The following is a 48,015-nucleotide window of genomic DNA, read 5'->3' on the forward strand; positions in this document are numbered from 1 at the left end:
GCCGGCCAGCAGCTGGAAGACGCCCAGCGCTACGCCAGCGAGCGCATCCGCGAACGTCCGATCACCGCTACGCTCGCCGGTCTCGGCGTCGGCGTGCTGATCGGCCTGCTGCTCTCCGGCGGCCGTAGCAACAACCGGTGATTTTCGAAAAGACCCTGATGACGCTGGCGGCGGCCGCGGCGATCGCCGCCGCCGCCGCGGTCGGCGTCGTATCCGCCGCCTTCGCGGTCTATGCCGTGCTGGTCCCGCTGGTCACCCCGGCGGGCGCCGCCGCGATCGTGGCCGCCGTCGCGGCCTTGATCGTCGCCGTCGCCGGCATGGTCGCGGCCCGCAAGGTCGAGGGCAGCCGGAACGCGCACCACAATGCGCCGCCGCAGGCCGGCTTCGACATGACGGCCAAGGTCGTCGAGATCGTCCGTGACCGCCCGATCATGTCGATCGGCATCGGCCTGGCCGCCGGGATCTTCGCCCTGAAGAACCCGACCCTGACCGCCGCCGTGGCCAAGGCCTTCCTGGACCCGAAGCCACCTCAGCGCTGATCGCGCGTTTATTGAAACGCTGACGCCGCCGGGCTCGCTCGGCGGCGTTTTGCGTTCCCAGATTTCCTGGAAACCCCAAGTTTCAAAGGGAATTTCTCAACTAAAGTTGAGCGGGCCGGGCGCCTTTAGACGCTTACGCTTTGGCCGCTCCCGTTCTAGATGCCTTCCGCGCGTTCCCTTCCTCTCCATGGGAACGCCTTCCCCATGGAGTGATCATGACGTACTCGCTGCCGGACCTGCCCTACGCCTACGACGCGCTGGAGCCGACCATCTCGGCCAACACGCTGCGCTTCCACCACGACAAGCACCACGCCGCCTATGTCACGGCCCTGAACGGCCTGCTGAACGGCGACGACCAGGGCTCGCTGGAAAACGTCATCAAGTCGGCCGGTCCGGGCAAGGTGTTCAACAACGCCGCCCAGGCCTGGAACCACGCCTTCTTCTGGGACGGCCTGTCGCCGACCAAGACCGCCCCGGGCGCCGACCTGGCCGCCGCCATCGACAGCACCTTCGGCGGCCTGGACGCCCTGAAGGAAAAGTTCGTCGCCGAGGGCATCGGCCACTTCGGCTCGGGCTGGGTGTGGCTGGTCTCGGACGCCTCGGGCGCCCTGAAGATCATCTCGACCCACGACGCCGAGAGCCCGGTCACGCAGGACCTGACCGCCCTGGTCGTCGCCGACGTCTGGGAGCACGCCTATTACCTGGACTACCAGAACCTGCGTAAGGGCTTCCTGGAAGCGGTGTTCGACAACGTGATCAACTGGACCCTGGCCGACAGCCAGTACGCGGCCGCCAAGTCGGGCGCTCAAGGCTGGGCTTATCCCGCCCCGACCTAAGGTCTAGGGCCTAAGGTCCTCGAATTTCCGGAACGCCCGGCGCGTGGGGCCGTTGTTTCCAAGCGAGACAACAAGCCCCGACAAGCGTCGGGCCAACCCGGAGAGACCCATGCTGAACTGGGCCGTGACCTTCCTGGTGATCGCTCTGATCGCCGCCCTGCTGGGCTTCACCAGCATTGCCGGCACCGCGATCGGCATCGCCAAGATCCTGTTCTTCGTCTTCCTGATCCTGTTCGTGGTGTCGCTGGTCGCTGGCGGCCTTCGCGGGCGCGGCGCGCCACGCTAGGCGGGAACGACATCGAACTGACGAGCGGCGCGGCCTTTTAGGTCGCGCCGTTTTCGTTTCAGCTCCTGCGATCGAAGGCCCAGGTGCGCCAGACGTCGAACTTGCCCTTGTCATAGGCCATGGCCGCCACGCGCACGCAGTGGGGCTCGACCTCGATGACGTTGAAGCCGGGCGCGGCGCCGCGCTCGCGATGGGACAGGGTGCCCGAGCCGACCGCCTGGGTCTTGCCGTCGCCGAACGGGATGGCGGTGACGAACGGCAGGTGGATGTGGCCCGAGAGGATGACGTCGGCGCCGGCGGCGACGAAACGGTTGGCCGCATCGACGCCGCCATGCACCTTGGCGGTCATCGGCCCGCCAAGAATCTCCATCAAGGGATGATGGCAGACCACCACGCGCAGGTCGCCGGTGGGCGCGGCCTCCAGCTCGCGGACAACCCGGCGGATCTGGCCGCCCGACACCGCACCCTTCGACCAATTCCAGCGGATCTGGGCGACGCGGGCGCTGTTCAGCGAAGCGACCGTGATCCCTGGCGTGCTCCAGGACGCGCCGTCCTCGTCGCCGAAGCGGTCCTTGAACCGGCCCCAGCCACGCGTGAACCGCTCGAAGAGCTCGGCGGGCCCGACAAAGGGCGTGTCGTGATTGCCCGGCGCGACGATCTTGGGATCGGGCAGGCGTTTCAGCCAGGCGGCGGCGGCGTCGAACTCGGGGATCTTGCCATCCAGGGTCAGGTCGCCGGCGGCGATGACGAGATCCGGCGCGGCCGCGACGATCCAGGCCGTGGCCGCCTCGACGGCCTCCTTGTTCTCGCCGCCGAAATGGATGTCGGAGACCTGGATGAGCTTCATCTTAGAGTTCGTCTCGCGGGACCAATGCGCGGAACGCCTTGGGCCGGAAGCGGATCGAGACCTCGGGGTCCAGCCTGGCCGGCTCGCCGTCGAAGATCGCGGGGATCCGCCCGCGCGCCCAGACCTTGCCCACCCGGCAACGGCCGACCGACACCGAAGGATCCTCGCGCCACTGTCCCCGCGCGGCGTTGAAGCCCAGGCGGAAGATGTCCAGAGCCCCGGACGGGTCCAGGGCGGCGGCCTCCAGGGCGCGCTCCTCGGCGTCCAGGGCGCTGGAGACCAGCGGGCACATCAGGGTCAGGGCCTCGGCCTTGTCCTTGGGGCGGCCGTCCAGGGTGAAGCGCAGCCGGCCCGAGAAGGCGTTGCGCAGGGCGCGGCGGGCGCGGGCCACGGCGATGGCGGCCTTGCCCTCCCGCGCGGCCTCGCGGGCCGTGGCCCACAGGGCCGGGCTGCCCAGGATGGCGGCGACGAAGAACAGGCGACCGCCCACCTCGCCGCCCGAGATCATTCTGGCCTCGCCGCCGTCCAGGCAGGCCTTCATCGCCGCCTGCCAGTCGCGCTCGCCATAGATGGCGCGCGGCAGCATGTTCATGGTGCCGCCGGGCAGGGGCGCGATCAGCGGGCCGTCAGGACCGGCCAGCTCGGCCGCACCGCGCGCCGTGCCGTCGCCCGCCAAGACCAGCACCGCATCCGGGGCGCCGTCGATCACCGCGCGCAGGCAGTCGCCGATCTCGCCCGGCGCCGGCGCGTGGACAGCGCCCGAGACGCCGTATTCGGCCAGCAGCTTTTCGGCGATCTGCGGCGCGTCGGGACCGACCGATCCGGAAGCCGTATTGGCGATGACGTCGATGCGCTTCACGCAGCGTCCCCCTCTCGTAAAGTCGGGGAGGCAACGGCTTGCCGCGTCCCATGGTTCCGCTTGGCAAACGGAACCGTCCCCTGCCGGAGTCGTTTGCTCGACACGGGGACAGGAAGCTCGGATCGGAGAGCCAACATGAAGATGACCATGATCGCCCTGATGGGCGTGGGCGTGCTGGCCTCGGCCTGCACCTCGACCGGCAATGTCGAACGCAACGCCGCCGGCGGCGCCGCCCTGGGCGCGCTGGCAGGCGCGGTGATCGGCAACAATGTCGGCAGCGGCAGCGCCGGAACCGGCGCCCTGGTCGGCGCGGCCATCGGCGGCACCGTCGGCGCCGTCAAAGGCTGCAAGGAAGATGGCGGTTGCGGCTCGACCTCGGTCAACCGGCGCCAGTACTATGACGAGCGCGCGGGCCGTTACTACTATTACGACTCCCGCAGCGGTCGCTATTATTGGGAAGACGGCGCGCCCCGCTACTAGTCCGCGGTTCGCGACGACGTCCCAAATGAAGGCGATCGGCCCAGCCGGTCGCCTTTCTTATGTTCTGTTCGCAAGCTTCGGAGGGTGGAATGAAAAAGACGACGATCATCGCCTTGAGCGGCGCCGTGCTGGCCCTGGGCGCCTGCGCCGAAACGCAAGGTCCCTGGCGCACCCTGCGCAAGCCCGTGGCCGCCGCCACGCCCGTCTGCGACAACTTCCAGTCCACGGTCTATTTCGAACAGGACAGCGCCGCCCTGACCAAGGAAGCCCGCATGGTCCTGTCGGGCGCCCAGACCCAGGCGCGCGGCTGCACGGTGAAATCGGTGCGGGTGCTGGGCCTGGCCGATGCAGTCGGGGCCCCGCAGGCCAACCTCGCCCTTTCCAAGCGCCGCGCCGAGACGGTGACGACCGCCCTGGCCAAGGTGGGCTTCGCCAAGGTCGATATCGATGCGGCCGCCGCTGGCGACGCCGGCGCCGTGGCCGCCTCGGGCGCGGCTGATCCACTGCGCCGCCGCGCGGACATCCTGTTCGAACTGGCGGCGCCACAAGCCTCCAACTAACCCCGAATTCCCCAGCCTGCTTTCCTAGGCCCTGTGCCGAGGACCCATCGTCCCGCCAGCGCTGCGTCGGCCGTCAGGTCGCCCACGCTGGCGGTGTTCGTTTGGAAGGGGGCCGCCAAGCCGCCCCATGGGTCCTAGGCCCAAGGCCTAGGAAGGCAATGTGGTGGATGGCGTTACAGCCACGAAGGAAAGGCGGGCCGGGGTCCCGGTCCGCCTAAAGTTCGCATCAACAAAGGGGGGTGCGAAGGCGGCAGACTGGCTATCGCCAGTCTCAAGTCGGGGGGGCGTCGCCGCCTTCGCAATGTGAAAACGAGAGATCGCGCAAAGGGTTCCCGCTTCGCGCGATTTTTTTTGCTTGTTTCTTTTTGGCGCTTTTCGCGGGTTTCCAGGTCGCGGATTTCGGAACGACGACGGCGGCAAGACGTTGAAAATCCAGGTGGACATGGGGTCCGCCGGGGATGGGGAGCAACGTCGTGATCCGCACATATGTGGCCGAGCATGGCGGTACGGTTTTCGTTTCGACGCTGAGCCAGCGTCAAAAAAGGATGCGTTCGCGGATCATGGCCCTGGTCGTGATCGCCGCGGTCGGCGCCTCGGCCGGGATGGTCCAGGCGTTCAACGATCGAGACCGTGCGAGCGCCGCCGCCATGTGGACGCCTTAAGGAGGTATGAGATCATGCCCGCCGACATTCATCACGCCGCGCCTGAACACGCACCGCGCTTGAACGCCACCCGCGCCCGCCAGGGGCGCTGGGGCAAGCACGTGTTCTGGGTGCTGATCGTCTCGACCGTTCTGGCCGCCATGGCCCTGTTCGGGGCCTGGACCTGGCGCGCCGACGACCTGGCCTCGGTCGAGGTCAACAACGGCGCCAAGACGCCGGCCGAAGCGCAGCGGTATGACACGCCGCAGCAGCCGGCGAAGCAGACGCCGTAGCCCATATTCCTCTCCCCCTGCGGGAGAGGGTGGCCGCCGAAGGCGGTCGGGTGAGGGGTTAAAGAAAGGATCCGCCGCGATTGGCCTCACCGCCGTCGCGGCGGTTTTCGTTTTGCGCGACCTCTCATCCGGCGCTGCGCGCCACCTTCTCCCGCAAGGGGAGAAGGACAAACGAAAAACGGCCTCCCTTTCGGAAGGCCGTTCTCGGGATCATTCGGGAGTAACCGCCTACGCCGCCTTGGTCTGGCTGCGGCGCGGGTGGAAGAACAGGGCCTGGCCGATCGCCGCCTTCACCGTTTCGGGCTGGAAGGGCTTGGTGATCAGGAAGGTCGGTTCCGGACGCTCGCCGGTAAGCAGGCGTTCTGGGAAGGCGGTGATGAAGATCACCGGCACGTCCATCCGGCCCAGGATGTCCTTGACCGCGTCGATGCCCGACGAGCCGTCGGCTAGCTGGATGTCGGCGAGGACCAGGCCCGGGGTGGCGCGGGCGACGGCGTCGACCGCTTCGCCACGGGTGGCGGCGATGTCGATGACGTCGTGGCCCAATTCCTTGACCAGGGCCTCGATGTCGGCGGCGATGACCGGCTCGTCCTCGATGATCAGGACCTGGGTGGCCAGTTCGGCGTCGATCTCGGCCTGGGCGTCGGCGATCAGGCGTTCGACCTCGCCGAAGTCGCAGTCCAGGATCTGGGCGGCTTCGGTGGGGGTGAAGCCCTCGAGCGCGGTCAGCAGGAAGGCCTGGCGCGAACGCGGGGCGATGCGCAGCAGGCGCTGGGCGGCGTCGTCGCCGGTCAGGGCGCCGTCCTCGCGACGGGCCTCCAGCTGGGCGCCGGAGCTGAGCCAGATGGCATGGAACACCCGATACAGCGCCACGCGCGGCGACAGGTCGGCGTCCAGCGAACGCTCGCCGGCCGCCAGGGCCTCGAGCGCGACGCGGACATAATGATCGCCGGTCGTCTGGTCGCCGGTGAGGGCGCGGGCGTAGCGGCGGATGTAAGGCAGATGCGGCGCCAGCCGAGCAAGAAGACTCATGACCCCTCCCGATGCGGTGTCTTCGAAAATCACTAAACGAACGGCGAAGCTACGCCGTTCCGTCGAAGTCCGATAACGCCCCCTCAACTGAGCGGTTCCGCGAACGACGGAATTTTGACATCCTATGCCCAAGCTTATGGAACTCGCTACGGAAAGCCACGTTGTCGTCTGGCGGAAAGACATTCGGCCAAAGGGGGCGGACGCCGATGCAAATGCAGTTCGGTGTCGAGGACATGATCGAACACGTACCCATGGAAGACAAACGCAAGAGCGCCGCGGCGCTGGATGAAGCCCGTCTGCGCCAGCAGGCGATCGGTGTGAAGCTGCGCCAGATGTTCGACGAGGTCGTCAACGAGCCGGTGCCGGACGAATTCCTCGACATCCTTCGCAAGGCCGAGCCGCCGGCGGGAGGTCGCTGAGCATGAGCGAACCGCAAGTCGGCCGCTCGCCGCCCGATCCCGTCCGCGACAACCAGTTCAAACGCGAGCTGGTCACGCTGATCCCCCACCTGCGCGCCTTCGCCCGCACGCTGACCGGTGATCCCACCGCCGCCGACGATCTGGCGCAGGACGCCATGATGAAGGCGTGGGACGCGCGCGCGTCGTTCCAGCTGGGCACCAACATGAAGGCCTGGACCTTCATGATCCTGCGCAACCAGTTCTATTCCGAGAAGCGCCGCAGCTGGCGCCAGAGCCAGCTGGACCAGGAAGCCGCCGAGCGGACCCTGGTGGCGGTCGACGATCCCGAGGCTCCAGTGGCCCTGGACGAGCTGCGCCTGGGCCTTGGCATGCTGCCGGCCGAACAGCGCGAAGCCCTGATCCTGGTCGGGGCCGGCGGCTTCGCCTACGAGGAGGCGGCCGAGATCTGCGGCTGCGCCGTCGGCACGGTGAAGAGCCGGGTCAGCCGCGCCCGCCGGGCGCTGCAGGCCATTCTCGAGGCGGGCGCCTATGATCGGGACGGCGGATCGGCGGGTGACGCCATGCATGCCATCCTGGCCGACGCGGAGCGGTTGAGCTCTCTACGGTGAATGCCCTCGCCGGCCGCGCCGCGCAGGCCGTAACCTCCATCCGCGTCCGCCTGGCCGTGGCGCTGTTCGTGGCCTTGCTGCCCGTGCTGCTGATCGGCGCGGCGCAGTCGTTCTTCGCCTTCCGGGCCGAGAACGACGCGCGCCGACAGAGCCTGGAGCTGGCCGCCGGTCACAGCGCCACCCTGGCCCGCGCGCGCATCGAGGCCGCCGGCGTCCTGCTCCAGACCTTGGGGCCGGGCTCGGTGGGTCTTGAGTGCGCCCAGCGCCTGGCCGACGTGCGGGCGCGCCTGTCGGGCTATGCCAACCTGATCCGTTTCGACAGCCGGGGTCGCGTGGCCTGCGCGGCGGCCACCACGCCTTTCGACACCCAGCGTGGGGCAAGGGCGTGGTTCCAGGCCCTGCGCAACGGCGATTCGATCGTCGTGGCCAGCGCGCCGGGCGCGGCCTATGCCAACGAGCCGGCGGTGCTGGCGGCGGTGCGCGCCGGCACGCCCGACAGGTTCGACGGCGCCATGGCCGCCGTGCTGACCCTGACCAATCTCAAGCTGGAGACCGCCAGCCGCTTCATGCCCAACGGGGCCGAGGTGGCGCTGGCCGACAGCAATGGCGCCATCTTCGCGGCCACCGACCCCAAGGCCTTCGAGGCGGTCTCGGCCCGTTGGCGCCAGGAGGCGGCCAAGGACGGTTCGGCCCTTTGGAGCGGCCGCGACCAGGATCGTCGAGACCGCACCTATTCGGCCGCGCCGCTGGTGGAAGACGACGTCTTCGTGGTGCTGTCGGCCCCCGCGCCGGGCCTGGTGTCCTGGGCTTCGCTGAGCCCGATCTCGCGGGGCCTGCTGCCCATCCTGGCCTATGTGCTGGTGCTGGCCGCGGTGCTGCTGGTGACCGAGCGCGAGGTCGTGCGCTGGATCGTCTATCTGCAACGCGTCGCGGCCATCTACGCCCGGGGCCGCTTCACCGTCCGGCCGTTGCAGGCCGAGCGCGCGCCGCCAGAGATCCGCGAACTGGCCAACACGCTGGACGCCATGGCGGGCGCCATCGTCACCCGTGACGCCTCTCTGATGGACAGCCTGGCCGAGAAGGACGCGCTGATGCGCGAGATCCATCACAGGGTGAAGAACAACCTGCAGATCATCACCTCGCTGCTGAACATGCAGCAGCGGGCGCTGGCCGATCCGGCGGCCAAGGCGGCGATGAACGACACCCGCCAGCGGATCACCGCCCTGGCCCAGATCTACCGCGCCCTCTACCAGGGGCCGGACCTGAAGCGCGTCGACCTGCGGCCGTTCCTGGAGGAGCTGACCGCCCAGCTGCTGGCCAACGACATGACCACCTCGCCGCTGGTGCGGACCGAGGTGCATGCCGACCCGCTGGTCATCGATCCCGACCGCCTGGCCCCGATCGCCCTGTTCGCGGTCGAGGCGATCACCAACGCCCAGAAGCACGCCTTCGGCCCCAATGGCGGCAAGCTGGAGGTCGGCTTCCACGTGCGGGGCGAAGAGGCCGAGCTGTCGATCAGCGACGACGGTCCCGGCGCGGCCGAAAGCCTGGGCGGCGGGGTCGGTCGCACCCTGATGACCGCCTTCGCCCGTCAGCTGCGCGGCAAGGTGACGTTCGAAAGCCATGAGCCGCGCGGCCTGACGGTGCGGCTGATCTTCCCGACGCCGCAGGTCGTCGACGCGGCTGCTTGATTTCCGGAACCCAGCTTCGCCGCTGACGTTCTCTGGGGGCACTTATTCACACGCGCCCCACCGCTCACGGACCGGGGCGAATTGCGGAGAAAACAATGCGTAAGCTCGTGATTATCGCCGCCGCCCTCGCGTCCCTGTCGGTCGCGGCCTGCAACACCGTCGAAGGCGCCGGCAAGGACGTCTCGTCGGCCGGCAAGGCCGTCAGCGACACGGCCAAGGACGTCAAGTAAGGCGCTTTGCCTTACGGATTTCGAGAGGCCCGCCGGTTCCGCCGGCGGGCCTTTTGTCTTTCAGCGGCTGACGAACTGTTTCGCCATTGCAACCTTAGGGCGGTTGTCCGCCATCGGACTGAAAAACTGCGCGCTCAAACTCCCGGTGCAGGTCGAGGGGAACTGGGCGCTTGTCCGCCAACAACACCGTTTTTGTACACAGCGGCTGGCGCTGCTCCAGCACCTACGTGTGGAATCGCTTCCGGGCGCTGGCGGGCGTGCGCGCCTATTACGAGCCCTGGCACGAGCAGCTGGCGCGGGTGACCGCCGAAACGATCAACGCCGAAACCCCCGACAACAGCGGCCTGCGCCATCCGGGTGGGACCGATCCCTATCTCAAGGAATTCGAGGTCGTGCTGGACCCGGCGGGCGGTCTGAAGGGCTTCGAGGCCGGCTTCGCCCTGGACCGCTTCTGGATTGAGCCGGAGGCCAGCGACCTGGCGCAACAGGCCTATGTCGAGGGCCTGATCGGCGCGGCGCGCGAGCGCGGCGAAACCCCTGTGCTGGCCTGCTGTCGCACCCTGGGCCGGGTGGGCTGGCTCAAGCGCCGGTTTGGCGGCTTCCACGTCATGCTGGTGCGTGACCCCGTCCAGCAGTGGCTGTCGTTCTATTCGCTGCGCAAGCGGCCCCGGCCGACCTATTTCGAGCTTTGCCACTACGTGCTGCTGTCGGAGATGGCTGGGGCCGAGGATCTCTCTCGCATCTTGCTAGGCCAGGATTTCGACGGGGAAGGCTCGCTGGACCAGCGACTGGCCGCCGTGCGCGGGCGGCTCAAGCGCGCCCCGGCCAGCGTCTCGTTCCAGGCCTTCCTGGCGGTGTGGCTGCGTTCCTACCTGAAGGCCCTGCCGGAAGCCGATCTCGTCGTCGACGTCGACCGCCTGGCCCGCGACCAGGCCTATGCCCGCGAGATCGAGGCGGCGATCGAAGCCGGCTCGGGCCTGCGTCCCGACTTCTCCGACTGCCGCGCCCCTGCGCCGCACGGCATCGCCCCGCCAGTGCAGTGGCGCAAGGCCGCGCGCGAGGTGGTCGACCTGATGGACCTGCACGGCGCGATCGTCGGGCACGAGGCGCACCCGATCCTGTTCCGCAAGCTGGCGCCGGCCTTCGCGGCGGTGACACCCGCGCCGGTCAGCGGCGTGAAGAAGCTGGGAGAGGCCGTCGGCGGCCTGCTGGGCGGGGCGGCGGTGACCCGTCGCGCCCCCGCCAAGGCCTATGCCGCCGCGGCGGCCCGTACGGACGGATCGCGCAGGTAGATCCCGGCGCCGCCCGGCGCGGCGGCCAGGACGTCGTCCATGTCGCCGATATCGTCTTCCGGATCGACCACCAGCACGCCGTCGTTCGGCAGCAGCGCCGTCAGGGCCTGCACCACCTTGCCCCGCAGCGCCGCGTCCATGCCGCGCAGCACGCCGCGCAGCAGGATGACGTCGAACCGGCCCATGACCGACAGGTCGGCCAGCAGGTTGATCCGCTTCCAGCGCACCATCTGGCGAATGCGCGGCGAGATCGCCCAGGTGTCGTCGTGGTTCTCGAAATACTTGATCAGCAGCCGGATCGGCAGGCCGCGCTGGACCTCGAACTGGGTGTAGATCCCGGCCTGGGCCTTTTCCAGCGAGCGCTCGGACAGGTCCGACCCGAAGAATTCGAAGCGCGTGCCGGTCGCCAGGCCCGTGGCCTCGTTGGCGGCCATGGCGATCGAATAGACCTCCTGGCCGGTGGCGCAGGCGGCGCTCCAGATGCGGATCGGGGCCTCGCGGCGGCGCTGCGACAGGGCGGGCAGCACCTCGTCGCGCAGCTGGGCGAACGCCTCGCGGCCGCGGAAGAAGGTGGTCTCGCTGCGGCACAGGGCCTCGACCACGGCCCAGATCAGGCGCTCTTCACGCTTGGCGCGCAGGGCCGCGATCAGGGCGTCGATCGAGTCGTAGCCCTCGCGCCTCGCCAGCGGCGAGAGGCGGCTTTCAACCAGGTAAGGCTTTTCGGTCTCGACCCGCACGCCGGCGCGGGCGCGGCCCAGGGCCGCCAGCAGGTCCATGTCCTCGGGCGTCACAGCAGGCCCGCCTCGGCGAACTTCGCCTCGATGATGTCGCCGTCGAACGGCTTCATGATGTACTCGTCGGCCCCGGCTTCCAGGGCGGTGCGGATATGGTCGGCGCTGTTCTCGACCGTGCAGAAGATGACCTTGGGCGCGGTCCCGCCCGGCTCGCCGCGCAGCTGGCGCAGGAACTCGATGCCGTTCATCACCGGCATGTTCCAGTCGAGCAGCACCGCGTCGGGCATGGCCGCGCGGCACCACGCCAGGGCCTCCATGCCATCGGCGGCCTCGGCGATCTCGAAGCCGATGTCCTCGAGGACTCGGCGGGCGACCTTGCGGATCACCCGGCTGTCGTCGACCACCAGACAGGTCTTCACGGCATGCTCCAATTCAGGCCGCTATCGTGCGAGCGGTCTGGTTAAGGAGCGGTTTGCCTCAACCCGGATCGGGGTGCGGCAAATGTAACTTTTACAGTGAAGCTCGAGGGTTACGCCGGGACCCACGCCGCGATGCTGGCGCGTTCCTCTCCGATCTCGACGGCGATCTGGCCGCCGGCCGCGCGGACCAGGGCGTTCAGATAGGCCGCCTGGACCCACGGACCGCCGAGCCCTTCCGCCAGGGGCTCGCCCTTCAGGCCAGCCAGCACTTCGGGACGCAGGCGGGCGCGAGGACCGGCCGCGTCGGCGATGATCGAGAACCGGCCGTCGGCGGCCACGCCCTTCACCGTCGCCACCCCGCCGGCCGGCAAGGCGCTGGCGGCGATCTGGGCGATGTTGAGGATGGCGCGCGAGGACGGCTTGTTCATCGCCTGCGGCTCGATCTGCCAGTCCAGCGTCGGGCGCACGTGGGCGAAGACGCCCTGGGCCAGCTTTTCCAGCTCGCGGGAGTCGAAGTTCTCGGCCGAGGCCGAGGCGCCGAACGCCACGCGGGTGAATTGCAGCAGGTCGGCCAGCTTGCGGGCCGACGAGGCGATCAGGCCCATGGCGTCGTCGCGCATGTCCTGGGCGGCCGGATCGTCCAGCAGATCGAGGCCCGAGACGATGGCGCTGGCCGGACTGATGAAGTCGTGGCACAGGCGCGCGGCCAGCATGGCGGCGAAGTCGGGGCCTTGGACGTCGGTTTCGGGCGACGCGGGCGCAGGAGTCTCGGAGACGATATCGGTCATGGCGGCGAACTCTGCCGTGATTTGAGGCTTTGGCAAACTGGGCGGGTCCTCTAAGGAAAGCGCCCGTGATCGATCCGTTTCTAGAACCCGGCGTTTTGGTGCGCCACCCCGGCCAGCCCGATTGGGGCCTGGGCCAGGTTCAGTCCGTGATCGGACACCGCGTGACCGTCAATTTCGAAGACGCCGGCAAGCAGACCATCGACGCCACGCGCGTGCGTCTGGACTTCGTCGGCGACGACCCCCGGGGATCAGAATGAGCGAAAATCTCGCCGATTGGGGCCGCGCCCTGGCCAAGATCACCGAGGAAGCCGCGGTGGTCATCCTGCCGTTCTGGAAGACCGAACTGGCCGTGGCCCAGAAGGCCGACGAGAGCCCGGTCACCGAGGCCGACCGCGCCGGCGAGCGCCTGATCCTGGCGCGCCTGGCCGAGCTCTATCCCGACGTGACGGTGATCTCCGAGGAACATGCCGCCGAGTTCGGCACGCCAGACGAGGTCGGATCGCGCTTCTTCCTGGTCGATCCGGTCGACGGCACCAAGGCCTTCGTGCGCGGCGATCCCAACTTCACGGTCAATATCGGCCTGATCGAGAACGGCGTGCCGGTTGCCGGCGCGGTCTGCGCCCCGGCCACCGGCGAGGTCTGGTACACCACCGCCGAAGGAACGATGAAGCGCACCGGCGTCGACGGCGTCGAAGCTCCGGCCCGCGTGCGGCCCTGGCCGAAGGGTCAGGCGCTGGGCCTGGTCAGCCACACGATGCGCGAGGAAAAGGCCGCCGAACTGGCCGCCGAATACGGCTTCGACCTGCGCAGTCCCATGGATAGCTCGATCAAGATGTGCCGCATCGCCGAGGGCTCCGCCGACATCTATCCGCGCCATGGCCCGACGTCCGAGTGGGACACCGCCGCTGCCCACGCGGTGCTGGTCGCCGCTGGTGGCTCCTTCACCCAGCCGGATGGCTCGCCCTTCCTCTATGGCAAGGCCGACCAGGCGTTCCGCAACGGCTGGTTCGTGGCGCGCGGCTAGGCCACGGCCTCTTCGGCGACCGCTTCAGGCGGCGTCGTCAGGATCGTGCCGACCGAGGCGGCGACGATGGCGGCGATGGCCAGCCACTGGGTCGCCGACAGATGCTCGTGCAGGATGACGAGGCCCGCCAGCGCCCCGACCGCCGGCTCGACGCTCAGCATGACGCCGAAACTGCGCTTGGGGATGCCGCGCAGGGCGATCATCTCCAGCGAATAGGGGATGGCGCTGGACAGCACCGCCACGACCAGGCCCAGGGCGATCAGGTGCGGCTGGAACAGGGCCGCGCCCGCCGTGAACAGGCCCACCGGTGTGACGAGCAGGGCCGCCGTGGTCATGCCCAGCGCCACCGAGCGTCCGGCGTGCAGGTGGCCGATCCGCTTGCCCAGGATGATGTACAGCGCCCACAGCACCGCCGCCGCGCAGGCATAGGCGACGCCGACGGGGTCGAGGTGCGTCGCACCCGGCTCGATCGGCAGCAGCAGAACCAGGCCCAGCACCGCCAAGCCGATCCAGACGAAGTGGATCAGCTTGCGCGAACTGGCCACGGCCAGGGCCAGCGGGCCGCAGAACTCGATGGCGATGGCCAGGCCCAGCGGAATGGTGCGCAGGGCCATGTAGAACACCAGGTTCATCACCCCGATCGCCGCGCCGTACAGGGCGACCTTGCCGAGGTCGGCGCGGCTGATCGGATGCCGCCACGGCCTCCAGACGATCAGCAGGATCAGCGCCGCGAAGAACACCCGATAGGCCGTGACGCCCTGGGCGCCGACCAGCGGAAACAGGCTCTTGGCGAACGAGGTCCCCACGCACAGCGTGACGATGGCCCCAAACAGGGCGGCGTAGGGGAGGAGATGCGGACGGGCGGACATGGGCCGCTTTTTAGGGGAGGCGTCGCGCCGTCGCCAGGATTACTGGCCCCCTCCGCGCCTACGGCGCTCCTCCCCCGGAGGGGGAAGAAGGCCGCGGCATCCCTTCTTCCCCCTCCGGGGGAGGAGGATGCGCAGCATCCGGAGGGGGCGAGGGACCGAAGTCGCCTACTTCTTCACCCAGCCGCCATCCAGCGGCTTCCAGAACTGGCCGGGGGCCAGGCGGCTGTAGAGCTGCTTGGCGGTGGCCTGGCCGGCGGCTTCGGGGGTCACGCCGGTCTTGGCGGCGATGTCCTTGTAGGCGGCGGCGCGGCCGGTGTTGATCTCGGCGACCGAGGAACGCAGGCCAGCGTCGCCGCCGGCCACGATGCCCAGATAGCCGTCGGCCTGCTCGCCGACCGTGCCGGCGGCCTTGGCGGCGTCGACGGCGGCCTTGGCGGCGGCCGATTGAGCGAAGGCCGGAGCGGAAACGGCTGCGAGGGAGAGGCCCAGCGCCAGAACCGTCATCGTCTTGCGGATCATGTCGGTTCCTTTCCTAGAACAGGTTCGGGTTCTGCTGGATCAGCGACTGGACTTCCTTGTCCAGCCGCACGCGCACGTCGGCGTCCAGCTTGGCGTAGATGTTGATCGGGTCGACCTTCACGCGGACGGTGGGCGTGCAGGCGGCCGCGCCGAGCGCTCCCGTCGCGACGAGAGCCAGCAGGATGGCGCGCTTTGTCATGCGTGTAGTCTCCAGTTCGTACGCAGGATGACTGGTCACGGTTGAACCGGACCTGAACGAGGTTGCGTCGCGCTCGCCTCTTCCTCGGCGAACGAGCGGCGCCAGGCCGCCAGAAGCTCGTCGAAGTTCAGCGACGTGTCGAGGGTCAGATCCACCGGCGTCTTGGCCGGCAGGGCGATGCGCTTGTCGAAGGCCTTGCCGCGCAACAGGTCCAGGATCCCGACCCGGGCCTTTTCGGCGACCTTCGGGTCATGCTCGCCCTTGATGTGGAACAGGATGCCCAGGCGCCCCTTGTCGGTGCTGTTCACGCCCGCTTCCAACTGGTCGAAGGCCAGGTTCTCCATGGCCTGGTAGGCGAAGTCCTGGATGGCGTTGACCTGGGCCGGCTGGGCGGGCGGCGCGCCGGGACTGTCGGCGGGGCTGGCCTCGACGCCGGTCAGGGCCGCGCGAGCCAGCTCGATGCGGCCCGGCTGGATCGCTTTGATCTTGCCGTCCTGGAACCGCAGCCCCTCGGGACCGAAGGTGAAGGGCAGGCGGCCATCGACCACGGCCTGGGCCTTGACCTTGTCGCCCAGGGACGAGGCGGCCAGCACCTCGCCCAGATCCAGGTGCTCGATGACGATGACGCCGCTGATGGTCTTGCCCGGCTCGAACGGCACGTCGGTGGGCTCGATCGATATGCGGCCCTTGGCGGCCTCGAAGCTGGCCTTGGAGACATGCAGGGCGTCGGCGCCCAGCTGGAACACTGACTCGATGGCGGTCAGCGGCACCAGGCTGTCGATCTTGACGATCTTCAGGCTTTGGTCCGGCGCGGTGGTCAGCGGCGCCAGGCTGGTGAAGTCGACGCTGCCGTCCAGGGTGGCGACGAAGCCGATGGGGCTGGTGAAGTCGATCTTGTCGGCCACCAGGCGGCCCCGGCTGGTCGCCCCTTGCGCGTCCCAGGCGAAGACGCCGGTGAAGCTGGCCGGGCCTTGGGCGTTCTGGGCGAAGGCGGCCATCGGCGACAGCTCGGCCGGCTGCAGGCCGCCCTTGGCGAAGGCCAGCTTGCTGGCGTCGATGTCGGCCTGGCCCTTGCCCGTGGCCACCACGTGGCGCAGGCGGATCTCGCCCAGCGGCGCGCCGACGGGCGTGGTCGCCTGGAAGGTTCCGCTCCAAAGTCCGCCCGACAGGCCCAGCGAGCCCTTGGCAAGAATGGTGTTGAAGCGTTTGCTGGCGGCGACGTCCGAGACCGCCGCGCCATCGATGCGCACGGTCGAGCGGTCGAAGCCGCCGGCCCCGCCGAAGGTCGCCTCGCCTTTGATATTGGCCAGTTTCGCCTCGGCCACGGCCAGGTCGCCCTCGCCGCCTTCGAAGCGCAGGGCCGCGCTCCAGCCATTGGCGCCGGCCGTGACCAGCGGCGCCTTGCTCGGACACAGCTGGGCCTTGATGGCGGTGACGGGGCTGTCGCCCAGGGCGTAGGCCTTGGCGGTGACGGGAACGCACTTGGCCGTCGTCAGGGTGAAGCGGCCGCCGGCGATGCGGGCCTGGCCGTCGACCTGGCCGGTGACGCCTTCGATCGGCGGCAGGTCGAAGTTTTCGGTGGCGATCGACAGGCGCGAGGTCATGACGCCGCCGGTGCTCTTCCAATCGGGCGCGGCGATCTTCACGACCGGCAGGCCGCCGCCCGACAGCGCGGCGCGGAGGGTCCCGCGCGCGGCGTTGGCGCTGGCGTCCATCGACGCGCTGGCGGTCAGGAGGACGCCGTTGGGCGCGGACAGCCGCGCGTCCTGGCTCATGGTCAGGCGCGTGCGGCCGCCGTTGATGTCCAGACCCACGGCGGGCAGCGACAGGGTGAAGGTCCGCAGGGCCTGGGCCAGGGGCTTGGCGTAGGCGGGATTGGGGATCAGGGCCGCCAGGCGCTGGGCGTCGGGACCCGACACGCCGCTCTGGCCGCCGGCCGAGCCGTTCAGCGCCAGGATCAGCCTGCCGGGACCTTGGTCGATCTTGCCCTTGGCGTTCAGTCGCGCCGAGGACAGCGCCAGAGCGCCGCCAGCCAGGCGGGCGGCCGTGGCGTCGATGGCCAGCGGTCCCTTCACGGCCAGGCCTTGGGCGTCGGTGTTCAGGGTCAGGCTGTCCGAGACGGTCGTGGCGCGCAGCTCACGCACGGCGGTCCCGGCGGCGACGGCTTCACCGGCGCGCAGCTCGACGCGGGCCGCGCCACGGGCGTTCATCCGGCCGTCGGTGCGGCCGGCCGTCACGCGCTCGAACGTGTAGGTCAGGCCGGCGTCGCGGGCGTCCAGGGTCGGGGCCGAGAGCCGTCCGCCACGCAAGGCGCCGCGCGAGCGGCCCAGGAAGGCGAAGCGCTGCGGCCCGCCGTCCAGACGTCCGGTCAGGGAGAGGTCGCCCGCCAGGTCTTCGGCCTGGCTGTCGCCGATCCGCCCGCCGCCTGCCCGCAGATCCAGGCGCGCTTCCACGAGGCCGCTTGCCGTGAGCTTGGCGAGATCCGGATAGGGCAGGTCGGCCGACAGCTTGGCGGCGGCGTCGGACAGGTCGGCCTGCTCGCTCTCAAGGCTGTCGAGGCCCAGCGAGACCTCGATGCTCAGGCGGTCGCCGCGCTTGCGGGCCGAGACGGTCGCGCCTTTGCTGTCCAGGACAAGGTCGCGGACAGCGTAGTGCAACGGCGCCAGGCGGCCGTCGAAGCGCAGCAGCTGGCCGTCGTCCAGGCTGGCGTCGCCGGTGATGCGGGCGCGGCCGCCGGGGGTGACCAGATCCAGCCGCGCGTCCTCGACCAGCACGGCCGGGCCGGGGACGCCGGGTTGTTTGGGCGACTTCAGGAACTCGTCGAGCAGCGGTTGCAGAGCGCCGAAGCGGACCTGGCCCTTGGCGTCGATGCTGGCCAGCACGCGGGGGCGGACCAGGCGCACGGCCTTGGTCTGGATGCCGAACTTTTCGCCATTCCAGGGGGCGGCCAGATCGTAGGCGACCTCCAGCCGGTCGGCGGAGAAGACGGGATTGTCGCGCGCGCCCAGGCGGACCTTGCCGGTGAAGCCGGTGGCGTCCAGGTCGTCCAGCTCGACGGCGGCCTCGATCCCGTGATCGCGCAGCCAGGCCTCGGCCAGCTCGCGGCTGATCTCGCGCCGGCCCGACCAGATGACCAGGCCCGTGGCGATGAAGGCCAGCATCGACAGCGACACGGCTTCCAGGCCCAGATCGACCAGGCGGTCGCGATCCCACGCTCGGCGGAGCGTCGTCTTGCTGTCGGGGGCGGTCGAGGGTTCGGCCATCAGGTCCTAGTCGTTCAGATCCTAAAGAAGCCCCCCGGCTCAGCTTAGATCCCTATTTTGAAAAGCCTAGGACGTCCTGCATGTCGTAGAGGCCAGGCGGCTTGCCCTTGACCCAGACGGCGGCGGCGATGGCGCCGCGCGCGAACAGGCCCCGGTCGATGGCCGAGTGCGACAGGGTCAGGCTCTCGCTCTCGCCGGCGAAGATCACGCTGTGCTCGCCGATGATCCCGCCCCCACGGACCACCGAAAAGCCGATCGCGCCCTCTTTACGAGGACCCGTGACGCCGTCGCGGCCCCGGTCGGCGACCTGGCCCAGGCCCACGCCGCGCCCTTCGGCGGCGGCCTCGCCCAGCATCAGGGCCGTGCCCGAAGGGGCGTCGATCTTGCGCTTGTGGTGGGCCTCGTAGACTTCGATGTCCCAGTCCTGCGCCGGCAGGGCGGCGGCGGCCTGGCGCACCAGGCCCATCAGCATGTTGACGCCCATCGAATAGTTGCCCGAGCGGACGATGGCGATCGTCTTGGCGGCTTGGTCGATGCGCGCCAGCTGTTCGTCGGAGAAGCCGGTCGAGCCGATGACCAGGGCCGGCCCGTTGTTCGAGGCGGCGATCTCGGCGAGATCGACCGAAGCTTCGGGCAGGGTAAAGTCGATCACCACGTCGGACAGCGACCGCGCCGTCTCGTGGCCGACGAGATCGGGACCTTCGACGCCCGGGCGCTCGAAGCGCGCGGCCACGACGGCGTCAGCGCGGCCTTCCAGGGCCTTGGCCACGGCCTGGCCCATGCGGCCGTTGGCGCCGGCGATCGCGATCTTCACGGGCTGGGACAAGGGACTTCCTCTTACGCTCAGTAAGATTCCTGATCGCCATTCCAGACCCAAAGGTCAACCTCGCGCGGCCTTCCCGAACGTCAGCAAGCTTGACGCAACGCCAATCCCAACAAGCGTTTGCTGGGATTTTCGCACGCAAGCCCGGTTGTGACGCTCCGCACCCATCGCTACGCTGAGCAGGCATAAGGGCGTGTTCGCATCGATCGGCGCGCCCCTTCTTCGACTTGCGCAGCAGGAATGGGAAACGCCGGATGAGCGACGCGGAACGCAAGACCTTCACGGATGAGGAGGCCTTGGCCTTCCACCGTTACCCCCAGCCGGGCAAGCTGGCGGTGACCCCGACCAAGCCGATGGCGACCCAGCGCGACCTGTCGCTGGCCTATTCGCCCGGCGTAGCCGTTCCCGTGCACGCCATCGCCGCCGACCCTGACGCGGCCTACGAGTACACCTCCAAGGGCAACATGGTCGCCGTCATCAGCAACGGCACGGCCATCCTGGGCCTGGGCGACCTGGGCGCGCTGGCTTCCAAGCCGGTGATGGAGGGCAAGAGCGTCCTCTTCAAGCGCTTCGGCGACGTCGACAGCATCGACATCCTGGTCAGCAGCAAGGATCCCGACGAGATCATCACGGTGGTCAAGAACATCGGGATCACCTTCGGCGGCATCAATCTGGAGGACATCAAGAGCCCCGAGTGCTTCCGCATCGAGACCGAGCTGCAGGACCTGCTCGACATCCCGGTGTTTCACGACGACCAGCACGGCACGGCCATCATCTGCGCCGCCGGCCTGATCAACGCCTGCCACATCACCGGCAAGAAGCTGGAGGACGTGAAGGTCGTGCTGAACGGCCCCGGCGCGGCGGGCATCGCCTCGCTGGAGCTGATCAAGGCCATGGGCGTCCACCCGCAGAACGTCATCGCGGTGGACAGCAAGGGCGTGCTCTACGAGGGCCGCACCGAAGGCATGAACCAGTGGAAGAGCGCCCACGCGGTCAAGACCGACAAAAGGACACTCGCTGAAGCCGTCGCCGGCGCCGACGTGCTGCTGGGTCTGTCGGCCAAGGGCGCCTTCACCCCCGAGATGATCGCCTCGATGGCCCCCAACCCGGTCATCTTCGCCATGGCCAATCCCGATCCGGAGATCACCCCGGAAGAGGTCCACGCGATCCGCAAGGACGCGATCATGGGCACGGGCCGCAGCGACTATCCCAACCAGGTCAACAACGTTCTGGGCTTCCCCTACATCTTCCGCGGCGCCCTCGATGTTCGCGCTCGTCGTGTGAACCACGAGATGAAGATCGCCTGCGCCCAGGCCCTGGCCATGCTGGCCCGCGAGGACGTGCCGGACGAGGTGGCCGCCGCCTATCACGGCCGCCAGCTGAAGTTCGGCCCCGACTACATCATCCCCTCGGCCTTCGACCCACGCCTGATCTGGTACGTGCCGCCGTTCGTGGCCCAGGCGGCCATGGACACGGGCGTGGCCCGCAAGCCGATCGCCGACATGGACGCCTATCGCGCGGGCCTGGCCCAGCGCCTCGACCCCACCGCTGGCTTCCTGCAGAAGATCTCCGGCTCGGTCCTGGCCAACCCCAAGCGCATCGTGTTCGCCGAAGGCGAGGATCCCAGCGTGATCCGCGCCGCCTACGCCTTCCAGACCGGCGGCTACGGCAAGGCCATCCTGTGCGGTCGCGAGAACCTGGTGCACGAGAACATGAGGCTGGTGGGCCTGGACCCCGAGACCGTGGGCCTGGAGATCATCAACGCCCGCCTGTCGGACCGTAATCCCGACTATGTCGACGCCCTGTATCATCGCCTCCAGCGCCAGGGTTACCTGAAGCGCGACGTCCAGCGCCTGATCAACCAGGACCGCAACAGCTTCGCCGCCTCGATGGTGGCGCTGGGCGAGGCCGACGGCATGGTCACCGGCGTGACCCGCAGCTTCGACCAGGCCCTGGAAGAGGTGCTGCGCGTCATCGACCCGGCCCCCGGCGGCCGGATCATGGGCATGAGCGTGGTGCTGGCCAAGGGCCGGACCATCTTCGTGGCCGACACCAATGTCACCGAGCTGCCGGAAGCCGACGAGATCGTCGAGATCGCCTGCGAGGCCGCCCGCGCCGTCAAGCGCCTGGGCTTCAAGCCGCGCGTGGCCTTCATGAGTTATTCGACCTTCGGCAACCCGATGGGCCTGCGCTCGGAGAAGGTGCGCGAGGCCGTGGCCATGCTCGACGAGATGGAGGTCGAGTTCGAATACGAGGGCGAAATGCCGCCCGAGCTGGCCCTGGATCCGGAAAAGCGCGCCAACTACCCGTTCATGCGCCTGACCGACAGCGCCAACATCCTGATCATGCCGGCCATCCACTCGGCCTCGATCGCCACCAAGCTGGTGCAGTCGCTGGGCGGGGCCACGGTGATCGGGCCGGTGCTGCTGGGCCTCTCCAAATCGGTGCAGATCGCGCCGCTGTCGGCCTCGGTGTCCAAGATCCTGAACATGGCGCTGATGGCCGCCTACGACCAACCGGTCGAGGTCGCGGCGGAGTAAGCTTCACCACAACCTCCGCGACAGGGCGCCGCAGGGTTCTTCAATCCGTGGCGTCCGGTCCCATCTTGGTTCTGTCGGCAGCAGTAAGCCGACGCGTAAGCCCTCCGGTCGGCGCCATTCCCTTGCGGCGCCGGCCGGCCCTTACCCCTTCGTCTTCTGCGGGTAAGGCGTATCGCCCCGGTCCAGCATGGCGACCAGGTCGGCGATCTTCTTCTTCCGTCCCGCCTCGGTCTTCATGTTGTGGACCCTGAACGCCAGGGCGAAGCGGTTCTGGGCCGACAGCGTTTCCATCATCTCTTTCGCCTTGGGGCTGGCGTCGATCGCCGCCTGCAGGTCGTCCTGGATCTTCATGTCCTGGCCGCTGCCATAGGCGCGGTCCCAGCGGCCATCGGCCTTGGCGGCCTCGACCTCACGCAGGCCGTGCTCGGTCATCCGGCCCTCGTCGATCAGCCGCGCGACATTGTCGACATTGATCTGGCTCCAGATGCTCTTCTTGCCACGCGGCGTGTAGCGCTGGAGGAAACTCTTGTCGTCAAAGCCCTTGCGAACAGCGTCGATCCAGCCCCAGCACAGCACGACATCAATGGCCTGCTTGGCGGTGATCGACGGCAGGCCCGAGCCGACCTTGTGGATCTTGATCCAGGCTTCCGGGGCCTTGTCGTGGTTCTGGGAGAGCCAGGCATAGAAGGCGTCAGCGTCGACGAACTCGTGGACGTGGGCGGGATCGACCTGGATCGGAGCCATCGGGACCTTCGGACGGGGATTGAGGATGCTGTATCCCCGTTCTTTTCGAGACAAAGCCGCGCCGGATCAACGGGTTCTGGAAAAATGCAGCGCGCCAATCATCCGCGTTCGGCGGCGCCCGCATAATCATCCTCACCTGATAGCGCGAAAGGGACGTCCGGCCGGCGACTTGGGCGGCTGTCAGGGGTGGTCGAGCGGGAAGCGCTCGTCGGCGCGGGGAAACTCGCAACTGCATCCCTCCTACGGCGGTCGGCCCTGGAACACAGAAACGACGTGGGATGTCAGGCCGATGAGAGCAACAGGCCCGGGCTGAAATCGCCCGGGCGTTCCGGGACCGGGGTCGTCGCCCCGGCCCGCCCGTCGGGGGCCGACTGTCGGAAGCGGGTTAATACCCCGCGCGCCGCTGGCTCATCGGATAACGGCTACGCGGAGCGCTCTGGCTTCGTCGAAACGGTACACACACTTCACACTCCGGGCGCAGCCCGGCGCTCCGCGGTCCCTTTCATGAACTTCAGCGAGTGATCGCGTGAAGATGCTCCCCCGTGTCACGGGGGAGCTGTCGCGGAGCGACTGAGGGGGCTAGCGCGGCCTATGCCCAGCTCGCCCCCTCCGGCCCTCCGGGCCACCTCCCCCGCATCGCGGGGGAGGATCTATTCCCCCACCTTCAGATTTGCTGCACTTGCATCCCCGCTTCCCCGCACGTAACTCCCCCAGCACCATGACCACGGCCAAGATCTGCGGACTATCGACCCCCGAGACGGTGAAAGCCGCTTTCGACGGCGGGGCGGCGTTCCTGGGTTTCGTCTTCTTCGAGAAGAGCCCGCGCAACCTCACACCCGAAACGGCCGCGCGGCTGATCGAGCCGGTCCGCGGTCGCGGCGTGCGGACCGTCGCCGTCACGGTCGACCCCGACGACGCCCTGATCGACCGCCTGATGGCCACCATGCGCCCCGACCTGATCCAGGTGCACGGCAAGGAGACCCCCTCGCGGGTCCGCGAGATCGCCGCCCGCGCCGGCGTCGGCGTCATCAAGGCCTTCTCCGTGTCCGCCTCCGCCGATGTCGACCAGGCGAGCGCCTTCGACACCGTCGCCGAGCACCTGATGTTCGACGCCAAGCCCGTGGAAGGTTCCGCCCTGCCTGGCGGCACAGGCGCACGGTTCGACTGGGGACTGCTGGCCGGCCGGCGCTTTTCTCGCCCGCATTTCCTGGCCGGAGGGCTGGATCCGTGGAACGTCTCCGAGGCCGTTAAGGTCTCCGGAACCCCGATTGTGGACGTTTCTTCTGGCGTGGAGCGCGGTCCCGGCCTAAAGGACCCCGCTCTGATCACGGCGTTTCTCGACGCCGTCAAACGCGCGTAGCTGTTGGATGAGCCTTTGAACGCCCCCCAAAAGCCTAACGATTGGTCCGCCTATCCGGACGCCAAGGGCCGCTTCGGCGACTATGGCGGCCTCTATGTGGCCGAGACGCTGATGCCGCTCGTGCTCGAGCTGGACCGCGCCTACACCGAGGCCAAGAACGATCCGGAGTTCCAGAAGGAGCTGCGCGGCTACCTGACCCACTATGTGGGCCGCCCGTCGCCGCTCTATTTCGCCGAGCGCCTGTCCAAGCACCTGGGCGGCGCGAAGATCTATTTCAAGCGCGAAGAGCTGAACCACACCGGCGCGCACAAGATCAACAACTGCATGGGCCAGATCCTGCTGGCCCAGCGCATGGGCAAGAGCCGGATCATCGCCGAGACGGGCGCTGGCCAGCATGGCGTGGCCTCGGCCACGGTGACGGCCCGCTTCGGCCTGCCCTGCGTTGTCTATATGGGCGCCGTCGACGTCGCCCGGCAGAAGCCCAACGTCTTCCGCATGAACCTCCTGGGCGCCGAAGTGCGTCCGGTGACCTCGGGCGCGGCGACCCTCAAGGACGCCATGAATGAGGCGATGCGGGACTGGGTCACCAACGTCGAAGACACCTACTACATGATCGGCACCGCCGCCGGTCCGCACCCCTATCCGGCCATGGTCCGCGACTTCCAGGCGGTGATCGGCAGCGAAACCCGCGAGCAGATCCAGGAGCTGGAAGGGCGTTTGCCCGACGCCGTCGTCGCCTGCGTGGGCGGTGGTTCGAACGCCATCGGCATGTTCCACCCGTTCCTGGCCGACGAGAGCGTCAAGATCTACGGCGTCGAGGCCTCGGGCCACGGCCTGGAGACCGACAAGCACGCCGCGTCCCTGACCGGCGGCCGCCCGGGCGTCCTGCACGGCAACAAGACCTACCTGCTGCAGGACGAGGACGGCCAGATCCAGGACGCCCACTCGATCTCGGCGGGCCTGGACTATCCGGGCATCGGTCCGGAGCACTCGTTCCTGCACGACATCGGCCGGGCCCAGTACCTGACCTGCACCGACGACGAAGCCCTGAAGGCCTTCCAGCTGTGCGCCGAGCTCGAGGGCATCATTCCGGCCCTGGAAAGCGCCCACGCCCTGGCCAAGCTGCCTCAGCTGGCCAAGGAGATCGGCGAGGGCGGCGTGATCGTGCTGTGCCTGTCGGGCCGGGGCGACAAGGACATCTTCACCGTGGCGGATGCCTTGGGGCGTTCGATTTAAGCATGGTGATCTCCCTCAATCCGATCTTCCCGGCGAAAGCCGGGACCCAGATTCAGCCCGAGCGGCTGGTGGGCTTCACCTGGGCCCCGGCTGTCGCCGGGGAAACGGGGAAGGGTAAGGCCGACGCTCCTGAGGTGGGAAACTAAGTGACCAAGGATCGTATCGATCGTCGTTTCGCGGCGCTGAAGGCCGAGGGCCGCGCCGCTTTCGTGGCCTATGTCATGGCCGGGGATCCGGACGCGGCGACCGCGCTGGACATCGTCAAGGGCCTGCCGGCGGCCGGCGCCGACCTGATCGAGCTGGGCTTCCCGTTCTCGGACCCGATGGCCGAGGGGCCGACCATCCAGCGCGCCAGTCAGCGCGCCCTGGCCCAGAAGATGACCCTGAACGGCACGCTGGACATCGTCCGGGCGTTCCGCGAAGGCGACCAGGACACACCGATCATCCTGATGGGCTATCTGAACCCGCTGGTGAACCGCGGTTTCGAAACCTTCGCCAAGCAGGCCAATGAGGCCGGCGTCGATGGCCTGATCGTCGTCGACTGTCCGCCGGAAGAAGCCGATCCGCTGTCGGACGCGCTGGAAGCCGAAGGCCTGTCGCTGATCCGCCTGGCGTCGCCGACGACGGACGACAAGCGCCTGCCGGCCGTGATCCGCCGCACCTCGGGCTTTGTCTATTACGTCTCGGTCGCCGGTGTGACCGGCGTGAAAGAGGCCGACGCCGATGCGGTGGCCCCGGCCGTCGAGCGCATCCGCAAGGCCTCGGGCCTGCCCGTCGCTGTCGGTTTCGGCATCCGCACGCCCGAGCGCGCCGCCGAGGTGGCCCGCGTGGCCGACGCGGCCGTGGTGGGCTCGGCCCTGGTCGACGAAATTGAGTCGGCGGCCAAGTTGAACGAAAACGTGACCGAGAAGGTTCTTCTCAAGGCGTCGGAGCTGGCTAAGGCTGTGCGATCGGCGCGAGTCGGGACGAAGTGAGGCTCTAAGGCTATGGCTATGGCTGAACCCCAGGACCCGAAAAAGGGCGACAAGAAACAAGCGGCCGATCGCCGTGGCGGCGGCTGGCTGTCGCGGATCGCGCCGGGCGTGCGCGGCGCGTTCGCCAAGCGCGAGACGCCGGAAAACCTCTGGATCAAGTGCCCCGACACGGGCGAGATGATCTTCCGCGCCGACCTGGAGGCGGCCCTGTGGGTCACGCCGGCCGGTCGTCACATGCGGATCGGGCCGGAAGCCCGCTTCAAGTTCACCTTCGACGACGGCCAGTACGAGGCCCTGCCGACCCCGCCGGTCGTCGAGGACCCGCTGCACTTCTCGGACGGCAAGCCCTACAAGGACCGCCTGGCGGCCGCTCGCAAGGCGACCGGCGAGCCGGACGCCATGGCCATCGGCTATGGCAAGGTCGGCGGCGTCGACGCCGTGGTGCTGGTCCAGGACTTCGCCTTCATGGGCGGTTCGCTGGGCATGGCCGCGGGTGAAGGCTTCATCGCCGCCGCCAAGGCCGCGCTGGAACGTCAGGTCCCGCTGATCGCCTACACCGCCGCCGGCGGCGCCCGCATGCAGGAAGGCGCGCTGTCGCTGATGCAGATGGCCCGCACCACGCTGGCGATCAACGAGCTGAAGGACGCGGCCCTGCCGTACGTGGTGGTCCTCACCGACCCGACCACCGGCGGCGTCACCGCCTCCTATGCCATGCTGGGCGACATCCACCTGGCCGAGCCGGGCGCCCTGATCGGCTTCGCCGGCCCGCGCGTCATCGAGCAGACCATCCGCGAGACCCTGCCGCCAGGCTTCCAACGCTCGGAATACCTGGTCGAAAAGGGCATGGTCGACCGCGTCACGCACCGCAAGGAGCTGCCGCAGGTGCTGGGCTCGATGCTCGGCACCCTGATGATGGGCCGCAACCGCAAGGCGGCTTAAGCCGCCTTGAGCGACCATCTCCGCGCCCACGACGCCGCCCTGGCGCGGCTGCAGGCGCTGCATCCCAAGCTGATCGACCTGTCGCTGGACCGGATGCGGCGGCTGTGCGCGGCCTTGGGCGATCCGCAGGACCGTCTGCCGCCGGTGATCCACGTGGCCGGCACCAACGGCAAGGGCTCGACCGTCGCCTATCTGCGGGCCATGGCCGAGGCGGCGGGGCTCAAGGTCCACGTCTTCACCTCGCCGCACCTGGTCCGCTTCGCCGAACGGATCCGCCTGGCCGGGACCCTGATCACCGACGACCACCTGGCCGCCGTGCTGGACCGCGTCGAGGCGGCAAACGCCGGCCAGGAAATCACCTTCTTCGAGATCACCACGGCCGCGGCCTTCGTCGCCTTCGCCGAGGTCCCGGCCGATCTGTGCATCGTCGAGGTCGGGCTGGGCGGGATCCTGGACGCCACCAACGTCGTGACGCCCAAGGTCAGCGTCATCGCTCCGGTCGACATCGATCACCGCGAATTCCTCGGCGACACCCTGGGCAAGATCGCGGTCGAGAAGGCCGGCATCATCAAGCGCGGCGCCCCCGCTGTCTCGGCCCGCCAGCAAGAAGAGGCCGAGACCGTCATCGAAGCCGCCGCCGAAAAGGCCGGCGTTTCGCTCACCCTGATGGGCCGCGACTTCGACGCCTGGAACGAGGGCGGCCGGCTGCTGGTCCAGATGCAGGACCGTCTGCTGGACCTGCCAACGCCGGCGCTGCCCGGCGACCACCAGTTCGCCAATGCCGGCCTGGCCGTCGCGGGGCTGCTGGCCCTGGGCGACGACCGGATCGACGAAGCCGCCATGGGCAGAGGCATCGCCGCCACGGTCTGGCCGGCCCGCTTCCAGCGCCTGACCGCCGGCCCTCTGGCCGAGCGCGCCAAGGCGGCGGGCGCCGACCTCTGGCTGGACGGCGGCCACAATCCGCATGCCGGCCGCGCCGTCTCTCGCGCCGTCGCCGACCTCGCCGCTCGCGACGGCCGGCCGGTGGCGCTGATCTCGGGCCTGCTGGCCAACAAGGACGCCACCGGTTTCTTCGGCGCCTTCCGGGGCGTGGCGGCCAAGGTCTTCACGGTCACCTTCGAAGGCCACGCCGCCGCGACCGCCGCCGACACGGCCGCCGCCGCCGAACTGGCCGGCCTGCGCGCCTCGGCCTGCGACTCGGTGGAGCAGGCGCTGGACAAGGCCCTGGCCATGGACCCGGTCCCCCACGTCCTGATCTGCGGCTCGCTCTACCTGGCCGGCGAGATCCTGGGCATGAGCCCGGAGACTTGGCCTAGCTGACTTGGGCCGACCTGACAGCAAAACGCCCGCCCCGGACTGACCGGGACGGGCGCTTCGAATTCAGCCGTGAAGGCGACTTAGGCCGGTTGGACGCCGGCTTCGTTCAGCCATTCCAGGATCTTCTGCTTGGGCATGGCGCCGACCTTCATCGAGGTCATCTGGCCGTCGCGGAACAGCATCATGGTCGGGATGCCGCGGACGCCGTAGCGCGACGGGGTCGTCGGGCTGTCCTCGATATTGACCTTGGCGACGGTGACGACGTCGGCCAGCTCTTCCGAGATCTGCTCCAGGGCCGGGGCGATCTGCTTACAGGGGCCGCACCACTCGGCCCAGAAGTCGACCAGCACGGGCTTGCTGGCCTTCAGGACGTCGGCTTCGAAGGTGGCGTCGGTCACCGCAACGGTGCTCATGGCTTGCTCCAGTCTGGCGTCACGCGGATCGGCGCGGAGGACGCGGTAAAGGTCAAAATCCGGAATCGTTCCGGACGCTTGCGAAAGATGTAGGAGCCCAGCGCGTCTCCGGCAACGGGATTAGGCCAGGCGGGCCAGGGCGTCGACCATCACCTTTTCTGGAACCGGCATCAGTTTGGGGCCGTCCGTCCATACCAGAGCCGCCTCCACGGTCCGGCCGGGGAACACCTCGCGCAGCACGGCGGCATAGACCGCCATCTGGGCCAGATAGGCCTGGTCAGCGTCTTCGATGCGGTCAGGGGAAGGCCGATTGGTCTTGTAATCGACGACCAGGACACGGGCGTCATCGACCACCAGCCGGTCGACTCGGCCCGAAACGGCCAGGCCCTTGGGCAGGTGCGCGCTGGTTCCGGCCAGGGCGACCTCCGCCCGTGAGCCCGGCCCGAACACGGCGGCGAACCGCGTATCGTCCAGCACGCCGAAGGCGGCGGGGGCCATTTCCTGGCGTTGCTCATCGGTCAGGTCGCGCTCGGCCGACAGCAGTCGCTGGGCCGCGCCGGCGCGCTGGTCCGGCGCGACGTCGGGCAAGAGCTGCAACAGCTTGTGCACGATCTCGCCCCGGCGGTAGCGACCCAGGCCCGAGACCCGCGCCAGCGGCGAGGGGGCCGGGACACGGGCATTGTCCTCGATCCGCGACGGGGCGGCGTAACGGGCGGCTGCCGGTTCGGGCGGGGCTACGGCCTTGATCCAGGCCGGCGCGATCGCCGAGGCGCGGACATCTTCCTCGACACGCGGCGCGGCCGATGGATCGGGGCCGTAACGCAGGAAAGCCGCTTCGCCCTCGCCGATCGTGCGGACATCCGGCGCGATATCGGGATGGGCGAAGGCGTTGCGGGCGGCCGCGTACCAGCCGCCGACCTTGTCATCCTTGGTCCGGGCGTCGATGCGGCCACACAGGATCAGCCGCTCCCGCGCTCGGGTCAGGGCCACGTAGAGCAGCCGCAGGGCTTCCTGGCTTTCCTTCTCCTCGCGCAGCTTGCGGGCGTCGGCCGAGGCCTTGCAGTCGCCCTTGCCGCTGGTCGCCCACAGCAAGCTGCCGTCCTCGGTGACCAGCAGCGGCGAGCCGCCGGCCCCGCGCTTCACCGTGGTCTCGGGCAAGAAGACGATCGGCGCCTCAAGGCCCTTGGAGCCGTGGGCGGTCATCACCCGCACCTCGCGCCGGGCGCCTTCCATCTCGCGCTTCACGACGATGTCGAGCGCCGCGAAGTCGGCGACCAGGGCCTCGAGATCGCGGACGCCACGCTGCTCGGCCTCCATCACCTGGGCCAGGAACTCGTCGAGCGCTTCCTCGGCTTCGGCCCCCAGGCGGGTCAGCACTTTGGCGCGGTGCGAGCGGCCGGCGGCGTCGGTCAGGCCCAGCCAGCCGGCGTAGAACTCGAACGGTTGGCGCTTGCGGCCCTCAGTCAGCGCCCAGTCGAGCACCGTCTGGGCGGCCATCCATTCGGCGCGCTCCTCGGCCCGCCGGCGAAGCTCGGCCCATAGCGTGGCGCGGCGACCCTTGGCCAGGGCGTAGACATCCTCGTCTGTCAGCGCGCAGAACGGCGTCTTCAGCAGGGCCGCCAGGGTCAGGTCATCGTCCGGGAACAGGATGAACCGCCCCAGGGCCAGCAGGTCCTCGAAGGCGATGTGGCTGGACAACGACAGCCGGTCGGCCCCCGCCACCGGCACGCCGCGCCGCTTCAGGGCGCGGATGATCTCCTCGAACAGCACCTTGCGGCGGCGGACCAGGACGAGAATGTCGCCCGCATGGGCGGCGCGGTGGCGGCCGGTCTCCTTGTCGAAGACGGCGTCGCCCCGGGCCAGGATGGCGGCGGTTTCGGCGGCGATAGCTTCGGCCAGACGGCGGTTGGCGCTGTGCTCGCTCTCGGCGTCGACCGGCGCGTCCCAGGCCTCGCGCTCCTCGCCGGGCCGCTCGCGGGTCAGCTGCCACAGGTCGACGCAGCCCGGATGGCCGTGACGGAACAGCTCGTGGCGCACCAGGTCCTGGCCCACCGGCGGCGGCACGCCCTCCCGGGTCTCGGGATCGGAGAACAGGGCGTCGACGAAGCTCAGGATCTCGTGGGTCGAGCGGTACGACACCGTCAGCGGCACGCCCTTGCCGACGGCGCCGACCGCTTCGATGCGAGCGATGTAGCCTTGCGTCTCGATCAGCAGGCGCTGCGGATCGGCGCCCTGGAACGAATAGATCGACTGCTTCTCGTCGCCGACCACGAACAGGGTCCGCTCGGCCCGCCGCTCGCCGCCCCAGCCCTGCGCCGTCTCGCCGGCGAAGAAGTCGGCGGTCAGAGCGCTCAGAATCTCCCACTGCTCGGGCGCGGTGTCCTGGGCCTCGTCCAGCAGGATGTGGTCGATGCCGCCGTCCAGCTTGTAGAGCACCCAGGCCGCCTCGACCTTTTCGGTCAGCAGCACGCGGGTCTTGTCGATCAGGTCGGTGAAGTCCAGCGCGCCCCGCGCCTCCTTTTCGATCCGATGGGATTCGACATAGAGCACCGCCAGCCGCAGGGCGCCCTCGGTGTCCTCGGCCACCTTGGCGGCGCGGACCCGTTCGCGAGCGGCCTCCAGCTTGGCCTGTTCCAGCAGCAGGGCCTCGCGCAGATCCTCGCGGCTCTTCAGGCCCGAGGTCTTGGCCGGCCAGGTCGCGGGCGTGCCGTCGCCGCCTTCGGTGAAGAGCGCGCGCAGGGCCAGGTCCAAGGTCGCGTCCGGATCTCGGGCCACCGCGGCCAGCGCCTCGGCGTTCTTGGCGTCAGCCTTGCCGCCGCCGTCGAACAGCACCGTGGCCGCCGCCCGCCACGCGCCAAGGTCCAGTCGCGCCAAGGCTTGCGCCGCCAGATCGGCCGCCGAGGTCGGCTCATCGAAGCCGCATCGCGCCCAGGCGTCGGCGATGGCTTCCGACAGCCCCCCGCAGCGCCGGACATAGTCCATGATCTGGCCGCGCCGGGTCTCGAAGCCATCGAACATCGCCTCGAAGCTCAGGAAATCCAGCGCCACCGAGAAGCGGGCATAGGCCTCTGAGAACGCATCCTCGTGCGTATCGACCCAGGCGGCCGTGGCCCGGCGGGCGGCGCGGGCGATGGCGGCGCCGGCCTGGTCGTCCATCACGGTGAAGCCGGGCGAGACCCCGGCCTCTAGGGGGAAGCGCCGCAGCAGCTTCTCGCAGAAGGCGTGGATGGTCTGAATCTTCAGGCCGCCCGGCGTCTCCAGGGCCTGGGCGAACAGGGCGCGGGCCTCGGACAGCCGCTTGGCGTCGTAGGTCGCTTCATCCTCGCCGACCAGCTTCATCAGCTCGGCCCGCAGGTCGGCGTCGCTGGTCACCGACCACTTGCCCAGCCGCTCGAACAGGCGCCGCTGCATCTCGGCGGCGGCGGCCTTGGTATAGGTCACGCATAGGATCGCCTCGGGCGCCACCTTGGCCAGCAACAGGCGCGCGACCCGATCGATCAGGGTCTTGGTCTTGCCCGACCCGGCATTGGCCGTGACGAAGGCCGAGATCGCCGGATCGGCGGCGATGCGCTGGGGATCGAAAGCGGTCATTCGCCGTCCCCGTCGTCGCCGCTTGTCGACCATTCGAACACGCGGGCCAGGTGGGCGTAGTCGCCGGGGTGTTCCTTGACGAACTGCGGGGCGACCCTCGAGCGGTAGGGCTCGGCCGGATCGTCGTATCGGGCGATCAGGGTCGAGAGGCCTTCCAGGGCCTTGGTCGCGGCGGCGGTGCTTTCCTCGCCGGCCAGGGCGCGGACCTGCTCTTCGCCCGCCGGCTTGCGGCCGGTAACGCGGACATAGGTCAGGTCGCCGGGCGTCGGCTTGCCCAGGTCCGGGAAGCCGCCGTGCATCAGGATCGCCGCCGTCAGGGTCAGCTGCGGCGAGAAGCCGGTGTCGACCTGCTTCTGCGACGGGGCGGCGCCGGTCTTGTAGTCGAGGATGTGGGCGGTCCCGTCGGCGGTCGGCTCCAGGCGATCGGCCTTGGCGGTCAGGGTGAAGGGGCGGCCATTGATGCTGAGCGACAGCTCGCCGGCGGCCTCGACCACGACCTTGCGGGCCGTGGTCCGGCGATGGCGCTCCCAGTCGGCGACCCACAGGGCGGCTTCGCGGGCCAGGGCCTTTTCGCGGGCCAGGGCCGTGGGCGGCATGCCGGCGGCGACCAGGTGGTCGACATAGAGTTTCTCGAACACCGCCGCCGCGTCGGCCGGCACGGCGTCGGGGAACTGTTCGGCGAAGTCTTCGAAGGCGGCGTGGATGGCCGTGCCTCGGGCGCGTGCTTCGACAGGCTCGTCGGGGCGCTCCAGCGGATAGAGCCGCAGGATGTCGCGGGCCCAGACGCCGTAGGGGTCGCGGGTCAGGGCCTCGACGCGGGTGACGGCCATCTTGCGCGGACGGTCCTCGACCGGCGGGGTCGGGGCCGGGCGGCTGATCGGGGCATAGGGATCGGGCGCATCGAGGGCGCGGACCCAGTCCAGCACGTCGTCACGGCGGGGCAGGGCCAGGCCCGCGCCGGCGGCCAGGGTCTTCAGCCGCCACAGCCAGCGCGACTCGACGGCCGGCGCGCCGCCGCGGCGTTCGCAATGGACCAGCACGACGTCCGGCGCGCTGGCGGCCTGGGCGAAGTCGTGGGCGGTCAGGCCGACGCGGCGCTCGGGCGGCGGCAGGCCCAGGCGGCTCCGCATGGGGCGCGACAGGAACGGATCGATCGGCGCGCCCTGCGGCCAGACGCCTTCCTCCAGCCCGGCCAGCACCAGGCGATCGGCGCGAACCAGGCGGGCCTCGATGGCGCCCAGGATGCGCAGGCGTGGATGGGTGGCGCCGCCGACGCGGACGGTCTCCTCGTTGACCAGGCGGTCGAGGATGTCGGCAAAGGCCTGGGGCGAGGCGTCGGGCAGGGGCTCGCCGTCCTGGATCAGCGCCGCCATCAGCCCGCCCAGGCTCTCGCCCGCGCCGCCGGCCCACAGGCGGCTCGTGGCGATCAGGGCTTCCAGCGCCTCGACGATGGCTTGGGCGGCGCGGCAGGGCGGGGCGAAGCCGTCGGCATAGACGGACGCGGCGTGATCGACGGCGGCCAGGACGCGGTCGCATAGGGCCAGGGCTTCGGGCGCGTCCTTCAGGCGGGCGCGCAGCACGTCCTTGGAGCCTGGCGCGGCGCCGCGCAGCCCTCGGCGTTCCAACATCGCGGCGGCGGGGGCCTCGTCTTCGCCCAGCACCAGCGGATGCTTGGCGAAGGCCAGCAGGCGGACGGGATTGAGCGGCTCCTCGACCAGCCGCGCCAGGTGCAGGGCCAGGATCGCCGAGCCGGCGGCGGCCAGGGGCGCGCCGGCCGAGCTGTCGGGGATGACGCCCCAGCGCTGCAGGCGGGTCATCACCCGGCGGGCCAGGGTCTGGTCGGGCGTGACCAGGGCGGCGGTCTTGTCCGGGGTCTCCAGCGCCTCGCGCAGCAGCAAGGCGCAGGCGCCAGCGGCTTCCTCTTCGGCGCGGGCGGCGATGACCGAGAAGCCGGTCAGGCCCTCGGCGATCGGGTCCAAGCCGGGGGCTTCCGCGCGCAGGGCGGCGATCTGGGCCAGCCAGTCGGCGGTGGCCTCGGCCGGGCGCAGGGCCTCGTTGACGATGCGGCGACGCCAGCGGCCTCGGCTGTCGACATCGGGCGCCCAGGCGCGGACGTCGGCGCGCGAGACGCCGGCGCGGTCCAGCAGGCGCTTCATCGCGCCCTGCGGATGCTGCTCGCCGGGCGTGCCTTCGATGCGGGCCCAGGCGCTGTCGGCGAGGTCCTCGTCCAGGCCGGGTAGGACCACGGCCCCCTTGGGCGCGGCGGCGACGACGCGCAACAGATCGGCGGTGGCCGGCGCCGTGCCGGTCGAGCCAGCGGCGACCAGAACCTCGGTCGGCGGATCGTTCTTCCACTGCGTCTCCAGGGCGCGCAGCAGGCGGACGCGGCGCTCAGAGACGTCGATCAAGCCCAAGGCGTCCAGCCGCTTGGGCCAGGCGCTCAGCACCGCCTTCAGGAAGCGGGCCGAGACCTGCCAGTGCTGGGCGAGATCCCCTTCGGCCAGGCCGTCCAGCCGGTCCTCGAATTCGATCTCTTCGATCTGGCAGCTGTCGAGGAATTCCGACAGGGCCTTGGCCAGCTCCAGGGCCTGGACCGGGCCGGGTTTGAACGACAGCTTGTCGCCGTGATCGACGACCAGCCGCGCCAGCTCGAACCGGCGGCGGCGCGAGGAGATGCCGGGGGGCAGGTCCAGGGCCAGGTCGCCGGGCTCGAACGGCGGTTCGCCTTCTTCCAGGTCACCCAGCGGCCGGATCTGCGGCAGCAGCAAAGCGCGCCCGCCGCCGACGGCCAGGAAGGCGTCGGCCAGGGCGCGGGCGCCGCGGCGGGTGGGGGTCAGGACGGTGGCGCGCGGCAGGGCCTCGGGACCCAGCGGCTCCAGCGTGTTCAGCAGGCCGCGCGCCAGGTCGTCGACGAACGGGCGATGGGCGGGGATCGAGAACCAGCGCGGCCCCTCACGCTCGAAGAAAGGGGCCGGTCCGCTCATCTCTCGGAGAGCTTGGCTTCGGCCGCCAACTTGGCTTCGGGATCGCCCACATGCATCCAGAGCCCGTTGGGGGCGACGCCATGGACACGATGGTCGGCGGCTAGGCGCTTCCACAGCGGCAACAGCGAGAACGGCCCCTCCGGCCCGTCAGCGGTGATCGCCGGCTTGCAGATGTGGACGCCGACGTAGACGAGCGGGGCCATCTCGCCGGCGTCCTTGAAGCGGACCACGCCATCATTGAGGAATACGTCGCCGGTATCATGGAAGCCCAGCGAGCCCGAGGTCGAGGCCAGCATCAGGCACACGTCCATCTTGGCGGGATCCCAGGCCGAGGCAACCGCGTTGACGGCCGCGCCGCCGTGCTCGATCCAGACGGAGTCGATGTTGGCTACGAACACGGGACCTTCGCCCAGCAGCGGCAGGGCGTGCTTGATGCCGCCGCCAGTCTCCAGCGCCTGGGCGCGTTCGTCGGAGATGACGATCTTCGGACCCAGCCCTTTGGCCTCACGGGCCTTCAGGTGGGCTTCGACCAGGTCGGCGAAGTAGTGGACATTGACCACGGCGGTCTCGACCCCGGCGGCCGCCAGGCGGTCCAGCATGTGGTCGATCAGCGCCTTGCCGTGCACCTCGACCAGGGCCTTGGGGCGGTCGTTGGTCAGGGGGCGCATGCGCGTGCCGAGGCCGGCGGCCAGCACCATCGCAATCTTGGGAGCCATTTGGGGGCCGCTCATCGACGCGTCTCCACCGGCACGTACTGGTCGAACCAGGCCTTCAGGTCGGCCAGCGCCGGATCGGCGAAGCAGACGTCCAGATAGACCCACAGGCGCGGGATGAAGTCGGCATAGCGGGGCTTGCCGTCGCGGGTCACCAGGCGAGCGAAGATGCCCAGGATCCGGATGATGTTGAGCGCGCCCAGCGCGTGATAGTCGGCCAGGAAAGCGGTGCGGTCCAGCTCGGGCCGAGCGGCCAGATAGCGCTCCAGGCTGGCGGCTTCGCGCTCGGGCGAGACGGTGCGGCGGGCGTCGTGCAGCAGCATCGACAGGTCCCAGGCCGGATGGGCCAGGACGGCGTCCTGGAAGTCCAGCATGCCGACGCGCGCGGCGCCCTCGCGCTGCGGCAGCCAGATCAGGTTCTCGGCGTGATAGTCGCGGTGGCAGAAGACGGTCGCGCCGGCTTCGCCAAGGCTGCGGATCGGGGCCCAGATGGCTTCCCATTCGGCCAGCGCCGCGGCGTCGAAAGTGATGTCGCGGAACTTGGGCTGCCACTCGACGAAGATGTCGTGGGCGGTCTTGAGGGCCAGGTCGTCGTACTTCAGCAGCGGCCAGGTCGAGCCGTCGAAGGCCAGCACGTCCGGCGTCGGCGCGGCGTGGATGGCCAGCAGGCCGTCGATGGCGGCGTCGTACAGCGGGGCCTCGTCGGTTCCGGTCTCGATCAGGCGGGCATAGAGGTCGTCACCCAGATCCTCCAGGACGGCGAGGCCGATCGCGGCGTCGGCGGCCAGCACCTTGGGGGCCGACAGGCCCTGGGCGTTCAGCCAGCCGGCGCAGGCGACGAAGGCGTCCACCCGGCCGGCGGCCAGGCGGGCCAGGGCGTTGTAGCCGAGCGCGGCGCGTTCCGCTGGCGTGGCGTCCGGCGGGCAGGGCGCGGTCTCGACCGACGGCGGCTGGTCCATGAAGATGAAGGTGGCTCCACCTTCACGATGCAGGCGCTCGTAGGACCGCGTCGAAGCGTCGCCGCCCAGGCTCTCGCGGCGGACGTCGCCGAAGCCGTGGGCTTCCAGGAACGCGGCCTTCGTCGTCTCACGCTCAGAACTCAAGGTCACGTCCTTCGAAACCGCCGTGCGCCACGATGACGGCGCGCCGTGCGTCGCCGTCCAGGGCGATGTCTATATCGAGCCGAGTCGCGGGCAAACGCCCTTCGAGCCGCTGCGGCCACTCGATCAACGCAACGCCGCCGTCCAGGGCTTCGTCCAGGCCGATCTCATAGGCCTCGTCGGGGTCCGACAGGCGGTAGAGGTCGAAATGGGCCAGGGGGAAATCGGCCGTCTCGTAGAACTGCACCAGGGTGAAGGTCGGGCTGGGCACTTCTTCGTCCGGCGTCGTCAGGGCGCGGATCAGGGCGCGGGCCAGGGTCGACTTGCCGGCGCCCAGCGGGCCGGTCAGGCATAGGGCGTCGCCGGGGCGTAGAGAAGCAGCGAGTTTGCGCCCCAGGTCCTGGGTCGCGGCCTCGTCGGGTAGGAACAAGGAAGTCACGTCAGTTGGCCTGTCGGATCGTTCGGCAGCTGGCGCTCCACATAGCGCTTCAGCGTCTCCGTGGCCTCTCCCGCGTCGCCGGGCAAGGCCTCGGCGTCGATCGGCGCCCCGATGATCAGCGAAAACGGCCGGCCCTTCTTGTTCAGCAGCTCGTGGAACAGCGTGATGTCGCGCAGCTCCTTCCAGCGCTTGTCGAACAGGTGGAACAGGGTCGACCAGGGGCCGGTCAGGTGGATCGGGACGATCGGCGCGTTGTACTTGCGGGCGATAGACACCGCCGAGGCCATCCAGGGCGGATCGGTGAGAAGGCCGTCCTCGCCCTTCACCGCCAGGCGGCCGGCCGGGAAGATCATCAGGGCGCGCTCGGCCTCCATCGCCTCGCGGGTCATCGACAGGGTCAGGCGCATGCGCTCGCGGCTGCGCTTTTCCTCGACCCACTCGACCGGGATCAGCACCTCGTCGAAGTGGCGGCACAACCGGTGGGCGTCGGCATTGGCGTAGAAGACGACGTCCGGCCGTCGAGCCTTGATGGCGTCATAGACCGCCACCCCGTCACCGATGCCGGTCGGATGGTTGCAGACCACGACGACCCGGCCGGTCGCGGGCAGGTCCTTCAGGCCCGAGACCTCGACCTTCAGCGCCAAGAGCTCGGAGACATGATCCAGCGCCGCCCGGCCGCCCAGTTGGCAGATGTGCTCGGCCATCCGCCGGGCCTTCTTATAGTCCAGCAGCCTGTAGAGTCCCGGCCGGACCAGCGGCCAGATCGCCGACGACGTGAGGCGGGGCGCGCGCTCGGCGATCAGCGTGTCGATGATGTGGGGCTGCGGCGTCTGTCGCGCGTACCCGACGGCCGGAACATGAACCATCTTAGGAGCTTAGGCTGCGTCGCCGGGCCTGTCAGCATGAGGGTGACGCATGGGCGGGCTTCCCTTGGCGACCCTCACGCGCTAACCGCACTGGCGATGCCGACTTCCCTTCGCACCGCCTATCGCGAGCGCCTGGCCCAGGGCGAGATCAAGCCCGATGTGGCTCAGGCCGCCGCCGTCGAGGCGCTGTCGCGGCTGGAGGCCGACCTGGACAATGCCGGCGAGCCCGGATTCTCGCTGTTCGGCCGCAAGCCCAAGAGCCAGCGGGGCGTCTACCTGTGGGGACCGGTCGGGCGCGGCAAGTCCATGCTGATGGACCTGTTCTTCGACAGCGCCCCGGTCACAAAGAAGCGCCGCATCCACTTCCACGCCTTCATGGCCGAGGTACATGCCGACATCGACGCCTGGCGCAAGGGCGACGCGGCGGCGCGCAAGGCGCGCTTTGGCCAGCACAAGGGCGACGACCCCATCGCGCCGACCGCCGAGCTGATCGCCCAGAATGCCCGCCTGCTGTGCTTCGACGAGCTGCAGGTCACCGACATCGCCGACGCCATGATCCTGGGTCGGTTGTTCGAGGCCCTGTTCGCGCGGGGCGTCACCCTGGTGGCCACCTCGAACCGGCCGCCGGACGACCTCTATAAGGACGGCCTCAACCGCCAGCTCTTCACGCCGTTCATCGCCATGCTGAAGGAGGCGATGGACATCGTCGCCATCCGGGGGCCGGTCGACTTCCGCCTGGACCGCCTGCGCGCGGCCCGCACCTGGCTGGCCCCGAACGACAAGGCCAATCAGGCCGAGTTCGAGCGGCTATGGGCCGACATGCTGGACGGCGCGGCCGAGACCGGCGCGACGCTGGAGGTGCTGGGCCGCAAGATGCGCCTGCCGCGCGCCGCCGGCGGGATGCTGCGCTCGTCGTTCGCCAGCCTGTGCCAGCAGGCGCTGGGCCCGCAGGACTACCTGGCCGTGGCCGAGCGCTTCCACACCATCTTCCTGGAAGACATCCCGATGCTGTCGCCGGCCCGGCGCGACGCGGCCAAGCGCTTCAACACCCTTATTGACGCGCTTTACGAGGCCGACGCCAAGCTGGTGGCCCTGGCTGACGCCGAGCCCGAGGCGCTGTATCCCGAAGGCGACGGGGCCTTCGAGTTCGAGCGCACGGTCTCGCGCCTGCAGGAGATGCGGTCGGCCGACTATGTGGCCCGCGTTCGCGACTAGCTACTCGCAGCGCACCGAGAAGACGCTGCTGGCGCCCTTCTTGTCGGTCCGCACGAAGCGGATGCAGGCCCTGACGGTCTTGCCCAGCTTCATCACGACCTGGCCGCCGTCTTCATAGCCGCAGACCAGGTGCGGGACGCGGCCAGCCTTGTGGATGTCGCCGAGCATCCAGTAGGTGCGCAGCAGGCCGTTCTTTTCCTTGCCCTCTTCGGGGCGCAGTTCGACCATGCCTTCCGGCGGGCCGTCGAACAGCGAGGCGGCGTTCAGCGCCTTGCTCTTCTGCGACGCGGGGCAGGACATCTGCACCGCGTGGGCGGCGGTGGCGGTCATCATCGTCCCGACCGCGATCATCGACAGCAGATAACGGCGCATGGATCCTCCCCAGGTTTTGCGACCACCTTTGGTAGGCCTTGTTTCCGCCCAGCGCGACCCTTAGTCGACGAACATGACCGTCAAAGATCGCATCCGCGTTCGCGAGACCAAGCTGCTCTCCGACAACTGGTACGTCCTGAAGACGACGGCCTTCGACTGGAAGCGCCGCGACGGGACTTGGCAGACCCAGCATCGCGAGCACTACGACCGCGGAAACGGTGCGGTGCTGCTGCCTTACAATCTGGAAAACCGCACGGTGCTGCTGGTGAAGCAGTTCCGCTATCCGGCCTTCGTCAACGACTATGACGACCTGCTGATCGAGGCGGCCGCCGGCCTGCTGGACGACGCCGCGCCCGAGGTGCGCATCCGGGCCGAGGTCGAGGAAGAGCTGGGCTATCGCCTGGGCGAGGTCCGCAAGGTGTTCGAGGCCTTCATGAGCCCGGGCTCGGTGACCGAGATCCTGCACTTCTTCGTGGCCGAGTATGACGCTTCCATGCGGATCGGCGACGGCGGCGGCCATCGCGACGAGGGCGAGGACATCGAGGTGCTGGAGGTGGGCATCGACGAGACCCTGGCCATGATCGCTGACGGCCGCATCCGCGACGCCAAGACCATCATGTTGCTGCAGCACCTGGCCCTGACGGCCTTTCGCGCCTAGCCGAAGACGCGGTCCAGCGGCACGTTGAACCGGACCGCGAGACCGCTCTCGCCATAGTCGGCGGCGATGGTCCCGTGCAGTTCGCCAGTGATGCTGCGCTCGATCAGACGCGAACCGAAGCCGCGGCGGTCCGGTGGAGCGGCGGGCGGGCCGCCGCTTTCGCGCCATTCGAAGTCCAGGCCGCCGGTCTCGCTGACCGACCAGCTCAGCAGCAGCCGGCCGGCCGTCGACAGCGCGCCGTACTTGGCGGCGTTGGTGGCCAGTTCGTGGAACACCATGCCCAGCGACAGGGCCACGCGCGCGGGCAGGTGGACGTCCGGCCCCTCCATGCGGATGCGCTCGTCGCCATAGGGCCCCAGCTCCTGGTTCAGGATCTGGCGCAGGCCCGCGCCCTCCCAGCGGCTGTCGGTCAGGGCGTTGTGGGTCTGGGATAGGGCCAGCAGCCGCGCCTCGAAGGCGCCGGCGAAGCGGTCGGGATCGGCCGCGCCGCGCAGGGTCTGCTGGGCGATGGCCTGCACCGTGGCCAGGGTGTTCTTCACGCGGTGGTTCAGCTCGTCCATCAGGAGGCGCTGGCGCTGGTTGGCCACGACCCGGTCGGTCATGTCCGAGCCCTCGACGAACACGCCGGAGATCGAGCCGTCGTCCTCGATGATCGGCTGGTAGAGGAAGTCGAGGAAGCGCTCCTCCAGGGTCTCGCCGGGCTGGCGCGCCAGCATGACCGGCACGTCGCGGCCGATGAACGGCTCGCCCGTGCGGCGCACATCGTCCAGCAGCTGGATGAAGCCCTGTTCGCGGATCTCCGGCAGCGCCTCCTCCAGCGGCTTGCCGACGATGTCGCGCCGGCCGATCAGCCGCAGATAGCTCTCGTTGGCGAAGTCGAAGACATGGTCGGGGCCGCGCAGCACGGCCACGAAGCTGGGCGCCTTCATGAAGAGGCGGCGGATCTGGACGCTCTGGGACTGCAGAGTCTCGACGCGGCGCAGCACGGAGTCGCCCAGCATGGCGGTGGTTGGCGGCGCCTCGGGGCGGAAAGCCTCGTCCTTCAGCCGGCGAAGGTCGGTGATGTCCTGGGTATTCTGCAGCACGAAGCCGTCGCCGTTCGAGCCCGGAACCCAGGTATGGGTGCAGCTCCAGTAGCGATCCTCGAAGCCGCCGCCGGCTTCCAGCGAGCGAGGAATGGCGTAGTGCAGTACCGCGATGACGTCGGTCGCGCGGGTGTCGCGGGTGCGCTCAAAGGACTCTTCAAGCAGACGCCGGCTCTCGCCTTCGGACGGAAAGGCGTCGAAGACGTAGCGGCCCTGCATTTCCTCGCGGGGCCGGCCCGTCGCCTCGATATAGGCCTGGTTCATCTCGACGATGACCAGCTGCTGATCCATCAGCATGTAGGGCGTCGAGATCCGGTCGAACACCGCTCTGAAATCGATCGGGCTGTTCATGCGCGGATCGTGCTTCCCCCTAAAGCGACTGATCGTAACGCAACCTTGGCATTAGAGGTTCCTTAACCTACCCGGAGCGGGACTGAGAACGTTTCTCAACAAAGCTCCGTTTAATTGACACCCCCGCCTTCGCGCTTAAAAGCGTCCCGCAACGCACAAAGGCTACTGAGGTTGGACCTCCCATGACCGACACGAGCCGGGGGCTGCCTGAGCGCCCGATGTCGCCGCACCTGCAGGTATGGCGCTGGCATATCACCATGGCCTGCTCGATCCTGCACCGCGGCTGCGTCGTCGGCCTGTGGGTCGGCGCCGTGATCCTGGCGGGCTGGGCCGCGGCCCTGGCCGCCGGCCCCGACGCCTATGCCGGCTACCTGGCCGTGATCGGCTCGCCGATCGGCAAGCTGGTCCTGCTGGGCGAGACCTTCGCGGTGTTCTTCAACGTCGCCTACACCATCCGCCAGACCTTCTGGGATGCGGGCAAGGGCTTCGCCCCGCGCATCGCCGACATGACCGGCGCCATGGCGATCGCCTTCGCGGTCGTGGCGACGATCGTCACCTGGGTCATCGCCGGCGCGAACGGAGCGTTCTGATGAGCAGCAACAAGGACCTCTTCCAGCCCCGCCAGTTCCGCACGCCGCTGTCGCGCGCCCGGGGCATGGGCTCGGCGCACCACGGCGTCAGCCACTTCATCACCGAGCGCGTCTCGGGCCTGGCCTTCGCGCCGCTGACCGTCTGGGGCGTCTACAGCGCCCTGAAGCTGATCGGCGCCGACCAACACACGGTCGCGACCTGGATCGGCCAGCCGGTGAACGCCGTGCTGCTGGGCCTGCTGCTGATCTCGGCCCTGGTGCACCTGCAAGGCGCCGTCCAGGTGGTGATCGAAGACTATATCTACCGCTTCACGACCAAGTCCGCCCTGGTGATCGGCAACCTGTTCGTCTGCGTGCTGGCCGGCGCCGTGGGGATCTTCTCGATCCTAAAGGTCGCCCTGACCGTGACCGGAGCCCATTGATGTCGGCCTACAAGTTCATCGACCACAAGTTCGACGTCGTCGTCATCGGCGCCGGCGGCTCGGGCCTCCGCGCTGCTCTCGGCTGCGCCCAGGCCGGTCTCAAGACCGCCTGCATCACCAAGGTGTTCCCGACCCGCAGCCACACCGTGGCGGCGCAGGGCGGCATCTCGGCCTCGCTGGGCAATATGGGCCAGGACGACTGGCGCTGGCACATGTTCGACACCGTCAAGGGTTCGGACTGGCTGGGCGACCAGGACGCCATCGAGTACCTGACCCGCAACGCTCCGGCGGCGGTCTATGAGCTCGAGCACTGGGGTGTGCCCTTCTCGCGCACCGAGGACGGCAAGATCTATCAGCGCGCCTTCGGCGGCATGACCAAGAACTACGGCGAAGGCCCGATCCAGCGCACCTGCGCGGCGGCCGACCGCACCGGTCACGCCATGCTGCACACGATGTACGGCCAGTCGCTGGCCCACGACACCGAGTTCTTCATCGAGTACTTCGCGCTCGACCTGATCATGGACGACGGCGTCTGCCGCGGCGTGACGGCGTGGAAGCTGGACGACGGCACCCTGCATCGCTTCCAGGCCCAGCAGGTGATCCTGGCCACCGGCGGCTACGGCCGCGCCTACTTCTCGGCCACCTCGGCCCACACCTGCACGGGCGACGGCAACGCCATGGCGCTGCGCGCCGGCCTGCCGCTGCAGGACATGGAATTCGTGCAGTTCCACCCCACCGGCATCTACGGCGCCGGCTGCCTGATCACCGAAGGCGCCCGCGGCGAAGGCGGCTACCTGACCAACTCGGAAGGCGAGCGCTTCATGGAGCGCTACGCCCCGTCGGTGAAGGACCTGGCGCCTCGCGACATGGTCAGCCGCGCGATGACCATCGAGATCCGCGAAGGTCGCGGCGTGGGCCCGAACAAGGACCACATCTTCCTGCACCTGGATCACCTGGATCCCAAGATCCTGCACGAGCGCCTGCCGGGCATCTCGGAGACGGCGAAGGTGTTCGCCGGCGTCGACGTGACCAAGGCCCCGATCCCGGTGCTGCCGACCGTCCACTACAACATGGGCGGCATCCCGACGAACTTCCACGGCGAAGTCGTCACCAAGTCGGGCGACAACCCCGACCAGGTGATCCCGGGCCTGATGGCCGTGGGCGAAGCCGCCTGCGTGTCGGTGCACGGCGCCAACCGCCTGGGCTCCAACTCGCTGATCGACCTCGTGGTCTTCGGCCGCGCCGCGGCCCTGCGCTGCGCCGAGATCCTCAAGCCGGGCGCCAAGCAGCCGGAACTGAAGGACGCCTGGACCGAAGCCCACGTCGCCCGCTTCGACAAGTTCCGCAACGCCTCGGGCTCGACCCCGACCGCCGACCTGCGCCTCGAAATGCAGAAGGCCATGCAGGAAGACGCCGCGGTGTTCCGCACCGGCGAAAGCCTGGACAGCGGCGTCTCGCGCCTGCAGGCCGTCTGGGACAAGCGCGGCGACGTCAAGGTCAGCGACCGTGGCCTGGTCTGGAACACCGACCTGATGGAAACCCTGGAGTTCGACAACCTGATCGGTCAGGCCGTCGTGACGGTGAACGGCGCGGCCAACCGCACCGAAAGCCGCGGCGCCCACGCCCGCGAGGACTTCTCGGACCGCAACGACACCGAGTGGATGAAGCACACCCTGGCGTGGCTCGACCTGGACACCGGCAAGGTGAAGATCGATTACCGCCCGGTCCACAGCTACACCATGTCGGACGACATCGCTTACATCCCGCCGAAGCAACGGGTCTACTGAGGGTACGATGGTCGAACTCGCACTCCCCAAGAACTCGCAGGTCAAGTCGGGCAAGCATTGGCCCGCTCCGGCCGGCGCCAAGAAGGTCAAGACCTTCAAGATCTACCGCTACGATCCGGAAGCGGGCGGCAACCCGCGTTGGGATACCTACGACGTCGACATGGACGCCGTGGGCCCGATGGTCCTCGACGCCCTGCTCTATATCAAGAACACCATCGACCCGACCCTGGCCTTCCGCCGGTCGTGCCGGGAAGGCGTCTGCGGCTCGTGCTCGATGAACATCGGCGGCCGCAACACCCTGGCCTGTACGCATGGCTGGGCTGAAGTCCCGGGCAAGGTCGTCCAGATCAGCCCGCTGCCGCACCTGCCGGTGGTCAAGGACCTGATTCCGGACCTGACGCTGTTCTACGCCCAGTACGCCTCGATCGAGCCCTGGCTGCATACCGACACGCCCGAGCCGCAGACCGAGTGGAAGCAATCTCCCAAGGACCGTGAAAAGCTCGACGGCCTGTACGAGTGCATCCTGTGCGCCTGCTGCTCGACCTCGTGCCCCAGCTACTGGTGGAACGGCGACAAGTATCTGGGCCCGGCGGCCCTGCTGCACGCCTATCGCTGGCTGATCGACAGCCGCGACGAAGCGACCGGCGACCGCCTGGATGCGCTTGAGGATCCCTTCAAGCTGTATCGCTGCCACACGATCATGAACTGCGCCCAGGTCTGCCCCAAGGGTCTGAACCCGGCCAAGGCCATCGCCGAGATCAAGAAGATGATGGTCGAGCGCGTCGTCTGACGGGCTCTCTATAAAGACAAACGCGGGGCGGCTTCGGAAACGAGCCGCCCCGTTCTATATGCGGCCTTAGCGAAGGCGCTTGCCAATAGGTGACGCCGGCGTCATTTTTGACGAAATGGGAGGGCGTCGTTGAGCGCTGAAGCCAATCAGAACGCATGCGTCGTCATCGTCGGCGCGGGTCACGCGGGCGGTTCGGCCGCCGCTTTCCTGCGGCAGTACGGTCACGAAGGCCGGATCGTCCTGATCGGCGACGAGCCGCTGCTGCCCTATCAGCGTCCTCCGCTCTCGAAAGCCTGGCTGAAGGGCGAGGCCGACGCCGACTCGCTCTCGTTGAAGCCGGCCGAGTGGTACGCCGACAATAATGTCTTCCTGCGCCTGGAAGGCGTGGCCGAGCGGATCAATCGTTCGGAGAAGACCGTGAGCCTCGCCTCGGGCGAGGTGATTTCCTACGACTTCCTCATCCTGGCCACCGGCGCGCGCGCGCGCGCGCTGCCGATCCCGGGCTCGGACCTGGCCGGCGTTCTGGCTCTGCGCACGGCGGCCGACGCTGAGCTGCTCAAGCACGCCCTGGGCGAAGGCAAGCGCATGGCCGTGATCGGCGGCGGTTATGTCGGCCTGGAGGCAGCGGCCTCGGCCCGGGCCCTGGGCAGCCACGCCACCATCGTCGAGCGCGAGAGCCGCGTCCTGGCCCGCGTGGCGTGCGAGACCCTGTCGACCTTCTTCCAGGACTATCACGGCCAGCACGGGGTCGACTTCGAGCTGAACGCCGGCGTCGCGGGCTTCGAAGGCGAGAACGGCCACGTCACCGGCGTGAAGTTCACCGACGGCAAGGTCCTGCCCTGCGACGTCGCCCTGGTCGGGGTGGGCGCGATCCCCAATGACGAACTGGCCAAGGACGCCGGCCTGGAAACCACCAATGGCGTGGTCGTCGACCTGGAGGCGCGCACCGCCGATCCGTCGATCTTCGCGATCGGCGACGTCACCCATCGGCCGCTCCCTCTCTATGAGCGCCAGTTCCGTCTCGAATCCGTGCCCAACGCCCTTGAGCAGGCCAAGCAGGCCGCCTCGGCGATCCTGGGTCGCGCGGGTCCGTCGCCGGAAGTGCCGTGGTTCTGGTCCGACCAGTATGATCTGAAGCTGCAGATCGCCGGCCTGCCGTTCGAGGCCGACCGCCAGGTGGTGCGCGGCGACGTCGCCGCCGCCAAGTTCGCGGTCTTCCACCTGAAGGGCGACCTGCTGCAGGCCGTCGAGGCGGTCAATGCGCCGCCCGAGTTCATGGCTGGCAAGCAACTGATCGCCAAACGCACGCCGGTGAACGCCGAAAAGCTCGCCGACACCAATGTGTCTATGAAAGAGGTGGCGGCTTAAGGTCGCCCAAGGGGAACAGAGAGCCACATGGCCAAGATCACCTACATCGAACACGACGGCACGGAACACGCGCTGGACATCAAGCCGGGCCTGACCGTCATGGAAGGCGCCGTGAAGAACAACGTGCCGGGCATCGACGCCGACTGCGGCGGCGCCTGCGCCTGCGCGACCTGCCACGTGTATGTCGACGACGCGTGGCTGGATAAGACCGGCGACAAGTCGGCCATGGAAGAGTCGATGCTGGACTTCGCCGAGAACGTCGAGCCCAACAGCCGCCTGTCGTGCCAGATCAAGGTGAGCGACGCGCTGGACGGCCTGGTCGTCCGCCTGCCGGAAAGCCAGCACTAGTATAGAGGGCCGGAGCCCGTTCGAACGGGCTCCGAATGGCGGTGTTAAGGACGCCGTCAAAAGAGCGTCGTTATATTGTCGCGAGGGGGTTGCCAGTCGTCCGAGGGAGGACTAGATCACCGCCTCGCTCGGAACGACATCGCGACCGGACGACGCGGCCCCCGAAAGGGTGTTGCATCGGTTCAGACGCTTCGTTAGATACCGCGCTCCAATCGACTCGATGACGGATCCGCAAGGGCGGCCACGGCGGCCCAGGGATCCTCTTTTTGTCTCTTCGATCCCGGGTTTCCGGGGCTTCGAAAAAGCCGAAAAGAGTTGGTTGACTTCGGAATGGCTCCTCTTTAGAAGCGCCGCTCCGAAACATCGCAGACAAGAGTTCGCAAGAATTCAGCGTCGCGGTGGAAGGGTTGGGCAAGTAATTGCTTCGAAGTTTCTTCGAAATAATCGCTTGACTGGCTTGGGCAGCTTCTGTAGAAGCCGCCCTCCAAGAAATGCTGAAGGGGTTCTCAAGAGCTTCCAAGTATTTCGACCCAGGAATGAGCTTCTTTCTTTTGAAAAAAGT

50 protein-coding genes (1 of these 50 cut by a window edge) are annotated in these 48,015 nt (G+C 68.9%); 29 read left to right on the forward strand and 21 right to left on the reverse strand.

What is annotated here, in order from left to right; all coding sequences use genetic code 11:
* The 4 genes from J7528_RS17245 to J7528_RS17260 form a co-directional block, all read left to right on the forward strand.
* Nucleotides 1-141, forward strand: partial view of a hypothetical protein gene (locus tag J7528_RS17245; protein ID WP_291876841.1) — the final stretch only. The gene continues 207 nt to the left of window position 1, outside the view; only the last 141 of its 348 coding nucleotides appear in the window; its start codon lies off the left edge, out of view; it ends in the stop codon at nt 139-141.
* Nucleotides 138-539, forward strand: coding sequence for a hypothetical protein (locus J7528_RS17250; RefSeq protein ID WP_291876843.1), 402 nt, complete (start codon nt 138-140; stop codon nt 537-539). The genes J7528_RS17245 and J7528_RS17250 overlap by 4 nt, the downstream gene beginning before the upstream one ends.
* Nucleotides 540-754: 215 nt before the next feature.
* A complete protein-coding gene (locus J7528_RS17255) occupies nt 755-1,375 on the forward strand; it encodes a superoxide dismutase (RefSeq protein ID WP_291876844.1) in 621 nt (206 codons plus the stop codon).
* Between the two features lie 109 nt (nt 1,376-1,484).
* Entirely contained in the window at nt 1,485-1,661 is a 177-nt protein-coding gene (locus J7528_RS17260) for a DUF1328 domain-containing protein (protein WP_291876845.1), read from the forward strand.
* A 58-nt stretch (nt 1,662-1,719) separates the two neighbouring features.
* On the opposite strand, the gene J7528_RS17265 is transcribed toward J7528_RS17260, so the two are convergent.
* Both J7528_RS17265 and J7528_RS17270 read right to left on the reverse strand, forming a co-directional pair.
* The gene (locus J7528_RS17265) at nt 1,720-2,508 is read right to left on the reverse strand and encodes a metallophosphoesterase (RefSeq protein WP_291876847.1); all 789 of its coding nucleotides are present in this window, start codon (nt 2,506-2,508) and stop codon (nt 1,720-1,722) included.
* Nucleotide 2,509: 1 nt separating this feature from the next.
* The gene (locus J7528_RS17270) at nt 2,510-3,367 is read right to left on the reverse strand and encodes a diacylglycerol kinase family protein (RefSeq protein ID WP_291876848.1); all 858 of its coding nucleotides are present in this window, start codon (nt 3,365-3,367) and stop codon (nt 2,510-2,512) included.
* Between the two features lie 135 nt (nt 3,368-3,502).
* Here J7528_RS17270 and J7528_RS17275 point away from each other — a divergent pair, with 135 nt between their 5' ends.
* From J7528_RS17275 to J7528_RS17290, 4 genes are all read left to right on the forward strand, one after another.
* Nucleotides 3,503-3,847, forward strand: a complete 345-nt coding sequence (locus J7528_RS17275) for a glycine zipper domain-containing protein (RefSeq protein WP_291876850.1) — start codon at nt 3,503-3,505, stop codon at nt 3,845-3,847.
* Nucleotides 3,848-3,936: 89 nt separating this feature from the next.
* Nucleotides 3,937-4,407: an OmpA family protein gene (locus J7528_RS17280; protein WP_291876851.1), complete on the forward strand. Its 471-nt coding sequence runs from the start codon at nt 3,937-3,939 to the stop codon at nt 4,405-4,407.
* A gap of 473 nt (nt 4,408-4,880) precedes the next feature.
* Nucleotides 4,881-5,069, forward strand: a complete 189-nt coding sequence (locus tag J7528_RS17285) for a hypothetical protein (RefSeq protein WP_291876853.1) — start codon at nt 4,881-4,883, stop codon at nt 5,067-5,069.
* 14 nt (nt 5,070-5,083) lie between these two features.
* Nucleotides 5,084-5,341 carry a hypothetical protein gene (locus tag J7528_RS17290; RefSeq protein WP_291876854.1) on the forward strand — a complete coding sequence of 86 codons (258 nt, stop codon included), beginning with the start codon at nt 5,084-5,086 and terminating at the stop codon, nt 5,339-5,341.
* Nucleotides 5,342-5,569: 228 nt separating this feature from the next.
* Here J7528_RS17290 and J7528_RS17295 read toward each other — a convergent pair whose 3' ends face one another.
* A complete protein-coding gene (locus J7528_RS17295; RefSeq protein WP_291876856.1) occupies nt 5,570-6,373 on the reverse strand; it encodes a response regulator in 804 nt (267 codons plus the stop codon).
* A 233-nt stretch (nt 6,374-6,606) separates the two neighbouring features.
* Here J7528_RS17295 and J7528_RS17300 point away from each other — a divergent pair, with 233 nt between their 5' ends.
* The 5 genes from J7528_RS17300 to J7528_RS17320 all read left to right on the forward strand — a co-directional run bounded on the left by J7528_RS17300 (nt 6,607) and on the right by J7528_RS17320 (nt 10,613).
* On the forward strand, nt 6,607-6,792 hold the full coding sequence (locus tag J7528_RS17300; protein WP_081612907.1) for a NepR family anti-sigma factor: 186 nt from the start codon (nt 6,607-6,609) through the stop codon (nt 6,790-6,792).
* A gap of 2 nt (nt 6,793-6,794) precedes the next feature.
* A complete protein-coding gene (locus J7528_RS17305) occupies nt 6,795-7,400 on the forward strand; it encodes a sigma-70 family RNA polymerase sigma factor (RefSeq protein ID WP_291876858.1) in 606 nt (201 codons plus the stop codon).
* Nucleotides 7,397-9,091, forward strand: coding sequence for a sensor histidine kinase (locus J7528_RS17310; RefSeq protein ID WP_291876860.1), 1,695 nt, complete (start codon nt 7,397-7,399; stop codon nt 9,089-9,091). The genes J7528_RS17305 and J7528_RS17310 overlap by 4 nt, the downstream gene beginning before the upstream one ends.
* A 95-nt stretch (nt 9,092-9,186) precedes the next feature.
* Nucleotides 9,187-9,321, forward strand: a complete 135-nt coding sequence (locus J7528_RS17315; RefSeq protein ID WP_099575337.1) for an entericidin A/B family lipoprotein — start codon at nt 9,187-9,189, stop codon at nt 9,319-9,321.
* Between the two features lie 170 nt (nt 9,322-9,491).
* Complete coding sequence (locus J7528_RS17320; RefSeq protein WP_291876864.1) at nt 9,492-10,613, forward strand: hypothetical protein; 1,122 nt, start codon at nt 9,492-9,494, stop codon at nt 10,611-10,613.
* Here the strand turns inward: J7528_RS17320 and J7528_RS17325 are convergent.
* From J7528_RS17325 to chpT, 3 genes are all read right to left on the reverse strand, one after another.
* Nucleotides 10,571-11,404, reverse strand: a complete 834-nt coding sequence (locus J7528_RS17325) for a protein-glutamate O-methyltransferase CheR (protein WP_291876866.1) — start codon at nt 11,402-11,404, stop codon at nt 10,571-10,573. The genes J7528_RS17320 and J7528_RS17325 overlap by 43 nt on opposite strands.
* Nucleotides 11,401-11,778 (reverse strand): response regulator, encoded by a 378-nt coding sequence (locus J7528_RS17330; RefSeq protein WP_291876867.1) that lies wholly within the window; start codon nt 11,776-11,778, stop codon nt 11,401-11,403. Before J7528_RS17330 ends, J7528_RS17325 begins: the two co-directional genes overlap by 4 nt.
* Nucleotides 11,779-11,876: 98 nt before the next feature.
* Nucleotides 11,877-12,554 carry a histidine phosphotransferase ChpT gene (gene chpT / locus J7528_RS17335; RefSeq protein WP_291876868.1) on the reverse strand — a complete coding sequence of 226 codons (678 nt, stop codon included), beginning with the start codon at nt 12,552-12,554 and terminating at the stop codon, nt 11,877-11,879.
* 65 nt (nt 12,555-12,619) lie between these two features.
* Between chpT and J7528_RS17340 the strand changes: the two genes are divergently transcribed.
* Entirely contained in the window at nt 12,620-12,811 is a 192-nt protein-coding gene (locus J7528_RS17340) for a DUF3553 domain-containing protein (RefSeq protein ID WP_291876870.1), read from the forward strand.
* Complete coding sequence (cysQ, locus tag J7528_RS17345; RefSeq protein WP_291876872.1) at nt 12,808-13,578, forward strand: 3'(2'),5'-bisphosphate nucleotidase CysQ; 771 nt, start codon at nt 12,808-12,810, stop codon at nt 13,576-13,578. The genes J7528_RS17340 and cysQ overlap by 4 nt, the downstream gene beginning before the upstream one ends.
* Here cysQ and J7528_RS17350 read toward each other — a convergent pair.
* The 5 genes from J7528_RS17350 to dapB all read right to left on the reverse strand — a co-directional run bounded on the left by J7528_RS17350 (nt 13,575) and on the right by dapB (nt 19,254).
* Nucleotides 13,575-14,447: a DMT family transporter gene (locus tag J7528_RS17350; protein ID WP_291876874.1), complete on the reverse strand. Its 873-nt coding sequence runs from the start codon at nt 14,445-14,447 to the stop codon at nt 13,575-13,577. The genes cysQ and J7528_RS17350 overlap by 4 nt on opposite strands.
* Nucleotides 14,448-14,612: 165 nt before the next feature.
* Nucleotides 14,613-14,966, reverse strand: coding sequence for a DUF1318 domain-containing protein (locus J7528_RS17355; RefSeq protein WP_291876875.1), 354 nt, complete (start codon nt 14,964-14,966; stop codon nt 14,613-14,615).
* A 13-nt stretch (nt 14,967-14,979) separates the two neighbouring features.
* Nucleotides 14,980-15,165 carry a YnbE family lipoprotein gene (locus tag J7528_RS17360; protein WP_291876877.1) on the reverse strand — a complete coding sequence of 62 codons (186 nt, stop codon included), beginning with the start codon at nt 15,163-15,165 and terminating at the stop codon, nt 14,980-14,982.
* Between the two features lie 35 nt (nt 15,166-15,200).
* Nucleotides 15,201-18,428 carry a YdbH domain-containing protein gene (locus tag J7528_RS17365; protein ID WP_291876879.1) on the reverse strand — a complete coding sequence of 1,076 codons (3,228 nt, stop codon included), beginning with the start codon at nt 18,426-18,428 and terminating at the stop codon, nt 15,201-15,203.
* Between the two features lie 52 nt (nt 18,429-18,480).
* Nucleotides 18,481-19,254: a 4-hydroxy-tetrahydrodipicolinate reductase gene (dapB, locus tag J7528_RS17370; RefSeq protein ID WP_291876881.1), complete on the reverse strand. Its 774-nt coding sequence runs from the start codon at nt 19,252-19,254 to the stop codon at nt 18,481-18,483.
* Nucleotides 19,255-19,505: 251 nt separating this feature from the next.
* On the opposite strand from dapB, the gene J7528_RS17375 reads away from it, so the two are divergent.
* Complete coding sequence (locus J7528_RS17375) at nt 19,506-21,791, forward strand: NADP-dependent malic enzyme (protein ID WP_291876882.1); 2,286 nt, start codon at nt 19,506-19,508, stop codon at nt 21,789-21,791.
* 141 nt (nt 21,792-21,932) lie between these two features.
* On the opposite strand, the gene J7528_RS17380 is transcribed toward J7528_RS17375, so the two are convergent.
* Nucleotides 21,933-22,535, reverse strand: coding sequence for a YdeI/OmpD-associated family protein (locus J7528_RS17380; protein ID WP_291876884.1), 603 nt, complete (start codon nt 22,533-22,535; stop codon nt 21,933-21,935).
* Nucleotides 22,536-23,253: 718 nt separating this feature from the next.
* Here J7528_RS17380 and J7528_RS17385 point away from each other — a divergent pair.
* The 5 genes from J7528_RS17385 to J7528_RS17405 all read left to right on the forward strand — a co-directional run bounded on the left by J7528_RS17385 (nt 23,254) and on the right by J7528_RS17405 (nt 28,364).
* Nucleotides 23,254-23,895 carry a phosphoribosylanthranilate isomerase gene (locus J7528_RS17385; protein WP_291876885.1) on the forward strand — a complete coding sequence of 214 codons (642 nt, stop codon included), beginning with the start codon at nt 23,254-23,256 and terminating at the stop codon, nt 23,893-23,895.
* Nucleotides 23,896-23,910: 15 nt separating this feature from the next.
* Entirely contained in the window at nt 23,911-25,131 is a 1,221-nt protein-coding gene (gene trpB, locus J7528_RS17390) for a tryptophan synthase subunit beta (protein ID WP_291876887.1), read from the forward strand.
* A 146-nt stretch (nt 25,132-25,277) separates the two neighbouring features.
* Nucleotides 25,278-26,105 (forward strand): tryptophan synthase subunit alpha, encoded by an 828-nt coding sequence (gene trpA, locus J7528_RS17395; RefSeq protein ID WP_291876888.1) that lies wholly within the window; start codon nt 25,278-25,280, stop codon nt 26,103-26,105.
* 12 nt (nt 26,106-26,117) lie between these two features.
* Entirely contained in the window at nt 26,118-27,044 is a 927-nt protein-coding gene (locus tag J7528_RS17400) for an acetyl-CoA carboxylase carboxyltransferase subunit beta (RefSeq protein WP_291876891.1), read from the forward strand.
* A gap of 6 nt (nt 27,045-27,050) precedes the next feature.
* Nucleotides 27,051-28,364 (forward strand): folylpolyglutamate synthase/dihydrofolate synthase family protein, encoded by a 1,314-nt coding sequence (locus tag J7528_RS17405; protein ID WP_291876892.1) that lies wholly within the window; start codon nt 27,051-27,053, stop codon nt 28,362-28,364.
* Nucleotides 28,365-28,441: 77 nt separating this feature from the next.
* On the opposite strand, the gene trxA is transcribed toward J7528_RS17405, so the two are convergent.
* From trxA to J7528_RS17440, 7 genes are all read right to left on the reverse strand, one after another.
* Nucleotides 28,442-28,774, reverse strand: coding sequence for a thioredoxin (trxA, locus tag J7528_RS17410; protein ID WP_291876896.1), 333 nt, complete (start codon nt 28,772-28,774; stop codon nt 28,442-28,444).
* Nucleotides 28,775-28,894: 120 nt separating this feature from the next.
* Nucleotides 28,895-32,365: a double-strand break repair helicase AddA gene (gene addA / locus J7528_RS17415; protein ID WP_291876898.1), complete on the reverse strand. Its 3,471-nt coding sequence runs from the start codon at nt 32,363-32,365 to the stop codon at nt 28,895-28,897.
* Nucleotides 32,362-35,349: a double-strand break repair protein AddB gene (gene addB, locus J7528_RS17420; RefSeq protein ID WP_291876899.1), complete on the reverse strand. Its 2,988-nt coding sequence runs from the start codon at nt 35,347-35,349 to the stop codon at nt 32,362-32,364. Before addB ends, addA begins: the two co-directional genes overlap by 4 nt.
* Entirely contained in the window at nt 35,346-36,065 is a 720-nt protein-coding gene (gene murU / locus J7528_RS17425) for an N-acetylmuramate alpha-1-phosphate uridylyltransferase MurU (RefSeq protein ID WP_291876948.1), read from the reverse strand. Before murU ends, addB begins: the two co-directional genes overlap by 4 nt.
* Nucleotides 36,066-36,076: 11 nt before the next feature.
* Nucleotides 36,077-37,171, reverse strand: coding sequence for an N-acetylmuramate/N-acetylglucosamine kinase AmgK (amgK, locus tag J7528_RS17430; protein ID WP_291876902.1), 1,095 nt, complete (start codon nt 37,169-37,171; stop codon nt 36,077-36,079).
* The gene (gene tsaE, locus J7528_RS17435; protein WP_291876904.1) at nt 37,155-37,601 is read right to left on the reverse strand and encodes a tRNA (adenosine(37)-N6)-threonylcarbamoyltransferase complex ATPase subunit type 1 TsaE; all 447 of its coding nucleotides are present in this window, start codon (nt 37,599-37,601) and stop codon (nt 37,155-37,157) included. The genes amgK and tsaE overlap by 17 nt, the downstream gene beginning before the upstream one ends.
* The gene (locus J7528_RS17440) at nt 37,598-38,467 is read right to left on the reverse strand and encodes a 1-acyl-sn-glycerol-3-phosphate acyltransferase (RefSeq protein WP_291876905.1); all 870 of its coding nucleotides are present in this window, start codon (nt 38,465-38,467) and stop codon (nt 37,598-37,600) included. The genes tsaE and J7528_RS17440 overlap by 4 nt, the downstream gene beginning before the upstream one ends.
* Nucleotides 38,468-38,563: 96 nt before the next feature.
* Here J7528_RS17440 and zapE point away from each other — a divergent pair, with 96 nt between their 5' ends.
* The gene (gene zapE, locus J7528_RS17445) at nt 38,564-39,682 is read left to right on the forward strand and encodes a cell division protein ZapE (RefSeq protein ID WP_291876906.1); all 1,119 of its coding nucleotides are present in this window, start codon (nt 38,564-38,566) and stop codon (nt 39,680-39,682) included.
* Here zapE and J7528_RS17450 read toward each other — a convergent pair whose 3' ends face one another.
* Entirely contained in the window at nt 39,683-40,054 is a 372-nt protein-coding gene (locus J7528_RS17450; RefSeq protein WP_291876909.1) for an STY0301 family protein, read from the reverse strand.
* 73 nt (nt 40,055-40,127) lie between these two features.
* Between J7528_RS17450 and J7528_RS17455 the strand changes: the two genes are divergently transcribed.
* Complete coding sequence (locus J7528_RS17455; RefSeq protein WP_291876910.1) at nt 40,128-40,712, forward strand: NUDIX domain-containing protein; 585 nt, start codon at nt 40,128-40,130, stop codon at nt 40,710-40,712.
* On the opposite strand, the gene J7528_RS17460 is transcribed toward J7528_RS17455, so the two are convergent.
* Nucleotides 40,709-42,148 (reverse strand): HWE histidine kinase domain-containing protein, encoded by a 1,440-nt coding sequence (locus J7528_RS17460; RefSeq protein WP_291876911.1) that lies wholly within the window; start codon nt 42,146-42,148, stop codon nt 40,709-40,711. The two genes, J7528_RS17455 and J7528_RS17460, sit on opposite strands and share 4 nt — an antisense overlap.
* A gap of 182 nt (nt 42,149-42,330) precedes the next feature.
* Between J7528_RS17460 and sdhC the strand changes: the two genes are divergently transcribed.
* From sdhC to J7528_RS17490, 6 genes are all read left to right on the forward strand, one after another.
* A complete protein-coding gene (gene sdhC / locus J7528_RS17465; RefSeq protein ID WP_291876913.1) occupies nt 42,331-42,738 on the forward strand; it encodes a succinate dehydrogenase, cytochrome b556 subunit in 408 nt (135 codons plus the stop codon).
* The gene (sdhD, locus tag J7528_RS17470; RefSeq protein ID WP_291876951.1) at nt 42,705-43,160 is read left to right on the forward strand and encodes a succinate dehydrogenase, hydrophobic membrane anchor protein; all 456 of its coding nucleotides are present in this window, start codon (nt 42,705-42,707) and stop codon (nt 43,158-43,160) included. The genes sdhC and sdhD overlap by 34 nt, the downstream gene beginning before the upstream one ends.
* Nucleotides 43,160-44,947: a succinate dehydrogenase flavoprotein subunit gene (sdhA, locus tag J7528_RS17475; RefSeq protein WP_291876915.1), complete on the forward strand. Its 1,788-nt coding sequence runs from the start codon at nt 43,160-43,162 to the stop codon at nt 44,945-44,947. Before sdhD ends, sdhA begins: the two co-directional genes overlap by 1 nt.
* 7 nt (nt 44,948-44,954) lie before the next feature.
* The gene (locus J7528_RS17480) at nt 44,955-45,737 is read left to right on the forward strand and encodes a succinate dehydrogenase iron-sulfur subunit (RefSeq protein WP_291876917.1); all 783 of its coding nucleotides are present in this window, start codon (nt 44,955-44,957) and stop codon (nt 45,735-45,737) included.
* A gap of 129 nt (nt 45,738-45,866) precedes the next feature.
* Nucleotides 45,867-47,105 carry an FAD-dependent oxidoreductase gene (locus J7528_RS17485; protein ID WP_291876918.1) on the forward strand — a complete coding sequence of 413 codons (1,239 nt, stop codon included), beginning with the start codon at nt 45,867-45,869 and terminating at the stop codon, nt 47,103-47,105.
* A 27-nt stretch (nt 47,106-47,132) separates the two neighbouring features.
* Entirely contained in the window at nt 47,133-47,453 is a 321-nt protein-coding gene (locus J7528_RS17490) for a 2Fe-2S iron-sulfur cluster-binding protein (protein WP_291876920.1), read from the forward strand.
* Nucleotides 47,454-48,015: the final 562 nt, after the last annotated feature.

The sequence above is a fragment of the Caulobacter sp. genome (assembly GCF_017744445.1).
In the GTDB taxonomy this organism is placed as follows: domain Bacteria; phylum Pseudomonadota; class Alphaproteobacteria; order Caulobacterales; family Caulobacteraceae; genus Caulobacter.

Coding starts and splice junctions, on each gene's coding strand:
- J7528_RS17255 (WP_291876844.1), top strand. CDS start 755: ATGACGTACTCGCTGCCGGACCTGCCCTACGCCTACGACGCGCTGGAG.
- J7528_RS17260 (WP_291876845.1), top strand. CDS start 1,485: ATGCTGAACTGGGCCGTGACCTTCCTGGTGATCGCTCTGATCGCCGCC.
- J7528_RS17265 (WP_291876847.1), bottom strand. CDS start 2,508: ATGAAGCTCATCCAGGTCTCCGACATCCATTTCGGCGGCGAGAACAAG.
- J7528_RS17275 (WP_291876850.1), top strand. CDS start 3,503: ATGAAGATGACCATGATCGCCCTGATGGGCGTGGGCGTGCTGGCCTCG.
- J7528_RS17280 (WP_291876851.1), top strand. CDS start 3,937: ATGAAAAAGACGACGATCATCGCCTTGAGCGGCGCCGTGCTGGCCCTG.
- J7528_RS17290 (WP_291876854.1), top strand. CDS start 5,084: ATGCCCGCCGACATTCATCACGCCGCGCCTGAACACGCACCGCGCTTG.
- J7528_RS17295 (WP_291876856.1), bottom strand. CDS start 6,373: ATGAGTCTTCTTGCTCGGCTGGCGCCGCATCTGCCTTACATCCGCCGC.
- J7528_RS17300 (WP_081612907.1), top strand. CDS start 6,607: ATGATCGAACACGTACCCATGGAAGACAAACGCAAGAGCGCCGCGGCG.
- J7528_RS17305 (WP_291876858.1), top strand. CDS start 6,795: ATGAGCGAACCGCAAGTCGGCCGCTCGCCGCCCGATCCCGTCCGCGAC.
- J7528_RS17315 (WP_099575337.1), top strand. CDS start 9,187: ATGCGTAAGCTCGTGATTATCGCCGCCGCCCTCGCGTCCCTGTCGGTC.
- chpT (WP_291876868.1), bottom strand. CDS start 12,554: ATGACCGATATCGTCTCCGAGACTCCTGCGCCCGCGTCGCCCGAAACC.
- cysQ (WP_291876872.1), top strand. CDS start 12,808: ATGAGCGAAAATCTCGCCGATTGGGGCCGCGCCCTGGCCAAGATCACC.
- J7528_RS17350 (WP_291876874.1), bottom strand. CDS start 14,447: ATGTCCGCCCGTCCGCATCTCCTCCCCTACGCCGCCCTGTTTGGGGCC.
- J7528_RS17355 (WP_291876875.1), bottom strand. CDS start 14,966: ATGATCCGCAAGACGATGACGGTTCTGGCGCTGGGCCTCTCCCTCGCA.
- J7528_RS17360 (WP_291876877.1), bottom strand. CDS start 15,165: ATGACAAAGCGCGCCATCCTGCTGGCTCTCGTCGCGACGGGAGCGCTC.
- J7528_RS17365 (WP_291876879.1), bottom strand. CDS start 18,428: ATGGCCGAACCCTCGACCGCCCCCGACAGCAAGACGACGCTCCGCCGA.
- J7528_RS17375 (WP_291876882.1), top strand. CDS start 19,506: ATGAGCGACGCGGAACGCAAGACCTTCACGGATGAGGAGGCCTTGGCC.
- J7528_RS17380 (WP_291876884.1), bottom strand. CDS start 22,535: ATGGCTCCGATCCAGGTCGATCCCGCCCACGTCCACGAGTTCGTCGAC.
- J7528_RS17385 (WP_291876885.1), top strand. CDS start 23,254: ATGACCACGGCCAAGATCTGCGGACTATCGACCCCCGAGACGGTGAAA.
- J7528_RS17400 (WP_291876891.1), top strand. CDS start 26,118: ATGGCTATGGCTGAACCCCAGGACCCGAAAAAGGGCGACAAGAAACAA.
- trxA (WP_291876896.1), bottom strand. CDS start 28,774: ATGAGCACCGTTGCGGTGACCGACGCCACCTTCGAAGCCGACGTCCTG.
- addA (WP_291876898.1), bottom strand. CDS start 32,365: ATGACCGCTTTCGATCCCCAGCGCATCGCCGCCGATCCGGCGATCTCG.
- addB (WP_291876899.1), bottom strand. CDS start 35,349: ATGAGCGGACCGGCCCCTTTCTTCGAGCGTGAGGGGCCGCGCTGGTTC.
- murU (WP_291876948.1), bottom strand. CDS start 36,065: ATGGCTCCCAAGATTGCGATGGTGCTGGCCGCCGGCCTCGGCACGCGC.
- J7528_RS17440 (WP_291876905.1), bottom strand. CDS start 38,467: ATGGTTCATGTTCCGGCCGTCGGGTACGCGCGACAGACGCCGCAGCCC.
- zapE (WP_291876906.1), top strand. CDS start 38,564: ATGCCGACTTCCCTTCGCACCGCCTATCGCGAGCGCCTGGCCCAGGGC.
- J7528_RS17450 (WP_291876909.1), bottom strand. CDS start 40,054: ATGCGCCGTTATCTGCTGTCGATGATCGCGGTCGGGACGATGATGACC.
- J7528_RS17455 (WP_291876910.1), top strand. CDS start 40,128: ATGACCGTCAAAGATCGCATCCGCGTTCGCGAGACCAAGCTGCTCTCC.
- J7528_RS17460 (WP_291876911.1), bottom strand. CDS start 42,148: ATGAACAGCCCGATCGATTTCAGAGCGGTGTTCGACCGGATCTCGACG.
- sdhC (WP_291876913.1), top strand. CDS start 42,331: ATGACCGACACGAGCCGGGGGCTGCCTGAGCGCCCGATGTCGCCGCAC.
- sdhA (WP_291876915.1), top strand. CDS start 43,160: ATGTCGGCCTACAAGTTCATCGACCACAAGTTCGACGTCGTCGTCATC.
- J7528_RS17480 (WP_291876917.1), top strand. CDS start 44,955: ATGGTCGAACTCGCACTCCCCAAGAACTCGCAGGTCAAGTCGGGCAAG.
- J7528_RS17490 (WP_291876920.1), top strand. CDS start 47,133: ATGGCCAAGATCACCTACATCGAACACGACGGCACGGAACACGCGCTG.